Source organism: Actinocorallia aurea (assembly GCF_054783995.1).
On sequence record NZ_BAAGPQ010000002.1, the window covers coordinates 676,361 to 733,441 of the forward strand.

Consider the following 57,081-nt stretch of genomic DNA (forward strand, 5'->3'; position numbering starts at 1 on the left):
GCACGTGAAAGAGGACATGATCAAGGCGGTCCCGGTCCGCCACCACAGCCGCTGGATCTTCCTGGCGATCATCGCCGTCGGCACCGCGCTCGTCGTCCGCGCCTTCATGGGCGCCGACATCGACTACTCGGTCACCACGGAGTTCCTCACCGCCGACAACGTGCTGAAGGGCCTCGGCAACACCCTGCTCATCAGCGTGCTCGCGCAGGCGCTCGGCATCGTCCTCGGCGTGGTCGCCGCGGTGATGGCCGGATCCCGCTTCCTCGAGGTCCGCGCCGTCTCGATGGTCTACGTGTGGCTGTTCCGCGGCACCCCGGTGCTGGTCCAGCTCCTGCTCTGGTACAACCTGTCGCTCGTCGTGGACACGGTGACGATCCCGGGCGTCGGAAGCTGGGAGACGAACTCCCTCATCACCCCGTTCGTCGCGGCCCTGCTCGGTCTCGGCATCAACGAGGGCGCCTACATGGCGGAGATCGTCCGGGCCGGGATCTCCTCGGTCGACAAGGGACAGACCGAGGCCTCCCAGGCGCTCGGCCTGTCCCGCGGCCAGATGATGCGGCGGATCATCCTGCCGCAGGCGATGCGGGTCATCGTGCCGCCGACGGGCAACCAGTTCGTCAGCATGCTCAAGACCAGCTCGCTGGCTTACGCGATCCAGTACGGCGAGCTGCTCCAGTCGGCGGTGCGGATCTACACCAACAACCTGATGATCGTGGAGCTGCTGCTCACGGTCTCCCTCTGGTACCTGGTGCTGACCACCATCGCCACGGTGCTCCAGCGCTTCCTGGAGAAGCGCTACTCCAAGGGGGTCCAGCGATGACCGGCGACATCCCCGTCGCGCGCAGGGCGCCGCTCGTGCGGGCGCAGGGCGTCTGCAAGTACTACGGCGACCACAAGGTCCTCGCCGGGATCGACCTTGAGGTCGCCCCCGGTGAGGTCTCCTGCATCATCGGCCCTTCCGGCTCCGGCAAGTCGACGTTCCTGCGGTGCGTCAACCACCTGGAGCGGGTCGACGCGGGCCGGCTGGAGGTGAACGGCCACCTCATCGGCTACAAGGAGAAGGACGGGAAGCTCTACGAGCTGAAGGAGAAGGAGGTCGCGGCGCAGCGGCGGGAGATCGGCATGGTCTTCCAGCGCTTCAACCTCTTCCCGCACATGACGGCGCTCCAGAACGTCATGGAGGCGCCCGTCCGGGTGAAGCGCGAGTCCAAGGCCGCGGCCCGCGAGCGCGCCCTGCGCCTGCTGGACCGCGTCGGGCTCGCCGCGCGGGGCGACGCCTACCCCGCCCAGCTCTCCGGCGGCCAGCAGCAGCGCGTGGCGATCGCCCGCGCGCTGGCGATGGAGCCGAGCCTGATGCTCTTCGACGAGCCGACCTCGGCGCTCGACCCCGAGCTCGTCGGCGAGGTCCTCGACGTCATGCGCGACCTGGCCGCCGACGGCATGACGATGCTCGTGGTCACGCACGAGATCGGCTTCGCCCGGGAGGTCGCCGACTCGCTGGTCTTCCTCGACGGCGGCGTCGTCGTCGAGTCCGGCAGGCCGCGCGAGATCCTGGCCGGGCCCAAGCAGGAGCGCACCCGCGCGTTCCTGTCCAAGGTGCTCTAGCCCAGCAGGACCCCGAAGGCCCCGTCCGCCGCCGCTCCCCCGGCCGGCGTCCGGGGCCTTCGGCCTTCACGGGGTGAAGAGCACCGCGAAGGCCGCGAGCCTGGTCCGGACCGCCTTGGGCAACACCGCCGGGAGGACCTCGCGCAGGCGCGCCGGAATGCCCGACGAGGCGTCCGGGATCGGGATCCGGGTGAGGACGAAGGCGGTCGCCGCGGCCGTCGCCGCCGCCGCGTAGGCGATCAGCCAGCCTTGGGGGAGCAGCGGGCGGCAGCCGAAGAAGTGGCTGAGCCCGGGGATCTGCACGACCGCGGCCAGGACCGTCAGCGAGAACACGCCCGAGGCGAACACCAGCGGATCCCTGCCGCCCGCGGCGATCGTCTGGAACAGCTGGGTCGCCACCAGCGCCACGAGTCCCGTCGTGGACGCCTGGAGGCGCGAGCCTCCCGAGTGGCCGAGCATGAAGGCCGCGGAGGCCGCCGCCGCGGTGGTCACCCCGCGCACCGCGATGTCGTGCGTCAGCGCCACGCCCAGCGACCGCTCCGGACCCTCGGCGAGCAGGTCGGCCTTGGTGACCCGGTGCGGCGGGCGGACCGCGAGGGCGATCGCGGGCAGCAGGTCGGTCAGCATGTTGACCAGCAGGAGCTGGCGGACGTTGAGCGGGCTGGCGCCCACCAGCACGCCCACGCCGACGGTGAAGCCGATCTCGCCCAGGTTGCCGCCGAGCAGCACGGCCAGCGCGTCGCGGGTCGAGCGCCACATCGCGCGGCAGTCGGCGATCGCCTCGGTGATCGTCTCGATGCGGTTGTCGGTGATCACCACGTCGGCGGACTCGCGGGCCGCGGGCGAGGCCCGCTCGCCGAGCGCGATCCCGACGTCGGCGAGCCGGATCGCGGGCGCGTCGTTGGCGCCGTCTCCGGTGACCGCCACGACCTTGCCGAGCGTGTGCAGCGCCCCGACCGTCCTGGCCTTCTGCGCCGGGGTCATCCGGGCGAAGACCGACACGTCCGACAGGGCCTTGCCGAGGTCGGCGTCACTGAGCGCGTCGATGTCGGCGCCCGTCATGACCCGGCCGTCCAGGATGCCCAGGTCCGCGGCGATCGCCTCGGCGGTGCTCGGATGGTCGCCGGTGATCATGATGATGCCGACGCCCGCGGTGCGCAGGCGGGCCACGGCCGCCGCGGCCGTCGGACGGACCGGGTCGGCGATGCACAGGAGGCCGAGGAACACGAGGTCCTTCACGTCCTCCTCGGTGAGCAGCCTCTCCGGGGCCGCGCGATCGGCCACCGCGAGGACCCGGAAGCCGCGCCGCGCCAGCGCCTCGATCTCCTCGGCCACCCGTGCGCGCGCGACGGCGTCGAAGGGGCGGCCCTCCCCGTCGCGCTGCCAGGTCGCGCACTTGTCCAGGACGAGTTCCGGCGCGCCCTTGACGCTCAGCCACCTGCCGGTGGAGGAGGACCCCAGGACCGCGTGGTAGCCGCGGGCCGGCTCGAAAGGCAGCTCGTCCAGGCGCTCCCAGCGCTCCATGCGGGCGCCGAGGCCGAGTTCGTCGACCGCGTACATGACGGCCCTGTCCGTCGGGTGCGGAGGCCGCTCGCCGTTCAGCTCGGGGCCCGCCCGCATCGCCACGGCGACGACCTCCACCAGCCGGTCCGGGAGGTCCTCCACCTCCGCGGAGTCGACGCCGTCGGACACCACCCTGAGCCGCAGCCTGCCTTCGGTGAGCGTGCCCGTCTTGTCGAAGCACAGCACGTCGACCCGGCCGAGCGCCTCGATCGTGGCGGGGTTGCGCACGAGGGCTCCCCGGCGCGTCAGCCTGCGCGCCGTGGCCAGCTCGGCGGCCGTCGCGACGAAGGGCAGCCCCTCGGGGACCGCGGCGACGGCGAGGCTCACGGCGGAGCCGAGCGCCCTGCCGAACGGCTGGCCGCGCAGGAGGTTCGAGCCGAGGAGGGAGAGCCCGGCGGCCAGCGAGACGGGCAGGGTGACGCGGGTCAGCTCGCGCAGCCGCCTCTCCACCCCCGTCTCGCGGTACTCCGCACCCGCCAGGTGCGCCGTCCGTCCGACCTCCGTGGACGACCCCGTGGCCACGACGACGCCCACGGCCTCGCCCGCGGCGACGACCGTCCCCTGGTAGAGCATCGAGTGCCGCTCGGCGACCAGAGGCGAGAAGCTGGGCTCGGCCTCCTTCTCGACGAGCTGCGACTCGCCCGTCAGGCTCGACTCGTCCATCTCCAGGTTGTCGGCGCTGAGCAGGCGGCAGTCCGCGGGCACCGAGTCGCCCGCGGTGAACCGGATGACGTCCCCCGGCACCAGGTCCTCGCCGACGGCCGCGTGCTCCCCGTCGGGCCGGGCGATCCTGACCCGGACGGCGCTGCGGTCCACCAGGCCGCGCAGCGCCCGGTCGGCGCCGAGGCGCTGGAGGCCGGACAGGAAGGCGTTCGTGGTCAGGACGACGGCGATGAGCGTCGCGTCCGTGACCGAGCCGACGACGGCGGAGACGCCCGCGCCCAGCGCCAGGGCGGGGGTCAGCGGGTTGTCCAGCTCCTCCATGACGAGCCTGCTCAACCCGTGCTCGTGCGGGCTCTCGTGGCCTTCGCCCGCGCGGCGCTTCGCGGCCTCCTCGCCGGTGAGCCCGGTGACCGCGGAGTCCAGGTGGTCGAGGACCTCGTCGGCGGGCCAGGAGTGCCACGGGGTGCGGTCCACCGACAGGGGGCGCGGCAGGCGGGAGAACCCGAGCCCCGCCCAGGAGCCCTGCGCGAACGCGGAGAACCCCGACAGGTCGACGGCGAGCTGGGCACGCCGGTCGGCGGTCGCGGCCGGGCCCGCCGCCGAGAGCAGCATCGCGGTCAGGGAGCCGAGCTTGGCCGTGCGCGCGCTACGGCGGCTGTTGTCGTGCGCGGCGGGCACGGAGTCCAGAAGCAGGCAAGCCGTCTCCAGTCCCGGGCCGCAGAGCACGTCCGCGCCCCACGGCGGCGCTTCCCCGGTGAGGACGCCGATCCCGACGTCGGCCGCCGACAGCGCCGCCCGGTCGCCGGGCGAGACCAGCGCTACCACGTGAGCGTCGGCCTGGAGCGCCCGGACGGCCTCGGCGGGCCGGCCGGCGCGGAAGCCGTCCACCCTCAGGCGGTGCTCCAGACCCCGGCCGTCACCGGTGATGAGGACGAGCCCCGCCTTGCGCGAGGCGGCCACGAGCGCCTCCGCCGTGGAGTGCAGCTCGGGCACCACCGAGACCAGCGCGGCTGGCGCGTCGCGGTGCTCCAGCAGCAGGACGAGGGCGCCGCGGCGGCGCAGGACCGCGAGCCGCTCGGCGATCGCCGATTCCTCCGCGGAGTCTCCCTCGAACAGGGTCGAGCCGCGGCTGAGCGGGCTCAGGAGCCATCCGTCGGCGCGGGCGACCGCCCGCGGCCTGGCCAGGTCGGCGAGGGTGTGGGCGCGGGCGTAGAGCGCCTCGGGGCCGTGCTCGGCCGAGACCGGCACCACCTCGTCGATGATCATCCGGCCGGTGCGCAGCGCGGCGGCGTCGAGGAGGACCCGGTCCACCCGGTCGAGGCGGCGCAGGAACGCGGTGTCCATGACGAGCGCGTCGCGTTCGGCCAGGGCGCGCGAGAGCTGGCCGCAGAAGGCCTCGCGCCCCAGCCGCGCCGCCTTCGGCACGCCCCCGACCAGCACGCCCTGGGCGCGGCCCGCGTCCCGCGTGAACGCCCACACCCCGGCGGTCACGGTGACCGAGAGCGGCCCGCTCCAGCGCTGCACGGTCTCCACGGGGCCCTCGGGCAGCGGCATGGGCCTCGGCGCGCGCTCCAGCGGCTCGGCCCGGTAGGCGCCCGGCACCACGAGGTCGGCGGCCCTGCGGTGCCAGACCTCGCGCCTCGCGCGCAGCTCCGCGACGTGCGAGGCGCGCCGCGCGAACGACAGCAGCAGCCCGACGGGCTGGGCGGCGAGCACCTGGCTGGCCAGCAGCCCCGCCGAGAAGCAGGTGTCGGCGGCCTGTTTGCCGACCGTCCGCTCCAGCGCCGCGCGCAGCGGCGGGTTCACGTCGGTCAGCCCCAGGACCGCGGAGACCGCGGACGGGAGGTAGGCCACGCGCAGCGCGGCGGCCACCGCGGCGACGCCCCAGCCCGCGAGGTTGGCCCCCGCGTGCACGGTCTCGGAGACGAGGGAGCCGACCTCCCCGGGGTGGACCGCGCGCAGATGAGGTTCGTCCTCAAGGCCGTGCGCGCGCTCGACCTCGTCGACGATCGCGATGAGGTCGTCGTCCGCCACGCCCTCGTGGACGACGAGGACATGGCCGAGGATCCCGTTGACCTCCGCGCGCGACACCCCGTCGACCGCGGTGAGCGCCTCTTCCAGGTCGGCGGCGAACTTCTCGCCGCCCTCGCCCTTCACCGCGATGTGGCGGTGGCCGTCGGCCGGTCCGTGCACCTCGCGGTCGGCGGAAGCCGCGGACACGAGGCGCACGACCGAGAGCGACCCCTTGACGGCGTCCGCCGGAAACCGCCCGATCCTCGCGGGCAGCCCGATGGCCGCGCCGAGCGCGCGTGCGAGCACCATGCGTTCCCCCGTGCCGGCCCGCCCCTCCCCCGGAGACGCACCGTGTGTCCTTCCATAGCCACCGGCGGCGATCTTTATTCACCCGGCCAGGACAAGATCACGGAAGGGCGCGGGTCAGGCGCGGTGGCCGCCCCGCAGGACGATCGCGACCAGGCCGGCGCCGCTCCCGTCGGCCGACCCGCCCTCGCCGAACTGGCCGTAGCCGGTGCGCGACCACAGCGAGTCTCCGGCGTAGTAAGGCAGCGGCCTGTCTCCCGACGTGTCCAGCAGCGCCTCGGGCGTGCGGTGGTCGCGGACCGCCTTCGCGCACGCCTGGCAGGCCCGCACCTTGATGGAGTCGCGCGTGCCTATGCGCCGCCACGTCACCTCGGCGGTGGCGTCGCCGTGCAGCGGGTTGAAGAAGCACAGCGGGCTCGGCGGTGCTTCCCGGCCGCCCTTCCGGCGCGCCCGGACCGCCGCGATCGCGTCGCTTCCCGCGTCCACGAGGACGAGCACGCCGGCGAGGTCGGGGACGCCCTTCGCGTCGTCGAGCACCTTGCCGGCCGCCTGGTAGGCGTCCAGGGCGTGAGCGATGAGCTCCTGCGCGCGGGCGTCGTCCGAAGGCACCTCGGTGGCTTCGACGAGTTCCCCTAGCGCGACCACCGAGGCGGCGGCCTGCTTGCGCAGGCCCTTCTCGTCCGCGTTGCGGGCCGCCTCCAGCGTCGCCCTGGAGAGCACGAGGGGGTGGGCGTCCCGCGGCGCGGGACCGCGCGTCCGCTTCCAGCGCCACACCGCGAGGCCCGCCACGGCGGCCGCGCCGAGGCCGATGGCGGTGACGCGGACGGGCGAGGTCCGGCCGGTCTCGTCTTGCGCGAGCTTGGCGACGGGGTTGGGCTCCTCGTGCAGGTACGCGGTCGCCTTCTCGTACTCGGCCTGGGCGTTTCCTCCCGCGATGATCTCGATGGTCTTGAGGAGGCGGTCCGCCAGGGTGGCGTTGTCGTACTCGTCCAGGAAGCCGACCACGGAGGCGCCGTAGAGGGCGTCGGTCCGCTCGTCCCGGGTGCCGCCGAACCTGCGGCCCTCGAACCGCGTCCCGGACGACTCCGGCACCAGGTAGACGCCGTCGCGCTTCAGCCTGTCGTGCACGACCGAGATCAGGTCCTCGGGCTCGCTCCAGGTTCCCCCGGCGACCAGCGGCACCAGGATGATCCAGAAGTCGAAGGGCGCCTTCTCCGCCGCCTCCAGGACCCGCGCCCGGTCCGCCTCGGGAAGCGCGGACGCGTAGGCGGGGTCGACGTAGAGGGGCGAGCGGCGCAGCGCGGTGACGATCTTCTCGCCGGGGGACGGTTCAGCGGACACCGAGGGACTCCAGTACTCGTGCGGCGAGGTCGGGACGGCCTCCGAAGCCCTTGCTCCACAGGCTTTCGACGTCGGGGTAGGGGCGGCCGTCGGGGACGCGCAGGATCGTCGCCCGCACGTTCTTCGGGGACAGACCGGCGCAGAGGGCGCACACCTGGCCCGGAGGGTGGCCGGCGTTCGCGCTCGTCCGGGCCTTGGTCCCGAGGCCGTGCAGCGGGTTGACCTGGCAGAAGACCGGCCCCCGGGAGAGGTCCTCGGCCAGCGCCAGCGCTCCCTGGCGGGAGAGGACGATGACGCCGACGAGGTCGAGCGCCTCCGCGGCGGGATCGCTGCCTCTCCGGGCCTCGTCGGCGACGAGCAGCGCCGCGTCGTAGGCGCGCATCGCAGTGCCCGTCCCGGTGGTGTCGCCGGCCTTGTCCAGGCGTTCGGCGAGGAGCCGCAGTTCGCGGCGCGAGGTCGCCCTGAGGTAGCGCAGGCTCGGCTTCGCCCGCCACGACGCGCGGGAGGCGCCCGCCTTGACGCCCAGGACCAGGCCCCACACCGCCGCGATGGCGCCGACGAGCAACGGCCCGACGAGGAGCAGCCCGGCGAAGAACGGCCCCCAGATCGCGGCCTCGGGTTCGGACTCCTCCTCGGTGAAGGACGGGATGTCGGGCGGCCCCGTGTAAGTGCGGGGCTCGCCCGCGGGCAGCGCGACCGCCTCGGCAAGGGTCGCCTGCACCCTGGGCAGCAGATCGGCGAACGGCGTCTCGTACGAGGCGGAGTGCTCGTTCTCGTAGCGGACGGCCCGGTAACTGAAGTCGCGGGGTATCCCGAAGTCCCGGCCGCCGAGGTCGCCGTCCGCGTCGACCGTCAGGTACAGGCCGTCCTTGCGGAGCTCGTCGTACACGCCCTCGATCAGGAGGTCCGCGCTGCCGTCCGACTCGCTCTCGGTGGAGTTGGGCACCGCGAAGAAGTAGACGTCCGCCTGGAGCGCCGCCGCGGCGGACTTCAGCTGCGCCCGCAGATCCCGGCGCATCGGACCGGTGACGGCGTCGGCGAGGTCGGTGTCGACGAACAGCGGGTCCTTGCGCAGCGCCTCCGCGATCCGCTCCCAGCGCGCGGTGGCGTACGGAGGGACGTCCCCTTCCGCGGACGCGGGGGCGAGGGGCAGCAGCGCGAAGACCACCGCGGCGAGCGCGGCCGCCCGGCGCCGTGCGGGCCTACCGGACGCGGTGGTCCCTGTGCCGCTCATCGGCGACCCTTCTTTCCCTTGACGGCTGTCTTTCCCCTGGCCGCCGGCTTCCCCTTGCGGGCCGCCGCGGCGGGCCTGCGGGGGGCGGGTGCGGAGCTCTGGGCCGCCGGGCCGCGCCGCCGCGCCCTCCTGGGCTTCAGCACCAGGTTCAGCAGGAGCGGGATGCCGAGCAGGAGCGCGCCCACGACGGCGCCGACGCCCAGCGCCGTCATCTCCACGCGGTCGCGCTCGTCGCTCGCGTACACGGGCTCGGGGGCCCTGGTCGCCGCCGAGACGCGGGCGACGGGGTCGGGTGCGGAGAGCATCTCGGTGAAGCGGACGAGCTGCTCGATCAGCGGCGTGCCGTAGGTGAGTTCCCGCCTTGCCGCCCTCCAAGCGTCGTCGGCGGGGAGCGCTGAGCCGAACGCCTGGGCCGTCCCGCCGCCGGAGGTGTCGGTGACGACGTAGAGCCCGTCTTCGCCGAGCCTGTCGTGCAGGATCGGGATCAAGTCCTCGGGGCGCGTGTATTCGTCGAAGAACATGTTCTGGGGCTCCACGACGACGTAGTACGGCATCCCGAGCGGGTCCAGAGCCGTCTTGATGTCCGCGCGGAGGGCCTCGGGATCGAAGAGGCGGGCCTCGGCGTCGGTGACCTGCACCGGCTCCTCGGCCAGTGCCTCGGCCACCAGCTCGGTGCGGCCCGGCGGTTCCGGCGCGGCGGCGGCCGGCCCCGCGCCCGAACCGAGCAAAAGGACAAAACCGACGATAAACCCCAGGCGCAACACGCCGGGCAGTCTAACCAAGTCGGTTGCGCGCGCCAGGGCCCTTCACAGAACGATCACCAGCGCGGCGACCGCCACGACCACTCCGGCCAGGGTGATCATGCGCGCGCGGCGCGGGTCGCCGGGCCTGCGCTCCGGCCCGCGCACCGTCCGGCTGACCCACCAGACGCCCACCGACATGAGCAGGATCAGCAGGCCCGGCAGCGGCGCCGCGCGCATGCTCGCCGCGCCGAGGGCCGCCAGGGAGATCGCGCTGCGCAGCCACGCCAGCTCCGTCCGCTCCCCGGCGAGCCCGGGATCGCGTCCTTCGGGGTCCACGGCTCAGAACTCGAGGATGACGGACGCGGCGACGAGCGCGGCCGCGAGGAAGGCCACCGCGGTGATGGTCCCGGCGAGCAGCTTGGGCAGCGCGGACGGCGGCAAGGGCTCGCCGCGCCTCAGCGCGCGCTGGTTGCGGCCCCACTCCAGATATCCCGCGACGGAGATGGCTCCGCCGAGCGCGATCAGCGGAAGGGCCAGCAGGTGGCGCCCCCAGGGCACCCCCGGGAAGGGCGGCAGGAGCTGGGCGATCGCCAGCCCCGCGACGACCAGCGCCAGTCCGGTCCGGCTCCATGCCAGGAACGTCCGCTCGTTGGCGAACGTGAACCGCACGTCCGGCTCCTCGCCGTGCCTCTCGATATCGCCCATCGCGCTTTCCCGGCCCCTTTCCAGCCCCCTCCATTCGACCACGCCCGCCCCCGGCCCGAACGACCGCCCCCGGACACGGCACCCGGACAGCGGTTACCTACCAATTCGGGAGATTCGGTCAACCAGGTAGCCATAGCGGACGACGAACATCCAGGTCAGCACACCCAGGGCTGGTGACGGTATATTCCCTAGCGCATCGCTCGAATTAACCAAGAATCACTTCGAAAAGCCACGAACAACCAGAAAGAGCAAACGAAAGACTGGCTTTATCACGACACTCCGGACAGCCGGGAAAGGACCACAAGCCGAGCCTCCTCCTCCGAAGCCCGAAGCACCCGGGCGGGCTCGTCGCGGTGCCTGACAAGAAGGGCGGCCGCCTCCCAGCGGTGCCGGCTACCCGGCGGCATCCAGAGGCCGCGGACGAAGGCGACGGGGACGGCTCGTGGCGTTGATCTCTTCGATCCTGTACAGGACCAGAGATTCCGACATATCTCTTAATTCGGTAATACACCAGGGGACACCCCCGCTCAATGCCGCGGCCTCCCGGTAGATCACACAAACATGCCATTTCGCCCATGTCTTACCAGGTCATGGCATGCGGCGACATATAGGCGTCGAGCCTTCGCGATCAGCGATCCCAGTTCAGGGAAATTGCGTGACGTTCGCGGGGCCGTCGGTAACTTCGAGGCATGCGTACTTGCTTCGGCACCGAAGAGGAAGAGGAGTACCGGGCCGTCCGCGAGCTGATCGTCCGACGGTGCCGGACCTGGGCCGAGGAGCGGGGCGTCCGCCTCGTGCCCGACGCCGTCGACGCCGCGCTCCAGTTCCGGCACGAGTGCCCCGACGGCAGGCTGGGCTTCTGGCGGCCCGCCGAGGTCCGGCGGTTCCTCCTGGAATGGGTGCCGGAGCGCGTCGCGGCCGAACCCGAGGACCTCGCCTGCGTGCCCGAGGCGCTGCGGACCCTGCTGCGCTACCTCGACGCCGCGGGCCTGCGCGATCCCCGCGCGGGCGGCCTCGCGGAGGCCGAGGACGCCGCGGTCCGCGCCGTCCCCGAGTTCACCGCGGCGGTCCGCGACCAGGAGCGCTACAGCGTCACCAAGTACTGGAAGCTCACCGCGGCGAGGAACGGCATCCCCCTCATCGACGGCCTCGCCCTGGAACGATTGAAATCCGGTGTCTCGTCCGGCCGGATCCCGCATGACCGGGATCTGCTGATCCGGCTCGCCGAACGCGCGCCGACGCCCCTGCGGCGGGCGGCGGCCCCTCCGCCGTGCGTCCCGCCGTCCGCCGAAGAGCTGCGCGAGGCCGCCGAGCGCTCCCCGGTCGTGCGGCGGCTGTCGGCGCTCGCGGCCTGGGTGGGCGCCGAGGGGCGCCCGCTGACCGCGCGCGGCGAGGTGCCCCCGGTAGAGGCCCGAGCCCTGGTGCGGCTGCTGGAGAACGGCAACGGGAACGGCGACATGGGCGACCTGCCGCTGCTCATCGCCTGGGCGCGCAAGGCACGGATCATCCGGGTGCACGCGGGGCGGCTCTCCAACGTCGCCAGGGCTTCTTCCGTGCTCGCCGACCCGCTCTCCTTGTGGCGGCGCGCCTTCGCCGCCGTCCCTCACCTCGGGGATCGGTTCTGCGCCTCCGGCTCCCTCCTTCGCGCGGACTTCGCCGCCGCGGTCCCGGCACTCCTTGCCGCGCTGTACGGGCTGCCCGGCACGGTGCCCGGCCGAGAACTCCAGGACAAGATGTGGAACTACTGCACCAAGCCCTTCGACCTCGCCAAGGTCGACGGAGACCAGCGCCTCCTCTGGCGCGCCGCCATGGACCAGGACCTCTCGCTCACCCTCCAGGCGCTGGGCGACCTCGGAGCCTTGGAACTGCGCGGACCGCTCCTTCCCGAGCAGGGCAGGGGCCGCAGGGGAACCGAGCGGGACTCCGCCCATCCACCCGCCGTGTCGCTCACCCCGCTCGCCGCGGCGGAGGTGCGCGCGACGCTGCTCGCCGAAGGCCGCGAGTGCGGGCTCCTCGGGGAACTGCGCGCCGCGCGGCCCGCGGAACTGCTCGGGACCGTCGCCGAGCACTATCCGGCCGACGCGGCGCGCATCGAGATCCGCGGGTGGCTGGCCGCGCACGACGACGACGTGCCCGCCCTCGTCGAGGCAGCACGGTCGAGCCCCTTCCGCTCACGCATGCTCCTCCTGCTGGACACGCTCATCGACGCGCTCGCCGACGGCCCCTCTCTGCTGCTCTCCTTGCGCGAAGATCCCTGGCTCGCCCCGTCCGTCCTCACCTCCCTGGTGCGCCGCAGACTCGTCGATCCCGACACGCTGACGCCCGCGGAGCATGTGCTCACCCTCACCGACCAGTTCCTGCGGCTGCTGGAGACGGCCGGGGCCGACACCGTCCGGGAACTGCTGAGACGCGACCTCCCGCCGCAGCATCTGGGGCTGCTCACCATCGACCTGCTCGACTCCCGGCATCCCGACTCCGCGGGCCTCGCCGACCTCTGCGCCCTCGTCCTCGCCCCTTTGAGGGACGGCCGCCGCGGCCGCGGAGCGCTCTCCGGCCCCACCGCCGCCCACCTGCCGGAACCCGCCTCCGACCCCCTGCTCGGGCCCGCGGACGACGGCGCGCCTTGACCGGGCGTGCGCTCCGGTTGAACGCTTCGCCCGATCCGGATAGTTTCGCGGTGGCCCGGGGGCCTGCCTGGGCGGCGAAGGGCCCCCTTGCGGGAGAAACCCGCGCCGAACCGGCCCGTGATGGCCGCCGCGCCGCCCGGAGCGCACGCCGCCGGGGTCCCACACCTCCGGGAGCACATCCTGTCCGTCCGCCATCCTCTCCTCGACGTCGCCGCGCTGTGCGGGCTCGACGCGGCGACCACCGCCGTCCTGGAGACCCTTCTCGCGGAGGTCCCGCCGCCCGCGGAGCAGACCGTGCAGCTCGCGTTCGACGACCCGGCGATCCTGCGCGCGGAGCTGGTCCGGGGGCTGGGCGACCTCGCCGCCGCGCTCGCCCGCGCGGGCGACCGGCCGCGGGAGATCACCGCCCGGCGCGTCCTGGCGGGCCTCCTGCCGCCCGGACCGCCGCTGGCCAAGGTCCTGCGCGACCTCGCCGCCGCCCACGCCGCCTCGGGCGATCTGGAGGAGGCGGTGGCGGTGCGCGGGAGGGCGTTCCGGCTGCTGGAGTCGCTCACCGCGGCGGACGAGCGGCGGTGGGCCGAGGTTCTCGCCGACGCCGAGGCCTACACGGAGCTGCTCACCGAGGCGGGCCGCCCGACCGACGCCGCCGTGGTGAGCCGCCGGGTCGTCCGCGGCCTCGCCCTGGCCCTGGCCGACGGCCGCGAAGGGCTCCGGCTCGAATACGCGCGAAGCCTTCGGCTGTGGGGCGACAGCCTCGCCGGAGACGACGAGTACACCGAGGCGACCGAAGCGGTAAGGCAGAGCGCGGAGCAGTTCCGGCTGCTGGGCGACCGCTACTCCGCGGCGCTCTCCCTCACCCGGGCGAGCTCGCTCCAGGCGCTCGTCGACGATCTGGAAGGGGCGCTGGAGACCTCGCGCGAGGCGCTCGCCGAGATCCAGGCGCTGGTCCGGGAGGACGTCGACGGCGATTGGAGGATGGCGCGCTGCTCGGCGGTCCAGACGGTGGCCGCGCGCCTGGCCTCCCTCGACCGCCCGGACGAGGCGCTGGAGGCGCTGCTGTCCGTGCGGGAGGGCTTCTCCGCGCTGTACGCCGAGGATCCGGGCATCCGGCACTGGTACGCCGACTACCTGGAGGACCTGTCCACGGCCTGCGCGGCGCTGGGCGCGGAGGCCGAGTCGCTCATGGCCGCCGAAGACCTCGTGGGCGTCTACCGGGACGAAAGCCTGGAGTCCCCTTCGAAGCCCGACATCCAGCTCGCCTTCGCCCTCCTCCGGCTGGTCGGCCTGCGCAGGGACGCGGGCGACATAGGGCAGGCCGTCCAGGCCGTGCGGGAGGCCGCCGACCTGTTCCGGGACCTGGGTGACGACGCCCGGTACGTCCACTGCCTGTGCCTGCTGAGCGACCACCTCGCCGTGCTCGACGAGCCGGACGACGGCTTCGAGGCGGCGGAGCAGGCCGTCGAAGCCGCCCGGCGGGAGGGCGGACGGCCGCTCGGCGAAGCCCTCGTCACGGTCGGCAACCGGCTGGAGGACCGCGGCAGGGACGAGGAGGCGTTCGCCGCCGCGGACGAGGCCGCCGAGGTGATCACCGAGCTGGGCGGGCACTCCGACCTCCTCGCCCCGGCCCTCTACCACCGGGGGACGCGCGCCCAGCAGCTCGGCATGCACGACATAGCCCTGCAGTCCTCCCTTGAGGCCACGGCCCTGTACCAGGAGCTGTACGAGGAGGACCTCGCCTACGGTCTCCCGCTGGCCGACGCCCTCTGCCTGGTCGGACGGGTCCGCGAGGCCGAGCACGGGTTCGAGCACGCCGTCACGGCGCTGGACCGGGCCGTCAGCCTTCTGGAACGCATCAACCGCCCCGGCTTCCCCCGCGCGGCGACCTCCCTGGCCGTCGCGCTCCACGACGCGAGCCGCTACCACGAGCGGCTCGGCGGGCTGGAGCGGGCGCTCGGGCTCATGCGGCGCGCCATCGCCCTCTACGGCGAGCTCTCCCGCGACGAGCCCGAGCGGTTCCGGCCCCTGCTCGCGGGCGCCTGGCGGTCGCTCGGCATCTACCTGGCCGCGCTCGGGCAGACCGAGGAGGCCTTCACCGCCGCGGTGTTCGACGTGGACCTGCACCGGGAGGTCGGCGACCTGCCGAACGTCGCCCAGGGGCTGCGCGCCCTCGGCCTGCACCATGAGGCGCTCGGCAGGCCCGCGGAGGCCGTCAAGGCGACCCGGGAGTCTTTGGACGTCTACGAGGAACTGCACCTGCTGCGCGGAGGCAAGTACTTCGCCGCGCAGACGGCCGTGGTGTCGAGCCGCCTCGCCGCGCTCGTCGGCGACGCCGAGGAGGCCATCATGCTGCGCGAGCGGGCGGTGTCCCTGTTCGACGAGGCGGGGGAGCCCGCGGAGGCGGGCGCCGAGCTGATGCGGCTGCTGCGCGAGCGGAGCCTGGCCCGGCTGGACGTCGAGCCGACGATCGCGGCGCTCCGCGCGCACGAGAGCGCGGTAGGGACGGTGCGCCATCTCAACACGGTCGCCGACGAGCTCCTCGACGACGGCCTCCTGGAGGCCGCCGACCTCCTGCACACCCGGGCGTGGGCGCTGTGGGAGATCCATCTCCTTGAGTCGCCCGACGCGCCGCGCGGCCCCGCCGTCGCGCTGCTGGAGACCGACGCGGCGCTGCGCGCGCGCCTCGGGCTGCCCGACGCCGCCGCGACGGCCCAGGCCGAGGCCCTGGAGCTGCTGGAGCCGCTGCTCGACCCGGACGCGCCCGAGCACCGGGGCGCGCTCGCGCGGGCCCTCGGCAAGCTCGCGGGCTACCTGTCCGACGCCGACCGCCCAGGCGAGGCGCTGCCGCACCAGGCCCGCGCGGCAGGCCTGCACGAGGACATCGCCACCCGATCCCCCGCCCACCGCGGCACCTTGGCCGCCGCCCTGGACATGCTCGCCGACCTCCAGTCCCGCACCGGAGCCCCCGAGGCGGCCCGCACCCGCGCCCGCGCCGCCGCCCTGACCGCCGCCCTCCCCGAGGACTGACGCCCCCGGGAAGGGCGCGGGGCGTCAGCCGTCGAGGGCCGCGGTCACGACGGGGAGGTAGCCCTGGGCGTGGCCGGTCGCGGTCGGGTGGATGTTGCCTGAGTCGATCCACGCGCCGGTCGTGCAGATCTCATGCCCGGCGAAGCCCGGGCGGGCGTCGGCGAAGGCGAAGCCCGCGGCGGCGGCGCGGCCGGCGAGGACCGCGGTGAGCCCGTCGGCGGCGGTGTTGATCAGGTCGCGCTTGGTCGCGCTGAGCCCGCCGAGGCACAGGCCGCCCTGCTTGTACAGGCGCGGGTACCCCACCACGACGACCTCGGCCCGCGGCGCGCGGGCGCGGATCTGCGCGTAGAGCGAGTCGAGCCGCCCCGGAAGTTCGTTCTGGACGAACTCGGTGCCCTCCTCCAGCGCGCTTCGGCACGCCGTGGTGGTGCCGTACTGGCACGACAGCATCGTGGAGGCGAAACCTGAGTCGTTGCCTCCGATGCTGATGGTGACGTGCGTGGTGGCGGAGCCCAAGGCCGAGAGCTGGTTCGCGAAGACGTCGGGGATGGTGGCACCGCCGCAGGCGACGAACTTGAAGGCGGTGCCGGGGTGGGCGGCGGCGTACCTGGCCGGGTAGGCGTTGGCGCTGCGGGTGCACAGCAGGTCGGTGTAGGACCCCGCCCCGGTGCCGGACGAGTAGGAGTCGCCGAGGGCGACGTACTCGGGGGCGGCGGCTTGTGCGGGGGCGAGTCCGGCGGCGAGCGCGAAAGCGGCGGTGCCGAGCAGCAGGCGCAGGAGGCGCATGGTCTCTCCTCGAAAAGGGTGGGGTGGAAAAGGGTGGGGTGGTTTCGCTCCCCGCAAGGATGAGTCCGGCCTTCGCCGTCGGCATCGGGGAAATCACCGGCCGAAGAAGGGGGCCTACGGCTTTTGTGACTCTGTTCACACAACCAAACGCTTGCTAGGCTGCGCCTATGATCTCCACGATTGTCTGGGGCACCGGCAATGTCGGCCGGGCCGCGATCAGGGCCGTCGCGGCCCATCCGGAACTCGAACTGGCCGCCGTCGTCGTCAACAACGCGGAGAAGGTCGGGCGCGACGCGGGCGAGCTCGGCGGGCTCGACCACGCGCTCGGCGTCGCCGCCACGAACGACGTGGAGGCCGTCCTCGCCGCGCGGCCCGGCGCCGTCGTCTACGCCGCCTCCGGCGACATCCGCCCCGACGACGCCCTCGCCGACATCACGCGGGCGATCGCGGCGGGCGCGGTGGTGGTCACCCCGTCCCTCTACGCGCTGTACGACCAGCGCAACGCCCCCGCCGAGATGCGCGACCCGGTCCTCGCCGCGATCGCCGAAGGCGGAGGCTCCCTGTTCGTCTCCGGCGTCGACCCGGGCTGGGGCAACGACGTCCTGCCGATCCTCATGAGCGGGCTCGGCGCGCACGTCGACGTCGTCCGGTGCCAGGAGATCTTCGACTACACCACCTACGACCAGGAGGACTCCGTCCGGTACCTGGTCGGCATGGGCCAGCCCATGGACTACGAGCCGCCCATGCTCGCGCCGACCGTCCCCAGCATGGTGTGGGGCGGGCAGGTCCGGCTCATCGCGCGGGCCCTCGGCGTGGAGCTCGAGGAGGTGCGCGAGACCCTCGACCGCCGCGCGCTGGACGAGACGGTCACCACCAAGCTCATGGGCGACTTCGAGGCGGGCACGCAGGGCGCCGTCCGCTTCGAGGTGCAGGGCATCGTCGACGGCGCGCCGCGGATCGTCATCGAGCACGTCACCCGCATCCACGCCGCGTGCGCGCCCGACTGGCCGACGCCCCCGACGGGCGACGGCGCCCACCGCGTCATCATCGAGGGCCGCCCGCACATCGAGGTCAGCGTCGAGGCCGTCGACGAGGACGGCAACCGCTCCGCGGGCGGCAACGCCACGGCCGTCGGCCGCCTGGTCAACGCGATCGGCTGGCTCGTCGAGAACGAGCCGGGACTCTACGACGCCCTGGACGTCCCGCTACTTCCGGGCAGGCTCGCGAGGAGGACTCCGTGAACATCGACATCCCCCAGGGCAAGGACCCCATCCTGTACGTGTGGGGCGAGCTGGTGCCGGGCATCGGGCCCGCCGCGTCGGCCTTCTCCCTGTCGGTCTACGAGCACACGACGCTGGGCCTGCGCGAGTTCGAGGCGGCCCGGCTGCGCGTCGCGCAGATCAACGGCTGCGTGTTCTGCCTGGACTGGCGCACCGAGCGGGACGGCGAGAAGGTCGAGGACTCCTTCCTCGACGACGTCGCGAACTGGCGGACGGCCGACGGCTTCGACGACCGCACCAGGCTCGCCGCCGAGTACGCCGAGCGGTACTGCACCGACCACCACGGCCTCGACGAGGAGTTCTGGGGCCGCATGTCGGCGCACTACTCCCAGACCGAGGTGGTCGAGCTGAGCATGAGCATCGGCTCGTGGCTGGCGTTCGGCCGCCTCAACCACGTCCTCGGCCTCGACGCGATGTGCATGCTGCCCCGCCCGTCCTGAAAAAATGATCCGGGCTCTGCCCCCGGGCCCGGATCACGCAAGCTTGAGAACCCGGCTTCAACGTGATCCGGACCGGCCATGAATGGCCGGTCCGGAACCCCCATCCCCGGGGCTTTGGCACCGCCAAGCCGACCGGGATTCCCCGGCGGGCTCGGCGGAAGTCGGGTCAGTGGCGGGCGTACTGGCGGACCGGGATGTCCTCGCGGGTCGGCGGGGCCGGCGGCGGGGCGGTCTGCTTGGCGGGCGCCAGGGTGCGCGGCCTGCCGCTCGCGCGGCCGAGCGCCGCGGCGGCGGCGACGAGCACCGCGCCGACGCCCAGGGCGGCCGCCCAGAGCGGGATGAGGAGCGCGAGCCCGGCGATGAGGGCCACCACGAGGGCTGCCGCACCGAGCGCACCCGCGATGGCGGAGGCGGTCAGCGTGCCCCGCTGTTCGATCTTCGCGGCCTTGCGCGCGTTGGCCTCGGCCACCGCGTTCGCCTCGGTGGCGGCGCTGCGGACCTCGGCGCGGACCATGCGCGCCATCTCCTCGGTCGCCTGCTGGAAGAGGTGGCCGACACTGCTCTGGAGCGAGTCGCCCGCGTGCTCGATCCGGGCGGCGGCCTCGCGGCGCTCACGCTCGGCGTCGGGCCGGGTGCCGGTGCGCTGCTCGGACGAGGACCGGCCGAACTGCTCCTGGACGGGCCGCTCGTACTGTTCCGCGGCGGGGCGCCCGTACTGGTCGTGAGCCTGCTCGGAAGAGGTTCGGCCGTACTGGTCGTAAGCGGGCCGCTCGTGGTGCTCGGGGGCGGGCTGCGCGGCGCCCGGGATCACCCGCTCGGTGCGGGGCTCCTCGACGGGCTGCCCGGCGACCCTGCGGTCTCCGACGGGCTCGGCGGCGACGGGTTCGGGGGGCGTCTCGGAACGGGGACTCGGCACGGGCTGACGCCCGCTGGGATCGGCCTCTTTCATCGTTCCTTTCCCTTCGCGTCGGAAGAAGTTCATGGAACAAGGCTTTCCCGGTAACGGTTTGATAAAACACCTGCCTGGTCAGGGCGGGGAAACCGGCCGCACGCGCCCGCGGCCGGCCCTTCGATCAGGCCTTCTCGCAGCGGGCTACAGGTCGTTGGCGATGATGTTCTCGATGTTGCGCTCGGCGAGCGCGGTGATGGTGACGAACGGGTTCACGCTGGTGTTGCCGGGGATCAGCGAGCCGTCGATGGCATAGAGGCCGCTGTAGCCGGCCAGGCGGCCGTAGTTGTCCGTCGCCTTGTTCAGCACGACGCCGCCCAGGGGGTGGTAGGTGAGGCCGTCCTGCCACTGCTTGGTCCCGCCGAAGAGGTCGGTCCGGTAGATCGTCCCCTCCTTCGAGTTGATCTTGTCGAAGATGGTCTTGGCCTGGTTGATCGACGTCTGCTTCCAGGACTTCTGCCAGCTGAGGTCGACCGCGCCCGTCGCGGAGTTGTAGGAGAACTCCGCGCGGTTGGGCGTGTTGGTGATCGACAGGTAGAGCGAGGCGTAGGTCTCGATGCCCGTCGGCAGCGGCGCGACCTCGGCGAAGGCGCCGCCCGCGGCCCAGTTGTCGATGCCGGTCGTCGGGATGGACGACTGGACCGAGCCGGTCGGGTCCCACATGTGGTTGGCGCGGCCGCACATGACGTTGCCGTTGTCGCCCCAGCCCTTGCCGATCTCGCCGTTCAGGTTGGGCAGCGCGCCGGTCGCCTTGAGCTTCGTCAGCAGCTTGCTGGTGCCGACGCTGCCCGCGGCGAAGAAGACGCGGTCCGCGCTCACCGTCTTGTTGGCCACGACGTCGCCCGCGGTGTTCAGCTGCTCGATCGAGACCGTGTAGCCGCCCGCCGCGCGCGGCGTCACCGAGGCGACCCTGTGCAGCGGCGAGATGGCCACGCGGTTGGTCGCCAGAGCCGCCGGGATGTACGTCTTCTGGAGGCTCTTCTTGCCGGCGTTGTTGCCGTAGATGACCTCGGCGTCGAGCGCCGACTTCGGCACGGTGCCGGCCTGCTCGGCCTTCATGTAGTCGAAGTCGTAGACGTTCGAGACGAAGACGTGCTCGAAGCCGGACCGCTGGGCGTGCTTGCGGCCGACGCGGGCGTACTTGTAGCAGTCGGCGGTCTCCCACCAGGACTGGTCGATGTCCGTGACGCCCAGCCCCGCACGGGCGCGCGGGTAGTAGATGTTGTACATCTCGTCGGCGTTGACAGTGGGCAGGACCCCGGCGAAGCGGGCCCGCGGCGGGGTGACCGCCATGCCGCCGTTGACGAGCGACCCACCGCCGACGCCGCGGCCCTGGTAGACCGTGATGCCGCTGAAGTCCTCGGCGTCGAGGATGCCGGTGTACTTCGGGACGTCCTTGTCGATCGGGAAGCCCAGGAAGCTGGACACCGGCTGCTTGGTCTTGGTGCGCAGCCAGAAGGACCGGACGTCCGGGCTCTTGGTGTTGGCGAAGATCTTGCCGTCCGACCCGGGGGTGTCCCAGGCCTGGCCCATCTCGATGATGTGGACGTCGATGCCCGCCTGCGCGAGGCGCAGCGCGGCGACGGAGCCGCCGTAGCCGCTGCCGACGATCAGGGCGGGCACGTGCGAGCCCGACGCGATCGGCGCGGGCGGCGGCGCGGCGGCGGCCGGAACCGCCCTTCCGAGCACCGCGGCGGCACCCAACATAGAACCAGTTCCAGCGAGGAAACCACGCCGCGAAACCTGCAGTCTTCGCGCTGTGTACACGCCCTTATCACTCATGTGATACACCTCACTCCTTTCGAGATAGAACACGTTCTACCTCTTGGAGTGAGCCACGTCACTACCTTCACGACGGCACGATGTGGCCACGATCACATCTGGACTTCACACGAATAAGGCGGGGCGCCCACTGGGGCGCCCCGCCTTCGGATCACTTCGGTCAGGACTCCTTGGTGGCCTCGACCTCGGCTTCGGCCTCCACGGAAGCGGCGGCCTCGACGGGCTCGGCCTTGCCCACGGTGATCGCGACCCGGCCGGGCTTCGTCTCGGCGAAGGCGTCGGCCACCCGCACCCGCAGCACCCCCGCGTCGTAGACCGCGCTCACCGCGTCGGCCGTGACGTGCTCGGGAAGCACGAACTCGCGGCGGAAGGAGCCGTAGCGGATCTCGCGCCGGCCGCGCTCGCCGGTGCGCTCGTCGCGGCGCTCGCCACGCACGATCAGCCTGCCGCGCTCCACCTCGACGGCGACGTCCTTCTCCGCGTCCAGACCGGGCACCTCGACGGCCACGACCGCGTCCCGGCCGTCCCGGGTCACCTCGGCACTGGGCACGAACGCCCGCCGCTGGGCCGCGGGCTCCACGTACGCGGGGCCGAAGGCCTGCCGGACGAGGGCGTCGAACTCGGCGAAGGGGTCGCGGCGCCACAGGGAAACAGTGCTCATGATCTTCTCTCCTCCAGATGCCGTCTCACTGCCGTTGAGCTGTATGACTCAGTAAACCTGAGCGAGGTCGACTCAATTCCGGGCGACAATGAGACGTGCATCACAGAGAGTCAGGGACTGAGCAGGGTGAAGCTCTCAACGTCGCCCGTGGCCTTGCGGATCACGCGCTCGGCGGCCGTCCCTGCCGTGTGGAGGTACAGATAGGTGCCGCCGTAGCCGTCCGTGGAGGTGAACAGGACGTCCGCCCTGGAGTCCGCGGCGACGTTCGCGAGCGCGAGGTGCGCCCCGTAGCCGAACGCCTCGGACTCGCCGCCGTAGTCGCCGGCGCGCGGGCCGACGCCTTGCGCGGTGCCCCGGTAGAAGGCGACGTAAGAGTGGAACGACCACATCGAGGCGAGCAGATCGCCGCGGCCGTCGCCGGTGAAGTCGCCGATGGCGAAGACGCCCGAGGCCGGGGAGTCCTGGCCCGTCACGGTCACCCGCGGGGCCGCGAAGCCCTTGCCGGTGCTCAACTGGGTGGCGAACCCCTGCTCGGGGTCCGATCCGGCGTCCTCGGTCCGGACGAGGTCGGCGCGGCTGTCGCCGTCGAGGTCGCCCAAGGCGAACCGGAGCGCGCGCCGGGTCGGCACGGACCAGCGGACCGCCTTGGCCGTGCGCAGTCCTTGGGCCGAGCCCGGCAGCAGCGCGAACGGCTGGTCGTAGACGGGCGAGGGCACGGTGGCCGAGCCGTCGGGGGTCTGCTGGGAGGCGACGAGGTCCGTGCGGCCGTCGCCGGTCACGTCTGCGGAGGCCAGGAACGTCCCGAACCTCTTGAGCCCGTTGGTGAGGCGCACCGCGCCCTTCGTGCCGAACCCCTTCCTGCCGCCCTTGAGGACGAGGACGCCCGACGCGCCCCGGTCGCTGCGCACGGCGAGGTCGGCATAGCCGTCGCCGTTGTAGTCGCCGGAGGTCATGACGGTGCCGAACCTCACGGTGTCCGGCGCGCCTTGCGCACTGCCCGGACCGTCCGGCTTGGCCGGGAACCCTGGAGAGATCTCCTTGGCCCGCTTGCCTGTGAGGCCCTTCTTCGAGCCGTACAGGACGATGACCTTGCCTTCCGAGCCGACCGCGAGGTCGGCGTACCCGTCGCGGTCGAAGTCCCCGCTGACGAGTTCCGCGCCGAACCGCTCCTTCGTGCGGGAGCGGCCGGGCACCCCCGCCGTGTCCCGTGTGATGGTCCGCCACTTCTTGCCGAGGGTGCGCCCGCCGTTCAGGACGAGCACTCCCCCTGCCTTCTTGCGGCCCTTCACCGCGAGCCCGGGGTGGCCCGCGACGATGTCGACCCTTCCGTCTCCGTTGAAGTCACCGGCCTTGGCGGGCTTCCTTGCCGCCTCCGCCGCCGACGCTCCTTGCACGACTGTTCCTACGGCCATCCCAGCGGCCACGAACAGTGCCAGCGATCTGCGCACACCGTCCTCCTCGACGCCGTGCGGCCCCGTGGTCGGAACCGCTCCGGGCCTCTGAGGACGCCCCCGCGCGCATCCGGGTTCGCCCGGGAACGCGAAGTTCATCCCCTGTCGTCCGGATGTTCACGTCGCGTCAGAGGGCCCCTCCGCTCGCCTCGGTCAGATGCCGACGCCGAGCCCTGGAATCCACAGGTCCCCGATGTCCCCGGCGGTCGCGTCATGCGCCCGGACGCTCGCGGGGCCGTGGACGCCGCGGCCCCGCAGCTCGGCGATGACGACGCGGGCGATCTCCGCGGGCGCGCCGGGGTCGGCTTCGGGGAGGTCGATCCGCCACCGGTTCCACCGGTCGGTGGTCCGCCACCCGCGGGCGCGCATGACGTCCTCGCCCTCCGGGCCGCGGTCCTCGACGATGGCGCACAGTTCCTCGCCCTTGTCGCGGGGATCGTGGTTGAGCAGGATGTTCCTGCCGCCTCCACGCAGCTTGAAGGCGGCGTAGCCGTCGCCCGCCTGCACCGGCATGTGCTCCACGAACGACTCCAGCACCCGGGTCAGGGCGTCGCCGAACTCGTCCCAGTTCACTTCGGTCTCGGTGCGGCCGTGGTACCGCCTGTACGCGGTCACCCCGGGGCCGCCGCGGTCGAGCCGCCACAGGTAGGGCGGCTCGTGCGGCGGGAACGCCGCATAGGTGTTCAGCAGTTCCTCGCGTTCCTTCTCGATGAACTGCCCGGTGTCCACGCAGACGAGCGTCGCGGCCGTGCGGTCCCCCGCGAGCAGCAGGGTGTCGGTGCGGCGGGCCCACCGGACGCTCGGCCCGCCCGCGGTCGCGCAGAGCAGGGTCGGCTCGCCGATCCGCGCGACGATCGCGTCGTAGACCGGCCGCAGCGCCTCCCGCCGCTCCACGGTGCCGGCGCCTGCCGGGTACTCCACGATCGTTCGCGGGAGGTAGTAGGACTCTTCGAGCATCTGCTCGGCGAGGTCCGCCGCGCGCTCCTCGGCGCTCAAGGGATCGACCATGCGCACGATCTTGGCGGCATATACCGACAGAATCCAAGCGATCAGGAAATCTCGGGCTAGCGCGGTCAGAGGCGGGCGACACGCGGGGTGAAGGCGCCGTGGAAGTTGAAGGGGAGGTGGAAGGGGAGCCAGGCCTCGGCGAGGGGGCCGTCGGGGAGGTGGGCGGCGTCGAAGACCATGAGTCGGCTGCGGTGCGACGGGGCGTGGTAGCCGACGGAGAGGATCCAGCCGTCGTCCTCGGCCGCGCCGGGCTCGCGCGGGACGAAGACCGGCTCGACGAGGACGTCGTCGGGGGTGGCGTAGGCGTCGGTCGCGCCCGTGCGGTGGTCGAAGCGGGCGATGCCGAAGCCGGGGCCGAGCGGGGCGGTGACGCCGTCGGTGCGGGCCAGGGCGTAGCTGTAGCGGTGCTCGGCCGCCGACAGCCGCAGGTCGAACTGGGGCGCCTCCACCGCGGCCCCGCTGAGGAACTCGGTCTCGACCGCGCCCGAAGGCCGGATCCGGTACCGGGTCAGCCTGCCGACGGCCGCTTCGGCCCTGCGGACGTCGGCGAAGAACGCCTTCGCGTTCTCGAAGGTCTCCGGCGCGTACCGGACGAGGTCGATGACGACGTCGGTCCCTTCGTCGTAGGCGTTGACGAAGTGGAAGAAGAAGAACGGGTCGGTCTCCACGGTGCGTACCGGGCCTCCGTCACGCGGCACGAGGAGGAAGACCGCGGCCTGCCGGGGAGCGAAGTTCAGCGACTCCATCATCGGCGCGGTGCCCGTGACGATCGGCACCGGGTCGAAGCGCATCGGCGTCGCGGCGAAGACGTGGTGGCTCCGCGTCAGCGCCATGTCGTGCATGAGCGGGAAGCCGGCGAGCGGCACCGCGCGCAGGTAGCGGGTGACGCCCGCCTTGTCGGTCTCGTACAGCCGCAACCGCATGCGCGGGCGCGCCTCGGCGAGGGTCTCGCGCAGCCTGCTCCGGCGTTCCTCGGCATCGACTCCGGCGTGCACCCAGCGCGGGTCCACGCGCGGCAGGTAGGGGTCGAAGCCGAAGTTCACCACCGCGCCGGTCTCCGGGTCGTGCCGGTAGTGCGCGGAGTAGGCGCCGAGCAGCCCTTTGAGGACTCCGCCGAGGTCGGTCGTGCCCCGCGTCTCCAGGGTGTCGGCGTCGAGTTCGTGCGGGCGGCCCGCCTCCCAGAGGGCGAGGACGCGGTCGTCGCGCACCAGGACGCTGGTGTTCGCGGTGTTGGCCGGCGGGCGCAGCATGTTCGCGGCGATCCCGCCCGGACGCTGCCGGCCGAGGCCGCGGGTGGTCAGGCGGCCCGCGCGGACCGACGCGGTGTACTGCCGCGTCCGCACGAAGCGGTTGCGGAAGCGGACGCCGCGTCCGTCGAGCGCGAACGCGCCGATCATGCCGTCGGTGTCGAAGAGGCAGTCGACGGCGGTCGGGCCGACGTCCCAGCGGCCGGAGCCGTTGCGGTAGAGGGTGCCGGTGAGGCCTTCCGGCAGCCGTCCGGTGATCTCGTCGAGGGCGAGGTCGAACTCGCCGGGCACTGCATCCCAGATGCGCATAAAAGACAAGCTGTACTTTTTGGGCGGGCGCGTCAAGGGCCCCTACGATGGCCTCGTGGCGGATCGGCGCGGACGCGGCAGGCCCGCGGGCCCCGGGGTCGACCCGGCGAGGCGCCGCGCGGACCTCCTCGACGCCGCCGAACGCGCCCTGCGCGCGCACGGCCCCGCCGCGTCCCTGAGCGACATGGCCCGCGCGTCCGGCTACGCGCGCTCCGCCGTCTACGCCGCCTTCCCCGACCGGCCCTCGCTCCTCGCGGCCCTCGGCGACCGCCACGCCGACCGCCTGCTCGCCGCGATGCTCACCGCGGCCGTCGCCCCCGGGCCGGCCGAAGACCGCTTCCGCGCGATGCTGGACGCCCTGTTCGCCTGGGCCGAAGCGGAACCCGCCCTGTACCGCGCGCTCTCGCACCCTCCCGACGGGCCCGGCGCGCTCCTCGTCCGCCTCGCCGAGGCCATCGAGGCGATGCTCGCCGACACCGGCACCGCGCCGGAGCTCGCCGCGCCCAGCGCCCAGGCCATGCTCGGCTCCGCCACCGCGGCCATCGACTGGTGGCTGGCCTCCGGCGCCACCCTCCCCCGCGCCGCCCTCGTCGACCAGATCGCCGCCCTGGCCTGGCACGGCGGCGCCGCCCTCCTGGGCTCCTGGTTCGCCGGACCCTGACGCCCCCACACGCCTCCCGTCGCACACGCCGTGGCGTCCTCCTGCTGATGGGCGAGGGCGGCATCGTCGGCGCCCTGTTCACGCCTGCCATCGGGGTGTTCCCGCGCGGTTCGATGGCGCGCGCCGTCCACCGCACCAGCCGGGACCGCAAGAAGGGGGCCGGTCAGCCGGAGCTCAGCGAGATGACGGCTTTGTCGCCGTCGCGGGCGAGGATGCGGAGCTTGAGCATGCGCGCCGGGGACGTGCCGAGCCAGGAGGCGTTCGCGCCGAGGCCGCTGACGCGCATCTTGCCGGTGCCGCCCGTCAGGTAGGTGTAGCGCCAGGTCGAGTCGGACGGGTCGAAGGAGAAGGTCGCGAAGCCGAAGCGCTCGTGCAGCGGGATCTCCGTCCTTCCGTCCACGAGGATCTCGCAGTTCCCGTCGAAGCACGCGTCGGCGTCGCGGCCGTTCGCCGCGCGTGGGAAGCCGTCGCGCCCGGTGCCGCCCGCCGTCGCGTTCTCCACGCCCTCGCACGCGGCGCACGACGCCGCCACCCCGACGAGCGCGGAGACCGCCGCCGCGGCCCCGCCCAGATTCCGAAGCCAGCTCATGACGGAGAGTTTCGCATCCATCACCCTCCGCCGCAGCGGCTTGCGAGGTGGCCGCGGCGTGCCGCCCGCTCAGCCGAGCCGGAGGTGCGGCGCCTCGAACGGGTAGGGCCGCGCCGGCGGCAGGAGCGCCTGGGCCTCCCGGTGCCGCCCGTCCACGACGAGCCGGTGGACGCGCCGCGTCAGCGGGGCCAGGTCGACGATCTCGCGGACCCACGCGTCGGCGTACTCGCCGATCGCCTGCCGGCTCACTCCCACCTGGATGCTGCGCGCCTCCAGCTTGCCGCCCCGAAGGCTCCGCTCCGGATCCCACTGCACGCGCACGTCCGCGTCGCGCAGCGCCCTGCGCCACTCCTCGGAGTCGCCGTGCACCTGCTTCGCCGGGCTCGTCAGCACGGCCCGCCGCAGCGCCGACTCCCAGCCCTCCCGGGTGATCCGCACGCCGAGGATCCGCTCCTGCCCCGGTTTGCGGCCCCACCCGCTGCGGGCCATGAGCCACAGGAAGGACGGCTTGATCCACGTCATGCGGGTGCGCGAGAACGGCGGGACGAACGCGCCCGCCCGCAGCGCCGCGTCGGCGATCGGCGCGCCGTAGGCCTGGTAGACGACGATGGTCTCCTTGTCGTAGTCCGCACGGATCTCATAGGTCTGCATCGACCCAAGGTGGCCGGGCGGGGCCGGTTCCGCCAACAGGTTTTCGGACGGCCCCCGCGGACTGTCTTTCTGAAGACATGTCGGGGTACTGCGGAATTCTCATGATCGCGATAGCCTCGTCCGCGCTCGCGAGATTTCCGACGAAGGGACAGCCCATGTTCAAGAAGCTGACCGCGACGGCGCTCGCCGCCTCCATGGTCACCCTGGCACCGGTCGGCGCGGCCGAGGCGAAGAAGCCGAAGGCCCCCGCGGGCGTCGGCGCGACGTCGGCGATCCTCTTCGACTCCACCACCGGCAAGGTGCTGTGGAAGCGCAACCCGGACAAGCGGATGCCCGTCGGAAGCATGAACAAGGTCGCGCTCGCGATGGTCGTGCTGAACCGCGGCAACCTGACCCGGAAGATCACCATCAGGCAGAAGTACAAGGACTACGTCGACGGCTGGGGCGCGAGCAACAGCCACCTCGTCCCCGGCGACGTCCTCACCGCGCGCCAGCTCCTCGAGGCGATGCTCGTGGAGTCCGGCAGCGACGCCGCCTACGCGCTCGCCGAGTCCTACGGCGGCACCGGCGGCTTCATCGGCGCCCAGGACAAGATGAACGCGCTCGCCAAGAGGCTCGGCATGAAGCGCACCCACTACGCCTCGTTCGACGGCCAGCCCGCCCAGGGCGACCTGACGACCGCCGCCGACCAGCTCAAGCTGGCCAGGTACGCGATGAAGAACAAGACGTTCGCGACGATCGTGCGGATCGTCAAGAAGGACATCACCTCGGTCAACGGCCGCAAGTACCCGCTGCGCACCCAGAACCTGCTCCTCAAGGGCAGCGGCACCAACGAGGACAACACCGGCTACCCGGGCCTGTTCGGCATCAAGACCGGCTCCACCGGCACCGCCGGCGCCTGCTACATGTTCATCGCCCGCCGCAAGAAGCACACCGTCTACGGCATCGTCCTGAAGAGCTCCTCCACCACCGCCCGCTTCACCGACGCGGCCAAGATGCTCGACTGGGCCTACGGCACCACCACCACCGTCACCCTCACCCCGGCCCCGCCCCGCACCGCCCCCTGACCCCGTCCGGACCCGCCCGGCCCCGACGGCGGGCGGGTTCCGGCACCGGCGGTCACTCCCAGCGGAACAGGCGGACCGCCAGGGCCGAGAACAGCAGCAGGCCGGCGGAGATGACGGCCAGGTGCGCCGGCTCGGGCCAGCCGCCGGCCCAGGTGTCGCGCAGCGCGTTGATGAACGGGCCGACGACGGAGTAGTCGCTCACCGTCCTGAGGGCGTCGGGCATGATCTCGCGCGGCACCCACATGCCGGCGAGGAACAGCAGCGGGAACATCACGCCCGAGCCGATGCCCGGGGCCGCCTTCGCGTTGGGCGCGACGGCGGCGATGACGAGACCGAGCGCCAGCATCGCGGCGGAGCCGAGCAGGAACACCAGGACGAATCCCACGATGTTGTCCGGAATCCGGGAGCCCAGAACCAGCCACCCGGCGACGATGATCACGACCGCGCCCACGGCCGCGACCGCGAGGTTGAGCAGGAGCTGGGCCCCGAGGAGCCGGCCGGGATGCACGGGCGTGGTGGACATCCGCCGCAGGACGCCCTGCTCCCGGTAGGTCGCGAGGAAGGCCGGCAGGGCGGTGAACGCGGTGGTCAGCAGCGCGAGCAGGATCATCTGCGCGGGCAGCTGCGCGTCGACGAAGCGGTCTCCGCCGAGGTTCGGATCGGCCTTGCGCAGATCCGGGATCTGGCCGATGCCGAGCAGCAGCCCGACGGGCAGCAGCAGGATGAACAGCGTGGAGAGCGGGTCGCGCAGGAACAGCCTGGTCTCGACGAGCAGGATCTTCTTCACTGGTGCTTCCTTCCGGTGAGGGCGACGAACGCGTCGTCGAGGGTCGCCTGCTCCAGGTTCAGGTCGGTGGGGACGACGCCGTGGGCGGCGAGCGCGAGGGTCACGACGGGCACGAGGTCGCCGGTGCCGGTGACGATCAGGTGGTCGCGGTCGCGGACGACGTCGGAGACCTCGTCCAGCGCGGTGAGCAGCGCCAGGTCGAACTCGGCCGAAGGACGGAAGCTCATCCGGATCGACGCGCCGAGGCGCGCGATGAGCCCGTCGGGCGTGTCGACCGCGACGACCTTGCCGGCGTCGATGAGCGCGATCCTGTCGCAGAGGCGCTCGGCCTCCTCCATGAAGTGCGTGACGAGCACGATCGTCACGCCGGAGTCACGGACCTGCTCGACGAGTTCCCAGGTGTCGCGGCGCGACTGCGGGTCGAGGCCGGTGGTCAGCTCGTCGAGGACGGCGACGCGCGGCTTGCCGATCAGGGAGAGCGCGACGGACAGCCGCTGCTTCTGGCCACCCGACAGCGCGGCGAAGTACGTCTTCTCCTTCTCGGCGAGGCCGACCCGCGCCATGAGCTCGCGCCAGTCGGCGGGCTCGGCGTAGAAGGAGGCGTAGAGGTCGAGCGCCTCTCCCACCTTGATCTTGTCCGGCAGCGCCGAGCTCTGCAGCTGCACGCCGAGCACCCGGTGCAGCGCGCTCCGCTCCGTCGCCGGATCGAGCCCCGCGACGCGCACCTTCCCGCGGTCGGGCACCCGCAGCCCCGACACGCACTCGACGGTAGTGGTCTTCCCGGCGCCGTTCGGGCCGAGGATCCCGAAGATCTCGCCCCGCTCCACCGTGAACGACACGTCGTCCACCGCCACATGGTCCGTGTACCTCTTGTGGAGGTTCTCCACCTCGATGACGTTCATGAGGAGAACGCTAGAAAGAGCACCCCTGCCGCCACATCGGCGCTGAATGCCCGACAAGGGTGTATCTAGGTGCCATAGCGGTCCGCACACCTTCGGCCGCAGACTGGCGGAATGGTGCGGAGTTACGGTCATGTCCTGGCGCTGCTGGCGCTCGCCGCGGCCGAACTCGTGGTGCTCGCCACGGCGCTGGTGAGCGTGGTGCTCACGTTCGGGCTCGGCATGGTCTTCGTGTTCCCGCCGCAGGTGCGGCTGATCCGGCGGGTGACGGGCACGACCCGCCGCCTCGTCGCGGCCACGGGCACCGTCATCGAACCGCCCTACCTACCCTCCCCGCCTCCCCCGCAGCCCCAGGCCGACGGCCTCTACCGCTCGCACCGCACCCTCTACAAATCGCCGCGGATCCCCGCGTTCAACGACCGCTGGAAGTGGCTGCTCACCGACCCGGCCACCTGGCGCGACGGGCTCTGGCTGCTCCTGGACCCCCCGACCAAGGTCGCGCTCCTGCCGCTCTTCCTGTTCGCCCCGGCGCGCGGCCTGCGCGTCCACGCGCTGTGGTGCGCGCTGCTGCTCTCCCCGACCCCCTCCAGCCTGATGTCGCGGCGCCTGGAGCGGCTCACCCGCGCCCGGCATCTGGCCGTCGACGGCCAGGCCGCCGAGATGCGGCGCATCGAACGCGACCTCCACGACGGCGCGCAGGCGCGGCTCATCGCGCTCGGCATGACGCTCGGCGTCGCCGAGCAGCTCATGGACACCGATCCCGCCGCGGCCAAGGCGATGATGGCCAAGGCGCGGGACGCGTCGGCGGAGACGCTCACCGAGCTGCGCCGCGTCATCCGCGACATCCACCCGCCGGTCCTCGCCGAACGGGGCCTCGGCGACGCCGTGCGGGTCCTCGCGCTGGACAGCCCGCTGCGCGTCTCGGTCGAGGTCGACCTCCCGCACCGGCCCGAGCCGCCCGTCGAGGCCGCCGCCTACTTCGCGATCAGCGAGCTGCTCGCCAACGCGGCCCGGCACTCCGGGGCCGAGGAGGTGCGCGTCGTCATCTCCGCGCACGGGCAGGACCTGCGCGTCCACGTCGTCGACGACGGCAAGGGCGGCGCGGATCCCTCGAAGGGCACGGGCCTGCACGGGATCGACCGCCGCCTCGCCGCTTTCGACGGCTCCGTGGCCCTCGACAGCCCGCCCGGCGGCCCCACCACCGTCGCCTTCGAACTGCCGAGCGTCCTGCCCCGGCACTGGACGGGCCTGTCGCCCGAGCTGCCGCGCTGGAAGTCCATCCTGGTCCTCGCACTGTGGGGCACCGCCTGGTGCCCGCTCTTCCCGCAGGGCATCGTGGCCGCCGTCTTCAAACTGGTGGGCACCGACCAGCGCTCCTGGTTCCTCGCCCTCTACCTGCCCGAGGCCTGGCAGTGGCCGGCCGTCGTCTTCATGATCGTCCTCGGCACCGCCATGTACGCCCTCGCCGCCGCGCTGCCCGCCGCCGCCAAACGCGGTGCTCCCCTCCTCGACGGGCGACCCGGACCCGTAAGCTCCTGCTGATGCTCCGCGTACTCGTCGCCGAAGACCTCTACCTCCTGCGCGACGGCCTCGTCCGGCTGCTCGAAGCCCACGGCTTCGAGGTGGTCGCCGCCGTCGAGACCGGCCCCGAACTCCTGCGCGGCCTCCTGGAACTGCGCCCCGACGTCTCCATCGTCGACGTCCGCCTCCCCCCGACCAACACCGACGAGGGCCTCCAAGCGGCGCTGGCCGCCCGCAAGGCGGTCCCCGGCCTCCCCATCCTCGTCCTGTCCCAGCACGTCCAGCAGCTCTACGCCCGCGAGCTCCTCGCCGACGCCACCGGCGCCATCGGCTACCTCCTCAAGGACCGCGTCTTCAACGCCACCCAGTTCGTCGACGCCGTCACCCGCGTCGCCGGCGGCGGCACCGCCATGGACCCCGAGGTCATCGCCTCCCTCCTCGCCCCCGCCCCCGCCGACCCCCTCTCGTCCCTCACCCCCCGCGAACACGACGTCCTCGCCCACATGGCCCAGGGCCTGTCGAACGCCGCCATCTCCGCCGCCCTCCACCTCAGCGAGTCCACCATCGCCAAGCACACCGCCGCCATCTTCACCAAGCTCGCCCTCCCGCCTTCCGACGACACCAACCGCCGCGTCCAGGCCGTCCTCACCTACCTCCAGACCCGCTGACGCGCGAACGCACCGATCTCGCGGACATGAGTGCGTCAGATCGGCCGGGAGTGTGCCATCTCGTACAACAGTCCTCCTTCGGCCGACGCGTCGACATCGCCACCACCAGCCGGTGATGCTTGTCACCAGGGCGCGAACGGGCAGGGGTGCGGATGGGGAAGACACCAAGGCAGCGGCGTGAATCGGCCTACCGAACGACTTGGGCCTGCGCCTTCCTCTTCCCGGCGCTCATCCTTCTCTCCGCCTCTTCCACCGTGGCCCTGGCCCTGTGGGCCGTCTTCGCCGCGACGACCTGGCTGGGACTCCTGCACCGCACAGTGTGCGACGTCGAGAACAAGACGAACGGGAGCCCCTGCGGCGACGACGCCTACGGAGTCCTCCGCGCGTGCTGGAGGCGCGAGCACCGCCGCTTGAAGCGCCGCATCATCGCCGGCTGGCTCGGCGTGCGGGGACAGCGTCCTCCGGAGGGCGGCCTGTGGAGCAGATCGGAGCCGCCGTCCCGTCGAAGGCCTCCGGCGAGGATCGACTCCGTCGCCGACGACGAAGGCTCGGTGACCGGAGGTCGCGGCCGCATCGTGTTGTTCGCGACGGTCATCAGCGCGGGGGCGGCGGTCATCGCCTTGGCCGTCGAGGCCGTCGTCTGACCACCGTCACCGCATCGATCTTCCGGCCGGGGCCCGGCCGAGGCACCGCACCGACACGCCGTTCCGTACACCGCCCCTGAGGGCTCAGACCCCGCAGCACTTCTTGTACTTGCGCCCGGAAGCGCACCAGCACGGCTCGTTGCGCCCCGGTGGCCAGGTGAACGTGGACGCCCCGGTCTCCGCGGCCTCGCGGAGCTGGTCCAGGCGGGTCTCCTGATCCGTCGCATCGAGCCCACGCGCCGCGGCGAAGGCGAGCACGTCGTCGACGCGCTGCGGCAGCACCGTCAGCCGCGACACCCCCGCCTCCCGCGAGGACGCCCGCCACCCCAGCTCCACTTCCCGGAAGTAGGTCTCCTGCCGTTCCTTCGCCTTCCCGTGCACCAGCCCCTCAGCGAACGCCCGCGCCACATCGGAGGCGACGAAGAACGACCCCAGCACCCGGGCCGGGCCCGCGGCCGGCTCCGCCCACTCGTCCATCAGTTCCGAGCCGTCCGTCGTCACTCTTCGGTCTGCGGTGTCCGGAGGCAGCCCGAGCGCGGCCCGGACCCGAGCCCTGCCCACGAGGTCGTACCCGGAGTAGAGGTCGACGTCCGCCAACTCCTCCTCGTCCAGGGCCAGAAACTCACGGCACGACAGGTTGAACCAGACCAGCGCCTCCTCCAACCGCCCTTCCGACTCCAGCCACTCCCCCGCGATCGCCGCCGGCCCGGGCAACGCCCCCACCGCCTTGAGCCGCGCCAGCTCCCCCTCGGCCTCCTCGACCCGCCCCACCCGCGCCAGAACCTCGATCCGCCCCACCCGCGCATACTGCGCGTCCTCCTCCTCTCCGGAGGCCACGAGCTCCTCATAAATCTCCAGCGCCTTCCCGGGCTCCCCGGCCTCCGCCCACAGATGCGCCGCCTCGAGAAGAAGCTCCCCCCTCTCCTCAGGCCACTTGACCGCGTCCTCCTCCGCCCTCGCGGCCTCAGCCTTCATCCTCGCCACGTGTGGCCATGCCTCAGTCCCGCATGAGGGATTTCCGCCCTCTGGCTTCCGTCAGGGACGGCCATGACCAACCAGATCAGGCTCCCCGACTCAGCGAATTCCGGTGCGAACGTCACCGACCTCTCACAAACCGCCGCCATCCTCCATGGCAGTGACCGACCTCCACCCGAAAGGCTCCCCCATGACCGACGACCACGACCGCGGTCTCGCATTCGACCTGTCCACCCTCCTGGCCCGCCGCGACGTCCTCGGCCTGATCGGCGGAGCGGCCCTCGCCGGCCTCGTCGGCTGCTCCGGCGAGGCGAAGTCCTCCGCCACCGCATCGGCGGCGCCGGGCGGCGGTCCCGGGGGGCAGGCGCCCCCGCCCGGCGGCGAGTCCACCCCGGAAGGCGAGATCCCGGGCGAGACCGCGGGCCCCTACCCGGGCGACGGCTCCAACGGCCCCAATGTCCTCACCCGGTCCGGCATCGTCCGCAGCGACATCCGCTCCGGCTTCGGCACCGCGACCGGTACCGCCGAAGGCGTCCCCCTCACCATCGAGCTCACCCTCACCGACGACGGCGCGGCGCTCGCGGGCGCCGCCGTCTACCTCTGGCACTGCGACCGAGACGGCAACTACTCCCTGTACTCCGAAGGCGTCACCGGCGAGAACTACCTCCGCGGCGTCCAGGAGGCCGACAAGAAGGGCAAGGTGAGGTTCACCAGCATCTTCCCCGCCTGCTACTCGGGCCGCTGGCCCCACATCCACTTCGAGGTCTACGACTCGCTCAAGTCCGCGACGGCCCCCGGCACCCCGGTCAAGACCACGCAGCTCGCCTTCCCCGAAGCCGTCTGCGACACCGTCTACGCCACCGACGGCTACTCCGCGAGCATCGCCAACCTCTCCCAGGTCTCCCTGGACACCGACAACGTCTTCTCCGACGGCCACGACCTCCAGCTCGCCACCGTCACCGGCTCGGTCTCCAAGGGCTACAAGGCAGCCCTGCCCGTCCCGCTCTGACCGGCGCGCCCGGCCGGGCCCTCCCCGCCGCCGACGGATCAGGCGGCGGTGAGGAGGGTGGTGAGCGCGTCGGACGTGAGGGACCCGCGGGACTCGGCGGTGAGGTCGGAGGCCAGGCGGCCCCCGGAGAGGACCAGCAGGCGGTCGCCGACGGTCCTCGCGTGGTCCATGTTGTGGGTGATCATGAGGGTGGTGCAGCCCAGGTCGGCGGCGAGGCTCAGCGTCAGGTCCAGGACGCGGGCCTGGGTGCCCGGGTCGAGGGCGGCCAGGTGCTCGTCCAGGAGGAGGACCTCCGGGGCGGTCAGCGCGGCCATGATCATGGTGAGGCTCTGCCGCTGGCCCGCCGACAGCAGGCGGACGGGCGCCGACAGGCGGGTCTCCAGGCCGAGCCCGAGCATCGCGAGCCGGTCGCGCATGACGGCGCGGTGCGCCTTCGTCACCGCGGGCCGCAGCCCCCGGCGCCCGCCCCGCCGCAGCGCCAGCGCCATGTTGTCCTCGATGCTGAGCTCCGGCACCGAGCCCAGGTGGGGGTTGTCGAAGACGCGGGCCACGTGCCGGGCACGGCGGTGGTCGCCCTGACGGGTCACGTCCCGCCCGCCGATGACGACGGTGCCCGAGGTGGGGCGGAGCGTCCCGGAGATGATCTGGATGAGGGAGCTCTTGCCCGCGCCGTTGCTGCCGACGATGGCCACGAACTGCCCCTTCGGGACATATAGCGACAGACCATCCAGCGCCGTCACCTCGCCCGGGGTCCCCGGGTTGTGCACCAGGCGGATGTCACGGAGTTCCAGCAAGGCGTTCTCCCGGGTCTCGGTGGACGCCGCGCGGCCGGCGCACGGCCCACGCGGGCAGCCACCCGCCGATGCGGCGGGTGAGGATCTGAGCGGCGACCGCCAGCGTCAGCGTGGCGGCGGTGACGAGCTTCAGGTCGCTCGCCGCGAGGCCGAGGCGCAGCGCCATCACCTGCACGAACTGGTAGAGGAGCGCCCCGACCAGCACCGCGGCCATGGCCTTGACCACGCGCGACGGCTCGGGCCGCAGGATCAGATCGCCGAGCAGCAGCGCGCCGACCCCCGCGATGAGGGTCCCGGTGCCGCCGTTGACGTCGAGGTACCCCTGCGTGTGCACGGCGAGCGCGCCGCCCAGCGCGGCGAGCGCGTTGGCGAGCATGAGCGTCACCGCGACGGCCCCGCCCTGCGCCACGCCCTGGGCCCGCGCCATCACCGGGTTCAGCCCGGTGGCCCGCAGCGCGAGCCCGGCCTCGGTGCGCAGGAAGTACGCCGCCAGGCCCAGCACCGCGACGTCGATCGCGAGCAGCACACCGGAGATCCACAGGTCGCGGACGTCGGGGCCGAGGTCGCCGAACCCGTCGAGCAGCCCCTGCCCGGCGGCCAGGCTGAGCGCCGGCTCACCCATGATCCGCAGGTTGACGCTGAACAGCGCCAGCGACATCACCAGCCCGGCCAGCAGCACCGGGATCTTCAGCGTGAGGTGGAGCACCGCGGTGACCAGCCCCGCCGCCGCGCCGGCGAGCGCGGCGGCGGGCAGGCTCAGCGACGGCGCCATGCCGTGCCCCACCAGGACCGCGGACGCCGCCCCACCGGTGACGAACGAGCCGTCCACGGTGAGGTCGAAGTCGCGCAGCACCCGGAAGAGCACGAACACACCGGCGTAGGTGATGACGAGGGGCAGCCCCGTCACCAGGGTGTCGAGGAGTACTCCGGTCACTGCGCGGCCCCCGCGGGCAGCGTCAGCTTGAGGGTCTTCAGGGTCTGCGGGTTGACCGCCCAGGTGACCTCCCCCGGCTGGGCGAAGGGGACCTTGCCGGGCGCCGTCCCGAGGTGGACCGTGGCGGCGACCTTCCCGCCGAGCACCCCGAGCTGCGGGTAGTCGGGCCCGAGCGTGGCGAGCACCCCGGGCTGCTCGACGTCGCCGCCCACCAGGTAGAGCTGCTGGCCGGCCGAAGCCGCGGCCTTGCCCACGGCGGGCAGGCCGCTCTGCACGTCGGCGTCGGGGCCGATGAGCACCGCGTCGGCGCGCCCCTCCAGGGAGCGGGCCGCGGCGGGCACGTCGGCCGACCCGTTGATCGGCGCCTCGACGAGCTTCAGCCCCGGATGCGCCGCGACGGCCTCCTTGAGCTGGTCGGCCCACACCTTGGAGTTCGGGTTCGACGGCTTGTAGATCGTGCCGAGCGTCGTGAACGCGGGCTTGACCTGCACCATCTGGTCGAGGAGCTTGGCCGGGGGCACGAAGTCGATGCTGCCGGTGACCTGGCCGCCGGGGGCCTCCAGGCTCTTCGCCAGGCCCGCGCCGACGGGATCGCCCATCGCGACCGCGATGATCGGGAAATCGGGCTTGAGCTTGGCGAGGGCGAGCACCGCGGGCGTGCCGAGCACCTCGACCATGGCGACGTCGCTGTCGGCGAACTGCCGCGCGATGGTCTGGATCGATCCGGCGTTGCCCTCGGCGTTGCGCTCCACCCACTCGACCTGGTCGGCCTCCAGCCCGGCCTCGGCGAGGAAGCCCTCCTTGAAGCCGGCCTGGATCTGGTCGAACAGCGGCGCCGAGGAGATCAGGAACATGCCCACCTTGATCTTCTCCGCGGACCCGCCTTCGGCGTCGGAGGAGCCACAGCCCGCCGTGAGCAGCGCGACGGCGAAGAGCGCCGCGAACGGGCGCCGCAGGAACGCCGCGGCTCTCACACCGCCTCCAGCTGGAACAGGTAGCCGCCCGGCGGGTTCGGCACCGCGTGCTCGACCGCGCAGCGCCAGCCCGACTCGGCGAACGCCGCGCGCCACTCCTCCAGGGTCGGCAGGTAGACGCCCATGAGCGCGTGCACGAGCTCGAACCCGAGCGTGAAGATCGGGGTGCCGTCGCCGGGCAGCCCGGTCGAGCGCACCACGTCGCACAGCAGGAAGGTGTGCGCGTTCGGGAAGGTCTCGCGCAGGCCGCGCAGGGTCTTCACGCAGGTGTCGTGCGGCCAGAAGTCGTGGCCCATGAAGGAGCAGGTGATGACGTCGACGTCCTCGGCGCCCGGGATCTCGCCGAGGTCGAGCACGTCGGCGCGGTGCACCGAGATCACGTCCGACAGCCCGGCCGCGGCCACCGACTGGGAGGCCAGCTCCACCGAGGCCGACGAGATGTCCAGCCCGATGCCGCGCGTTCCGGGGCGGACGCCCGCCACGCGCATCAGCCGCTGCCCGGAACCGCAGCCGAGGTCGGCGACGACCGAGGCAGCCTTGTCCTCCAGGAGCCGGTCGAACAGCGGCTCCACGTCCCCGTCGCCGATCAGCTTGGAGCCGATCGCCACGGCCCGCATGTCGCGGCTGTAGAACTCGCCGCTGCGGCCGGTCTCGGGCGTCACCGCGGGCGCCTCGGTGAACAGCGTGCCGCAGCCCCGCACCATCCAGTAGAAGTAGCCGCGCGCGGCGTAGGCGTCGTCGAACAGCGGGCCGGGCCGGACGATGGCCCCGTCGATCTCGACGATGCCGCCCCACAGGAGCGCGTTCATGTACCGCTCGACGACGGTCGGGTCGAGGCCCTCGCCGGATTCGCCGAGGGTGTAGACGCCCTCCACGTGCAGGGCTTCGAGGATGCCGAGCTCGTAGGTGGCCGACAGAGCCACCGAGACGAGGTAGGAGGAGAAGTGCGAGGCGGTGCGCCCCTGGACGAAGGAGACGGGCTCGGGAGGTGAAGAGACGGTCATGCGTGATCACCTTTCTCGGGATGGAACGGCGACTGCTTGGATCTCTATGCGGAGCCCCGGCAGGGCCAGGGCGGTCACCAGGGTGGTGCGGGCGGGAGGGTCGTCGGGGAACGCGGCGGCGAATGCCGCGTTCCAGGCGGGGAAGTCGGCGGGGTCGGTGAGGAAGCACTCGACGCGGACGAGGTCGTGCAGCCCCATCCCGTGGGCGTCGAGGGTGCGGGTGAGGGCGGCGAACACGGCGTCGGTCTGCTCTTCGAACGAGCCGGTGTTGAAAGTGCCGTCGGGGTGCTGCGCGACGTGGCCGGAGAGCCACAGCACGCCCCCGGCGAGGACGGCGGGCGGGAACGGCGGCTTCACCGCTCCGCCCGCTGGACGGCGTCGGGGCCGAGGTCGGCGACGGTGGCGCGGCCGAGCAGCGTCATCGTCGCGCGCATCTCGCGGCGCAGCAGATCGAGGACGGCGGCGACGCCTTCCCGCCCGCCCGCGGCCAGCCCGTAGGCGACGGGCCTGCCGAGGGCGACGGCGTCGGCGCCCAGCGCGAGCGCCTTGAGGATGTCGGTGCCGCGCCGGAACCCCCCGTCGATGATCACCGGGACGCGCCCGGCGACCGCCTGCACGATCTCAGGGAGCTGGGTGAGGGTGGCGGGCGCACCGTCGAGCTGGCGGCCGCCGTGGTTGGAGACGTACACCGCGCAGGCTCCGGCCTCGACGGCCAGGGCCGCGTCCTCGCCGACGAGCACGCCCTTGGCGAGGAACGGCATCCCCGCCCGCCGCGCGAGCCCGGCCAGCCGCTCCCACGTCCAGACGGGCGCGTCGTTGCGCAGCATCGGCCCGAACAGCTCGGTGGCCGACGCGTGGTTGCCCTCCATCGCGGAGGTGTCGAGCCCGAAGCGGTTGGTCTTGTTGCGTTCGCGCCAGCCGTCCACGGGCGAGTCGACGGTGACGCAAAGCGCCTCGTATCCGGCGTCGCGGGCGCGTCCGGCGAGACCGAGGAACATCTCGTCGGAGCCGAGCGCGTGCAGCTGGAAGAAGCGCGCGGCCCCGGGAGCCTCCTTGGCGAGCGCCTCCAGGCTGAAGGAGCCCGCCTCCGGAACGATCGAGGCGATCCCCGCCTCCTGGACGGCCGCGGTCACGGCCCGGTGGCCTTCGGGATGGAAGAGCCGGTCCGCGCCGAACGGCGCGACCAGCACGGGCATGGCGAGCTCGACGCCCAGCAGGGTCGTGGACAGATCGGGCGGCGAGGTCCCCCGCAGCACCCGGGGACGGAAGGCCCACGTGTCCACGGCGGCCCGGTTGGCGGCGAGCGTCCACTCGGCGCCGGCGCCCCCCTCCAGGAAGTCCCAGACCGACGCGTCCAGCGTGCGTTGGGCGGCGGCATGGATCTCACCGAGGGTGACGAAAGTACTTTGGGCGTCATGGAACGTGATGGCCTCGACCACGGGCTCCTCCACGGGAGATAACTGAGAAATTCTTCTCAGATCGTCATATGCGCGGGGCCTGACGGTCAACGGTCCTGCTGTTACGCTTCCAAGAAGCCCCTGTTACGGGCCTGTAGCCGGATCCGGGAGTGATCGAGTGCCCAAGTCGCCAGCGCCGGAGACCTCCAAACGGAGAACCCGCAGCGACTTCCTCGCAAGTAGGCGCGCCCTCCTCACCGCCGTCGAGACCCTGCTCGCCGAGCGCCGCGGCCCGCACTTCAACCTCACCGAACTCGCCCACGAAGCGGGCATCTCCCCCGCCACCGCCTACCGCCACTTCCCCGACGTGCGCGGCGCCCTGGAGGCGTACTACGAGCAACTCATCCTCGGCCTGATCGAGCAGATGAACGCCCTCCCCGACGAGGGCGACCCCATCGCCCGCTTCGAGGCGGTATGCCTCCTGTGGGTGCAGCAGGGTTCCCGCTGGGCCCGCGCCGCCGTCCACATCCGCTCCTGGCGCGGCTTCCTCGACCGCCTCCACGACGGCGACCCGCTCGTCCGCGCCATCCACGAGACCCTCGCCGAAGTCCTCGGCGCCCTCTGGGCCGCCGGCCACATCGCCCCCCAGCCCATCGAATACGCGGTGCTGGTGTGGGAGACCCTCTTCGACGAACGCGTCATCGTGGATCTTTTGGACACCCTCGGCTGGCCCGTCGAACGCGTAGCCGCCGAACTGACCGCCACGGTCCTGTCCGCCCTCAGACGCGAGCCGCCCGCTCGGCCTTGACGAGCTCCTCGGCGAGCCTCCCCGGCCAGGCCTCCGGCACCATCGCCACCATCGGATGCGTCACCACGCTGCCGAACAGCCCGGCCCGGTAATAGGGCTCGTCGGCGAGGAACTCCTCGGCGTCCGCCGGGTTCTCGACCTCCAACGCGAACACCGACCCGATGACGACCCCCGCATCGTCATGCAGCGGCCCCCCAAAGGGCAGCCGATCCCGCGCGGCGATCATGTACCGCAGATGCTCAGGCCGCGTGGCGACCCGCAGCGCCTGCGACCCGGGCTTGTCGAGGCAGTAGACGAGGATCAGCATCAGGTTCCCTTCGGCAGTGCCAGCACCGCGACCAGCGCCGCGAGCAGATAAGCGACGGCATCGAACACCAGCGCCGTCCCGACCCCCTCGGCAGCGGCCACCCCACCGAGCAGCGCCACCCCGAACGTGCCGCCGATCTGCCGCGCCGTGTTGTTCAGCCCCGACCCGAGCCCGCCCCGCTCAGCCGGCACCGCCCCAACGGCCGTGGTGACGATCGCGGGCAGCGCCGTCCCGATCCCGAGCCCCGCGACGACCAGGATCACGATCCCCGGCAGCATCCCGACATGCGGGAGGAGCAGCACGGAAGCCCCTGCGAGGGCCGTGCCTCCGGCGGCGGGCAGCCGCGGCCCATGCCGCGCGGCGATGCGCCCGCCGAACGGCGAGATGAGCGCGTAGGCGGCGAACAAGGGGACGATCCGCGCCCCGGCCTCGGCGGCGTCGAGGTGAGCCGTGTACTTGAGGCTGAGCAGGAACAGCAACCCGAGCGTGGCGGCGTTCAGCAGCAGCGCCGCCCCGTTCGCTCCGGCAAAGGGCACCGACCGGAACAGGTCCAACGGCACGAGCGGATGCCGAGCGCGCCCCTCGATCCGTACGAACAGAGCAAGCCCGGCAAGCGCCCCGGCAAACGCACCCCAAGCAGCGGGCGTGCGCCAGCCCGTCTCCAGCGCCCAGGCCAGCGCCGCGACCACGGCCACCGCGAGTACCTGCCCGCCCCAGTCGACCCGCCGGTCCCGCCCACCCGGCACCCGCGGCAGCACCCGATACCCGGCCACCAGGCCCACAGCGCCGATCGGCAGATTGATCCAGAACACCGACCGCCACCCGAACCCGTCGACGAGCAGCCCGCCGACCACCGGCCCGACCACCATCGACAGCCCGGCGACCGCAGACCACCACCCGATGGCCCGAGCCCGCTCCCTCACCGGAAACCAGTGCACGATCAACGCCAGCGACGACACCAGCACCGCCGCCCCGGCCGCCCCCTGCACGGCCCGCGCCCCGATCAGCCACCCGACCCCAGGCGCAGCCGCACAGGCAACGGACGCGACCGTGAACGCGGCAAGCCCGCCCAGAAAGACCCGATGCCGCCCGTACAGATCCCCGATGTCCCCAAAACTCAACATGAACGCCGCGAACGTGACGAAGTAGGCCGCCACCACCCACGTGGCCACGGGAAGGGACGCCCCCAGATCCTCCCGAACCGCCGTGACGGCCACATTCACGACCGTCAGATCGAGCTGGGTGACGAACAACCCGACACAGGCGACGGCCAGCAGCGCCCGCCCCTGACGCCGCACGCTCTCCTGCGACGCCACGGCCGTCATGCCGCCGCCAAGGTTCCCGGCAGCGTCCCGAGCACCCGCACCCGCATTCCCGCCGCGGCGAGCGTCCCGAGCACCCCGGCCAGCCGCGCCGGCCCGGCCGCGACCTCCAACAGAAAGTAGTAATCCCCGAGCTTCCTCCGCGTAGGCCGGGACTCGATATGCAGCAGGTCGATTCCCTCCCGAGCGAACGGCTCAAGGATCGGCAACAACGACCCAGGCCTGTTCAACGGCTGAAAACAGGCAAGCAGCGTCCGCTCCCCACCCTCCCCCCGCACCGGCGCAGTCCGACTCAACACCACAAACCGAGTACTCGCCGCAGCCTCGTCCGCTATCCCGTCAGCAAGGATCTCCAACCCGTCTGGCACGACCGTCCCGGGCGCCCCGATCGCCGCGGTTCGCCGAGTGGAATCCGCCGCAGCCGTCCCCCGCGCGGCGACAGTCGAGTGAGTGGCGAGCATCGCGGCCCCGGGCAGCGTGCCCCGCAACCACCCCTCGCACTGCGCGAGCGCATGGCTATGCGAGGCAACGACGGAGATCTCCTCAAGCGGCGTCCCTCCCCACCCCCAAAGAGAGAACGTGACGGGCAGCTCAAGGGCCCGCCCGATCCACACCGGCTCATGAGCGTCAGGCGGCGTGGCAAGCAGATCGAGGGTCGAGCCGACCAGGCCTGCCACCGAGTTCTCCCAAGCCAACACCCCATACCGCGCCACCCCCGCACGCACCGCCTCGACCACCCCTGCCGACGTCGAAACCGGCAAATGCCGCCCGTCGGCCAACACCGGATCGGCAAGCACAGCCTGATGCGTGAACGTCCCGTGCGGCCCAAGAAACGCAACGCCCTCGGCCGCGCCGACGACATCACTGACGCCCTGCACAGGTCCAAATGAGAAACTATTCACAGATAAGAGCATCATGCTCCCAAGCCATCTGCGTCAAGACTTGTGAAACGATCGATCAGAGACGTACACCACCCTCACGCGCCCCCGTCACGGCCAGCACGACGATCTTGAAGTGACGGAAGGTGACCTCGGAGAGCTCGACACCCGGACGGGCAGACATGCGACGGGTCTATCCAGTCGTGGGGATCACGCCGGGGTGCGCTTCAGGCTTCAGCGGGTCAAGCCGAAGCAGCAGACCTGACCGTGGCCAGCGCCGGCTACCGTCCAGCACCTGAGACATGATCTTCGGCTGGGAACGCACCGGCAGTTGACGCCGGGACCAGCTCCACAAGATCGAGAAGGACTGTTTCGGGAAGCTTGTCGAGGTCAAGTGCAGCGCGTTTTCGACTCAGCCGACGGCCGTGCAAGGGACTTGGCCATCTGCAACACAAGCGTCGCCTGCAAGTACACCCACGACGATCCCTCCGGAAGCCCACGAGCGCGGACACTTCTTCCCAGGCCTGTGGGCCAACGACAGGACGGCCTGTGATCGGTCGGCCTTACCCGCCCTCTCGCCGATGCCCTGACCTCGGGCTTTCGCCGGAGGGGTTGACCGATCACACGAAGATCGAGGCTAGTGCGCTGACCGGGAAGGTTTGCCGGGGTTGATCACGCGGCTTTGCCGCGTGGTCGGCCCCAGCGTTGCTGGCGTTCGCTGCGGATGCGGGCGCGTTCGCGTCGTTGGGCGGCCAGGATGTCGGGGTGGCGGGCGTGGGTGTTGCGCCAGCGCAGGTAGTCCTGGAGTTTCCGGGCCAGGACGGTGTGGTTGGGGTGGTCGCTGTTGCCCATGACGAAGTTCCGCAGGGGTCCGAACTGGGCTTCGATGGGGTTGGCCCAGGAGGCGCTGGTGGGGGTGAAGCAGAGTCCGACCTTGTGTTTTCGGGCCCAGGCGCGGATGGCAGGGGTCTTGTTGGCCGACAGGTTGTCCATGATCACGTAGATGGGTGCGCCGTCGGGTTTGCGGGCCCGGATCGTCTTCAGCGCGGCGAGGGTGTTCTTCCCGCCCTTGCGCTCGCGGTTGACGCCCCAGAGCTGGTCGTCTGCGAGGGAGTAGCAGCCGTGGAAGTACCGGATGCCGTGGGTGCGATGGTAGGTCGCCGGCAGCCGGTCGGGCTTGCCCTCCGGAGCCCAGGCGGCGCCGTGGCAGGGCCGGATCGACAAAGGCCCGAACTGGTCGAACGCGAAGCACCGATCGGGGAAGTGGGTGGTGACGTGCTCGATCCGGTCTAGCTTGGAGTCCTTGTCGGGGTCCTTCGATTCCTTCCACGTCCTCGTCCGCTGGAAGGAGATCTTGTGCTCGTGCAGCAGCAGACGCAGCCGTTCCCGCCCGATCCGCATCGGCCGGACGGGGTCGCAGGCCAGGTGGTCGGCGAGTTTGCGGATGCTCCAGTGCGTGAACGGGCGCCCCAGCTTCGCCGGGCGGGTCTTGGCCGTCGCGATGACGAACGCCTCGTCGTCGCTGGTCAGCAGGCGGGGACGGCCTCCCGCCCAGCTAGGGTCCAGTGACGCGAGCCCCCGTTCGTTGAAGGCGTGGATGACATCCCGGACCGTGTCCTCATCGGCCGCGACCAGCCGGGCGATCGCCGGGGCAGGGGTCCCGGACGACGACGCCATGATGATCAACGCCCGCCGGACCTTGATCGATCCGTGCTTGCCCCGCCGCACGATCCGCTGCAGGTACTGCCCCTCGTGATCGTCCAGCCGCCGGGCCCTCACCGGCTCCGACACCCGCCACCTCCCCAGACTCGATCCCTTCGGGATCGAGTCTGGAAGCAGAACCCGCCCGAACCCGGCAAGCCCGACGGCGTGTCACCCAACCCGGTGAACGTTTCCGGTCAGCGCACTAGCTACGTTATCGAGCGCACGATCCGCGCCGCTCCACTGGTTCCGCCGCCTGCGCATCCGGCAGGAGATCCGCGAAGCGCTCTTGGCCCTGGCCACCAGCATCAGATGCCGGCGCGCTTCCAACGCACATTCCATCAGAGGCCCTTACAGCCGGGTGAGAGGTGCGCCGCTCCAACCTTTCTGCCCAAGAAGGCCTCGCCCGAAGAACGGGGCCGCATCCGATGGGGCTCAGTCGGAAGCCGACTGAGCCCCACCTCGAACGCAGGGCGCACCGACTCCACGCTCAACGAGGCCAATAGCGGGAACGGCGAGTCCACACCCTTCTGCACCCGCTGCGCATCCTGTTCGGCGAGCGACCTCAGAGACCGCGGAGGTTGGATCCGAGCCAGGCACTCAGAGAGCCGGTCGAACGGGACAACGTGACAACGTCGGCAAGGTCGATGAGGCCGAGGATGCAGGGGTTGGTCGCCGCGTACTCACGTGCGTCAGAATGGAACCTGCAGGCGAGCAGTATTTCACTGACACCGGAGATCGACGAGGGATTGACACGGTGACTGTCGATATGACTGCCACCATGGCCCTTGACCAGGAAAGGTTTATTCCCCCTCCACCACATATCGTCGCGCTTAACGGCGACAGAGCCGCACGTAAGGAGCTTTTCGAAACCTTCCTCCAAGGCTCCGGCCTGCTCCTCGTAGGGCACATGCGAGGCGGAAAGCAAGTGGACCATGGCGTCCATCTCGTCACTTGAACGACGAAACCCACGAGGGCCGAAAACAGCCACTTCCGCACCTCTCATCGACGCTGACGAGAGATTCTCGCCAGGCAGGCGGCCAGCGTAATATGGCTCGGCTATCTTATAGATGGCCGAGTTCGAGACATGCTTCACGACTTTCACCGCACACCACGGGAAGGTCACGAGGCATGACTTTAGCCGACCAAAGAACTGACTCGCAACCATTACTTTCATTCAGGAACCATGTCATTGTCAGTAATTATGGAACGGTCCCGGAACGCACCATCCAGCACGCGACGAACACCCACCCCGACCAGTGGCTCACATATGAGGACGGCGGTGGGGTGGCGCGTCAAAAATTGCTTTACACACTGAGGCAATGTCAACTAGCGGAGACCCCCTCCGACCTGCGAAAATGCGAGAAAATAACAGCACGTCGCCGATACGTCACTCGATGCTTGGCCCTAGTAGGCCCCTCCGGATCATCGCGCCGTACCCCCAGCGAGATTCTGGGGTCGATTCTTGAAGCGCCCATCGAACGTGATGCGAGGTCTCGCCCGGAGGGATGGCACTCTCTGGACACGATCCTCGGAGAGGTTGGGCGGGACGCTCGCGTAGGGCGGCGGTGGACGCCCGAACCTCATGGTCGTTCATGACGCAGGGATCCATGAACGGAAGCAGCTACGCTCGATGGTGTCGCTCGTAGGAGGGAACACCTCAATGGGTGATCGATCGCATGGAGAGGTGCCTACGGTAAGGGCACGATTCGATCCAAGACCGGATTACCGGTGGTCGGCGACTGCGTACGAGCGACTGCGGTGCATGACGATACACACCCTCGGGACAACGATTATCTTAGAAGCGTGTCAATCTATATCGCTGTTGCTACCGAGAAGAATCCCTCGTAGGCCATGAAAGGGATTCGGCACCACGTGCCGACGTCGTGACGAGGCCAAACCGATCGTTCATCGTTCAATAGAGGGAGCGAACGGTGGTGACGACTCGGGTGGCGGCTTCCTGGGGGTCCTCGTGTTCCCAGAAGCGGAGGACGGTCCAGCCGGCTTCGGTGAGAACTCGGGTGGTCTCGGCGTCGCGGGCGCGGTTCGTCTCGACCTTTTCGGACCAGTAGGGGGCGTTGGTGACGGACCTGGTGTGGTGGTCTGGGCAGCCGTGCCAGAAACAGCCGTCCATGAAGACGGCGACCTTGACTCGGGGGAAGACGAGGTCGGCGGTACGGCGGAGAGTCGGTATGGGGCGGGTCGAGACCCGGTAGCGGAGGCCCATCGCGTGGACGGCCCGTCGTAGCGCCAACTCGGGCTTGGTATCGCGGCCCTTGTTGGACTGCATGCTCCTGCGGACGCCCGGATTGGCCGCCTGCGTGGGTCGTTCTGCCGGCATGGAACCAATCTACGGCTTCTGGCACTCTCATAAGGGGCTGTCGATCGATCACGAGGAGGGCATTCGTGAAGCGGTTCACGAGCGTGGAGATCTGTGCGGGTGCCGGCGGGCAGGCGCTCGGCTTGGAGCAGGCAGGGTTCGATCCTGTGCTTCTGATCGACAACAAGCCGATCTGCTGTGAGACGCTCCTGCTGAATCGGCCGGAATGGCACGTGCAGAACGCGGATCTGCGGGAGTTCACCGCCGAGACGTACCCGAATGCCCTGGACGTCGATCTGCTCTCCGGGGGGGTGCCCTGCTCGCCCTACAGTGTGGCCGGTCCCCAGGCGGGTTCCCGAGACCCCCGGGACCTTCTCGAGGCGGCGATCTACATGGCCTACGAGGTGCTTCCCCGCGCCATCATGATCGAGAACACCGCCGCGCTTCTGACGAAGGCGGAGTTCGCTCCCAACAGGGAGAACATCGCCCAGCACCTGAGCCATCTCGGCTACAGCTTCGACTGGCAGGTTCTGGACGCCCAGGACTTCGGCGTACCGCAGAGGCGTCAGAGCAGCGTTCTCGTCGCCATGCGCCCGGAGGAGTTCTCGCGTTTCACCTGGCCCGGATCGCAGGGGCCGCCTCCGACGGTCGCGGACGTTCTGCTCCCGTCCATGGCCGCCGACGGCTGGCCCCATGCCGCGGACTGGGCGAAGACGGCCGCCGAGGTAGCACCGACGATCGTCGGCGGGTCCGACAAGCACGGCGGAGCCGACCTCGGCCCCTCTCGATCGAAGAGGAGCTGGGCGCGGCTCGGCGTGAACGGCGCTTCCCTCGGAGACAAGCCGCCTGGACCCGACTTCCCCTTCGACACCGACGATCGCTCAACGATGCCGCGCCTGACGATCGAGCAGGTGGCATCGCTTCAGGGGTTCCCGGACACCTGGAAATTCTCAGGCCGAAAGACGGCGCGGTACCGAATGGTGGGTAATGCTTTCCCGCCACCAGTGGCCCGTGCCATCGGCGAGAAAATCGCAGCCGCCCTGCAGGTCCGGCTATGACCGTCTAACATATTCCTGCCTTCAGGGGCGATTCGCCATTTAAGACGAATCGCCCCTGAGGTTTAGGAAGACATTCCACGAGGGGGATGTTGCGATAAGCTACCACCCCTGCCGCACGACCCGTTTCGGATGCCGAGCGGCGAAGCGACCCCGTCCCCTCCTGGAGAGTATGTGCTTCCCGCCACAGTCAAGATCGTGGATCTCTTCGCCGGTCCCGGTGGCCTCGACGTGGCCGCAGCCGGGCTTGACGTCGCCTCGATCGGCGTTGAGATCGACCCTGCGGCGTGCGCCACCCGCGACGCCGCCGGACTCGCGACCAAGCAGGGGGATGTCCGCGAGTTCGATCCCGATCATTTTCCCGACGCCAATGTCCTGGCGGGCGGGCCGCCGTGCCAGACGTTCACGGTGGCGGGCAACGGCGCCGGCAGAAAGGCACTGGACGATGTTCTGAAGTTCATCGACCGCATGCAGAAAAGAGAAAGTCGCGAGTCGATCGAGGACGATCTCAAGAAGCTGAGTGACGAGCGTACCGGCCTCGTTCTCGAACCACTGCGATGGGCGCTGAAGGCCTTCTACGACGATCGTCCTTACCAGGCGATCGTACTTGAGCAGGTCCCCGCCGTACTTCCTGTGTGGAAGGCATATGAGGGGGTTCTGTACTCACTCGGATACAAGACGGATGTGGGAATTCTTCGCACCGAGGAGTTCGGAGTACCGCAGACCCGGCGTCGAGCGGTGTTGATCGCCAGGCTCGGCGACGAGGTGGTCGCCCTTCCCGACCCGACCCACCGGCCCTACAAGAAGGACGCGCCACGGGACTCCGGACCCGCACGTCTGGCCCCTTGGGTGAGGATGTCCGATGTCCTCGACGAGCGGGAAGGGTTCTACGTGGTCTCCAACTACGGCACCGGCGGGGACCCCAAGGCCCGGGGCAGGCGCCATTCTCATGAACCATCGGCCACAGTCACGGGAAAGGTCTTCCGTAACCGCCTCCACCCGGCCGACGGAGGCGAGTGGCGCAAGTTGACGTCCTCTGAGGCCGGTCGTCTACAGACGTTCCCCACCAACTATCCATGGAGCGGAAAGGACGTCGGCCAGCAGATCGGGAACGCGGTACCTCCCCGCCTGGGAATGCACCTGATCTGCGCCGCCCTCGGCTGGAACCCTCCTTCCGAGGAACAACTCGGGAAACTCCGGAAATGGGAGGGTCCCGGCCCCTCAGCAGGCGAGGGTGCCTGACGGCTTCCCGGCGCCGGGACGTTCCTCGAACAACCGCCGGAAGAGCGGGACCAGCGTGTTGACGGCGCTCAACGGCGCTCGTCCGTCGTCGGGCCCGTCCGGAAGTGTGTCCCAGGGGATGTTCGCGCTCTCACGGTCCTCGATCCATGCGCGGTAGGCCTCGACGTCCGGTGGGGCGTCGGGCGCGAGCGCCTCGTACACCAAGGTCATGCCGGCCGCGTTCAACACCTTACTGAGCGCGTTGAGCTCGTCACTGGTCTTGGCGGTGCCGTCCCCGACCAGACGGAGGATCGCCTGGGCGGTCGGACGGTGCCGAATGATCTCGACTTTGAGAAACGTGTTCGTGATGTCCTGCGACCTGCAGGCCGTCACGACCGGCTCGTAGTCGTAGCCGTCTCGGAACATCTCGGCGGCCCACCAGAGGCGGGCGAACGCCTGGCGGCTCGAGGGTCCACTGAAACGCTCCCGACTGGTCACTCCCGCGTTCTCGCCGGACGTCCGTCCGGGGTGCCGCCAAAAGACATAGTCCGGAGCGACCCGAAGAGCGAGGTGGTTCCACAGACCGGCATTCGCCGCCTCCGAGCGGGTGAGGCGCAAGGTCGCGTGCAGTCGCGGCGCCATCCACGCGTCCGCCGCCGGTATGTCGTCGGCGAACCGCTTCATCGCCTCGTCGCACAATCGTCGGAGGGAAGTGGTCTCCCAGCGCCGTTCTCGTCCCAGGGGGACGGAGGAGGCGTCCAAAGCGCTCACCGGCAGGTCCTCGTTCCTCTTGAGGAACTCCACCGTCAGGTGACGCTCGGCGACCTCGTTCGATAGGTCCGCGCAGTACTCGGGCAGGCTCTCCATCAGTCCTCCTCACCGGATCGCAGCAACGCGCGGACCTGTTCGCCGAGGACCCTCGGGAGACTGGCTCGCTTAAGCGCGGAACGCAACACCCTGCGGTGCAGGTCCGCCGCACCGGACGCCTCGTGGCGCCGTTCGAGGATCTCGGTCAGCGCGTCGTCGGGGCTCCGGTCCGGGAAGGCATCGGGAAGCATCTCCTCAACGACCCGCCGGTGCCATTCGTGCGCCCACTCACGCTGACCGTCGACCTCCCTGAGCCCGGCGGCTGCGACATGGAAGAGCATTCCCCAGATGTCGGCGCCCAACTGCGCCGCGACCACCTTCCGAGTGACCTCGTCCTCCGCGCGACCTCCGGTGAGCAGGACCTCGAGTCCTTCGAACGCCCGGTTGAGGTAGACGACCGGCTCGGCGCCCGTCGCGTCGATGGTCCAGGGATCGCCCTTGAACGGATGGAGATGGGAGCGCGACGGGTCGGCGAAGTCCTCCCAGACCTCCTGGACGAGGCGGGCGCGTTCGGGGGCGGCGGACTCGAGATCGAGGGTCCACGCCTGCTCGGTTGTCGCGATGAGGCGGCCCGCGACCTCATCGTGGGTGGCGACGACCTGCGCCGTCAGGGTGGCCCGCGTGGAATGGAGGTCCCGGTGAACGAGCACCTCACCGGTCCACGAGTCACCGGCGGCGGCCCGGCGCAGCATCGTCCCGCCCCTCCGGTAGGTTCTGCGGTCCGTGATGACGACGAGGCAGCGCAGGTCCGTCCAAGGCCCTTCGCTCAGCTCCCGACCCGGGACCGTGAGCCGCACACCGAGGCGCGCGGTGCTCCAGCCCACGCGAGAGACCTCGTTCAGGGCGATGATGCGGTCATCCCGATTGATCTTCGTGGCAGGGAGTTCGACGTCGTCCAGCCACACCTGGTCCACGTCGAGCGTGGTCTCGCCCAAAGGCGTCGGATAGGGGAAGAGCCTCATCACGCCTTCTCCTTCGCCCGAGCGAGATCGACTTCGACCCGGGTCATGCGTGCGTCCACCGGATGGCTCGCGACGTCGCTGACCGCGGTGAAGCTCGCCGAACGAACACCGATATCGAAGCGCAGATGTCCCGACTCCGTGAGGGAACAGCCGGCCTCGGGACGGATCTCCGCCCACGATCCTGTGATCGGGCTGCCCGAACGTACGAGGAAACGCAATACCGGTTCGAGTACCCAGGGATCCTCGCGTTCCGGCAACCTGACGTCCACTCGGAGGTTCCATGCGCCGTCCTGCACGGTTCCACGCGCGCTTCTGATGGTCGGGAAGCCTGTTGCCGCGGCTTTCCTCCGTTCCGGCCGAGGATCTTCCAGCGCCGGACTGAGAGGCGACTCGCCCGGCTTCAGCGGCTTCGAGACCGGTTTCACCGTCTCCCGAACGCGCGCGCGGGCATTCTTCATGAAGTTCTCGACGCTGCCGACGACTCCCCTCACATAGAGGACTCGGAGGTCGTCTGTCACTCTCCAGTCATTGTGCTCCGGTGGCTCGGCGGCTCGCAGGAAGGCCTCGGCCTCAACGGCGGCTTCGTCCTGCGCACCCGTCGCCGACCCCGCGAGAAGAACGGCCTGGAAAGGCCGGGCTCCGACGGGCACACCGGAGACCTTTCGGTCGTACACGGCCATCATCGTGCCCCGCATGGCCACCAGCCGGTCGGTCCCGGTCGTCCCGGCCGAGGGGGTCACCAACAGCACCGCCTCGTGCTCGACGGGCTCGGATCTCGGATCGCCCTTCCTACGCGGGATCGACAGGACGACCTTCTTGCGCACGACGTCGATCTCCCTGTCGAGCGCATCCACGGTCGTGCCGTCGTAGTAGGACCGAACGGCCCGAGACCGCTCGGGATGGAACTGGTGGGGATCTACCGCCTTCTCGGGTACCACCACCTCGCCGTCGCGCAACGCCTCCACCGAGGCCGTGAGACGCGCGGGGACATCGGCCCCCCGCACCATGGAGGCCCAGAAGTTGTCGGCGAGACTCCGCACGAGCGCCTCATGCATTTCGGAAAGTCCGTTGCGCTCATCATTGGCATCGTGCACTCCGACGACGAGGAAAGAGGTCCCGGGACCGCCGCTCTCGCGACGCAGATGGAGACGTTCCACCGTCTCCTCGTCCGCCCACCAGGAGCGGGCGGCTCCAGGTCTCTCAGGATCTTTCTCCCCCAACCAGGCGGGTCCGGCGTACTGCCGGTCCCCGATCTCTCGCCAGGGCAGGTCGAGCCGGCCGATGAGTCTTCGGACGGTACGTCCCTCGAACTCCTCCGAGAGCGTGCTGTGCATGAGGACGAGACCGAATCGGCTTGCAGCCCACAGAGTCGCCTTGCCCAGCCCGAATGACCCTCCAGCGGAAGCCCCCTGCTTGAAGCTGTCGAGCTGACGGCGAACGACGGCGGCGAACCGTCCATCGTCGTACTCCGGCCCGGTCAACCCTGCCGCGTTGTAATCGTCGATCCGGAGCAGAAGGAGTCGTTCGGTCTCACGGAGGTCCCGTAGTCCGTCGGCTAGGACCCGGCCGACCTTCTGACCCGTCTTCGCGGCGGCGTCCAGATGTGGACGCAGCGCGTTCCATTGCACGGCTTCCAGGAAGCTCCGGGTGCGTTCCCCGGTCAGCTCGTGCAGAACGAATCTGACGCGGACAGGTTCCGTCGGGTCGTGCCGCTCGTCGAGACTGTTCTGGGTGGCCTCGCGCGCGAGAACTGCCAGGTCCGAGTCGAACGCGAACGCCGCGGCGTTGCCGAGCTCCCGTCCGCCGTCCTGGGGTGCCGGGCGATGCGACCAACTGACCGCCCCTGTCGAGTCGGGAGCCTCGCTCCGGGTCGAGGTGGATCCGGCGGCCAGGTTGAGGATGTCCTCGATCTGCTGCATCTTGTCCGGCCGTGGCGTCGCACGGCCGGTGATCCAGGCCGACACCGCGGCTCGGGTGACGTCGAGCGCCGTGGCCAGCTCGACCTGGCTCATGCCCTTACGACGTAGTTGCCGGCCGAGCCATGCCCCGAACTTCTCGGGCTCGTCGTCCACCCGCATCCTCCTTCACGGCAGCGTTTGACGGTGGCGAGTCTACGTCAAACAGGCCTTGACGCCATCTGGGGAGACACTCGTCCTTTGCGCACAGGACCCCCATCGTGAGCCTCCCATGCCCGAACCCTCCACCACGATAAATGGGGGATTTGTACCTATTTGCCGTAACCCGCCGAGACAATAGACCCTCCACCGAGAAAAACGGACGAAACTACTTGCGGCACGAAGCCCTGTCTGCAATGGTTTTCCCACTGGCCCCGGGGGCGGACGTTCGGAACGGGACTCTCGTACCTTCCCGGGCGAAGCCATGCCTTCTTCACTGAGCCTTCCGTTCTCGCATTAAGCGGTTCACGGCCTCATGGACCGTCCGACGATTCCAAGACCCGATTCGCCTCCGACACCACCGGGCCGGTGCAGGCGAACGAGGACACCACGGCATTGATGTTCGTGCCGAACCCGCTTCATCCCACGGGCAAGGGAGTATGACCCGCATGACCATCCCCCCGCAGGCCTCCTTCGAGCATCGAACCGTGCTGGACGTCGTTGTCGACCAGTCCAACCTGAATCTCAAGATCTATGAGACCGACGGAAAGCGAATCCAGGAGGACGCGAGCAGCGAGCGCCGGATCCGGGAAGGCGGTTATGGCGACCGCCAGGTCTACGAACTGGTACAGAACGGCGCCGATGAACTGCGCGACCATCCCGGGGGAAAGATCTGGGTGGTACTCACCGACACCCACCTCTACTGCGCGAACGAGGGTGATCCGGTTACCCCCGAGGGTGCCGAGACCATTCTGCGGATGGGCGTCTCGAAGAAGCGCGGCGGCCAGATAGGCCGATTCGGCGTCGGCGTCAAGAGCGTGCTGAGCGTGACCGACACACCTGAGTTCTTCAGCCGGGAGGACGGCCGGAGCTTCGGCTTCGACCGAGAATGGTCGGCCGAGCAGATCAAGTCGGTGCGCCCCTCCGCCGATCTGACCGACATCCCCGTCCTGCGGATGGCGCAGCCACTCCACCGGGAGCGCGCCGTCGCAGCCGACGACGTCCTCGCAGAACTGCTCGGCTGGGCCACCACCGTAGTGCGCCTTCCCCTGAAGAAGGGGGTGAGCACAAGGCTCGGCCGAGACCTCATCACTTTCCCTCCCGAGTTCCTCCTCTTCTCCCCTCATGTCGGAGAGGTCGCACTGCAGGATCGGCGGGACGGCATGGCCCGATCCCTCACCCGCACGTTGAACGGCGACGAGCACACACTGATCCATCGGAAGGGCTCGAAGCGGGAGGAGGAGAGGTGGAGGGTCTTCACCCGGGTCCATGAGCCGTCCGCGGAGGCCGTCGGCGAAGCCGGCGAGCTTCACAACCGCCCCGAGATCGACATCAGCTGGGCGGTTCCCTTGGCCGGGACGCGTTCGCAGACCCGAGGCCAGTTCTGGGCCTACTTTCCGACCAACTACACCACCACGCTGCGCGGCATCCTCAACGCGCCGTGGAAGACCTCCGAGGACCGGCAGAACCTCTACCAGGGGAACCGGTTCAACGAGGAGCTGATCATGAGCGCGGCCGACCTGGTGGTCGAGTCCTTCGCCCGGCTGTCCACAGCCGACGATCCCACCGCCTACTTCGACTTCGTGCCGGCGCGAGGCCGTGAGGAACCTGTCTGGGCCGCTCGCGACCTCGTCATGCAGATCTGGGCATTCGCCGCGGTCCGTCCGACGCTGCCCGACCAGGACGGCAGACTCGGCACTCCGGCCGAGGTGAGGCTGCACCCGGCCGGCTTGAAGGAGCAGTGGCTCCAGATCTGGCGGGACCATGAGAACCGGCCGAGCGGTTGGTGCCATCACTCGATCGAGCGGACTCCGCATCGACGGCAGAGCGCCGAACGGATCCTCGCCACCGCGCACACCGAACCGGCGAACGTACGAGAGTGGCTCGAGGCCCTCGTCTCCGATGGCTCACCGGAATCCTCGGCGCGGGCCATCATGATCGCCGCCGACATGAAGCGCACCGCCGACGAGCTGACCAAACGCGAGGAGCGCACCAAGGCCCTCGGTATATATGACCAGGCCCGCAAGGCGAAGATCGTGCTGACCGAGGCCGGCGAACACGCGGCACCTGCTTCGACGCTCTTCCGCCGGAGCCCGGGAGATCGACTCGCCGACACCATCGTCTATGTGGACCCACGCGTCGTCGATGCACCCGGCATCACGCGCGCCCTCGACGCCTTGGGCATCCACGAGGCCGACGCCGCCGGCCGGTTCGCGTCGGTCGTCCAGCGCGGGTTCCTCTCCTACACGGACCGGGATTGGGCCGCCTTCTGGGAGCTGGCCAGGATGGCCGGCCCTGCGAACGCACTGGCCGCTCTGCGCAAGAACGGGATCGACGGTCCGAGACAGCTCAAGGTGAAGACCGTCGCCGGTCCGTTCCGCCTGCTTTCAGCCTGCCTGATGCCACCGAAGATCGTGCCCGGGGACGAATCGCGAGACGCCGCGCTCAGCGCCGACATGCGCTACCACGTCGACGACCGTACGGTGCTGCGCGAGACGGGTCTTCTGGAAGGGCCCGTGGGTCGGGTCGACCCGTCCGCCGAGCCCTGGTTCGAGGAGTACCGGGAGTACTTCCATGCGCGGTACTGCAAGAAGCTGCCGCCCAGCGCGTCGCGGCCGATGCTGAAGACGATGCGTTTCGAGGGATCCAATCCCGCCGGCCCGCTCCATTTCGTCACCGAGCTGTCCCCCCAGGGACGCGCCGCGTTCCTGGAGGCGCTGCCGCCGAGTGACCTGGTCTCCACGTGGCGCATGACGCAGGGCCGGGACCAGAACACACAGACGATCATCATGTCTCCGCTGCGGTGGATGGCCCGCAAGCACGGATACCTTCAGACTTCGCGCGGCCTGCTGCCGGTCATGCGTTGTGTCTCACCGCTCCTGCACTCTCACGCCGATCTGCTGCCGGTGGCTCGGGTCTCCACTCAGATCGCCGAGGCCCTGAAGCTGCCCGCGTCCCTCGCCGACCTTCCACCATCGGTCTGGATGGGATTGTCGAAGGAGGCGGAGGGGACGACCGATGACACCTTCGCCGGCAAGGTCTACGCCCTCATCCTGGATGCCGGAGTCGACTTTCCCGAGGAGTCGAACCTTCGCTGCCGTGTGGGGAGCGAATGGAAGACCGAACTGGGCCCTGACGAGATCGCCGTCACCGCCCGGAGGAACGAGTACGACGAACTGGTCCGAGAGGGCGTCCCCGCCCTCTTGGCCCCGACG

Annotated in this window: 50 protein-coding genes (2 of these 50 only partly in view); 17 read left to right on the plus strand and 33 right to left on the minus strand. The window is 70.9% G+C overall.

Features of this window, described 5'->3' with window-relative positions:
* The 3 genes in view from ACYVOM_RS03340 to ACYVOM_RS03350 are tightly spaced (at most 8 nt apart) and all read left to right on the plus strand, a layout consistent with a single transcriptional unit that may run on beyond the window.
* On the plus strand, nt 1-8 hold the 3' portion of the coding sequence (locus ACYVOM_RS03340) for an ABC transporter substrate-binding protein (RefSeq protein ID WP_460301696.1). 889 nt of this gene lie to the left of the window's left edge; only the last 8 of its 897 coding nucleotides appear in the window; its start codon lies beyond the left edge, outside the window; the stop codon is at nt 6-8.
* Between the two features lie 8 nt (nt 9-16).
* Nucleotides 17-820: an amino acid ABC transporter permease gene (locus tag ACYVOM_RS03345; protein WP_460301697.1), complete on the plus strand. Its 804-nt coding sequence runs from the start codon at nt 17-19 to the stop codon at nt 818-820.
* Nucleotides 817-1,605 (plus strand): amino acid ABC transporter ATP-binding protein, encoded by a 789-nt coding sequence (locus ACYVOM_RS03350; RefSeq protein ID WP_460301698.1) that lies wholly within the window; start codon nt 817-819, stop codon nt 1,603-1,605. Before ACYVOM_RS03345 ends, ACYVOM_RS03350 begins: the two co-directional genes overlap by 4 nt.
* A 66-nt stretch (nt 1,606-1,671) precedes the next feature.
* Here the strand turns inward: ACYVOM_RS03350 and ACYVOM_RS03355 are convergent, their stop codons facing one another.
* The 6 genes from ACYVOM_RS03355 to ACYVOM_RS03380 all read right to left on the minus strand — a co-directional run bounded on the left by ACYVOM_RS03355 (nt 1,672) and on the right by ACYVOM_RS03380 (nt 10,173).
* On the minus strand, nt 1,672-6,153 hold the full coding sequence (locus ACYVOM_RS03355; protein WP_460301699.1) for a cation-translocating P-type ATPase: 4,482 nt from the start codon (nt 6,151-6,153) through the stop codon (nt 1,672-1,674).
* Nucleotides 6,154-6,267: 114 nt separating this feature from the next.
* Complete coding sequence (locus ACYVOM_RS03360) at nt 6,268-7,491, minus strand: hypothetical protein (RefSeq protein WP_460301700.1); 1,224 nt, start codon at nt 7,489-7,491, stop codon at nt 6,268-6,270.
* Entirely contained in the window at nt 7,481-8,725 is a 1,245-nt protein-coding gene (locus ACYVOM_RS03365) for a hypothetical protein (RefSeq protein WP_460301701.1), read from the minus strand. Before ACYVOM_RS03365 ends, ACYVOM_RS03360 begins: the two co-directional genes overlap by 11 nt.
* Entirely contained in the window at nt 8,722-9,453 is a 732-nt protein-coding gene (locus tag ACYVOM_RS03370) for a hypothetical protein (protein ID WP_460301702.1), read from the minus strand. The genes ACYVOM_RS03365 and ACYVOM_RS03370 overlap by 4 nt, the downstream gene beginning before the upstream one ends.
* Nucleotides 9,454-9,531: 78 nt before the next feature.
* Nucleotides 9,532-9,804: a DUF202 domain-containing protein gene (locus ACYVOM_RS03375; protein ID WP_460301703.1), complete on the minus strand. Its 273-nt coding sequence runs from the start codon at nt 9,802-9,804 to the stop codon at nt 9,532-9,534.
* 3 nt (nt 9,805-9,807) lie between these two features.
* Nucleotides 9,808-10,173: a YidH family protein gene (locus tag ACYVOM_RS03380; protein ID WP_460301704.1), complete on the minus strand. Its 366-nt coding sequence runs from the start codon at nt 10,171-10,173 to the stop codon at nt 9,808-9,810.
* Nucleotides 10,174-10,862: 689 nt separating this feature from the next.
* Between ACYVOM_RS03380 and ACYVOM_RS03385 the strand changes: the two genes are divergently transcribed.
* Together ACYVOM_RS03385 and ACYVOM_RS03390 are read left to right on the plus strand one after the other, a co-directional pair.
* Entirely contained in the window at nt 10,863-12,800 is a 1,938-nt protein-coding gene (locus ACYVOM_RS03385; protein ID WP_460301705.1) for a hypothetical protein, read from the plus strand.
* A gap of 87 nt (nt 12,801-12,887) precedes the next feature.
* The gene (locus ACYVOM_RS03390; protein ID WP_460301706.1) at nt 12,888-15,824 is read left to right on the plus strand and encodes a hypothetical protein; all 2,937 of its coding nucleotides are present in this window, start codon (nt 12,888-12,890) and stop codon (nt 15,822-15,824) included.
* Between the two features lie 24 nt (nt 15,825-15,848).
* Here the strand turns inward: ACYVOM_RS03390 and ACYVOM_RS03395 are convergent, their stop codons facing one another.
* Complete coding sequence (locus ACYVOM_RS03395) at nt 15,849-16,610, minus strand: SGNH/GDSL hydrolase family protein (RefSeq protein WP_460301707.1); 762 nt, start codon at nt 16,608-16,610, stop codon at nt 15,849-15,851.
* A gap of 167 nt (nt 16,611-16,777) precedes the next feature.
* On the opposite strand from ACYVOM_RS03395, the gene ACYVOM_RS03400 reads away from it, so the two are divergent.
* Both ACYVOM_RS03400 and ACYVOM_RS03405 read left to right on the plus strand, forming a co-directional pair.
* Nucleotides 16,778-17,851, plus strand: coding sequence for an NAD(P)H-dependent amine dehydrogenase family protein (locus tag ACYVOM_RS03400; protein ID WP_460301708.1), 1,074 nt, complete (start codon nt 16,778-16,780; stop codon nt 17,849-17,851).
* Nucleotides 17,848-18,330: a carboxymuconolactone decarboxylase family protein gene (locus tag ACYVOM_RS03405; RefSeq protein ID WP_460301709.1), complete on the plus strand. Its 483-nt coding sequence runs from the start codon at nt 17,848-17,850 to the stop codon at nt 18,328-18,330. The genes ACYVOM_RS03400 and ACYVOM_RS03405 overlap by 4 nt, the downstream gene beginning before the upstream one ends.
* 166 nt (nt 18,331-18,496) lie before the next feature.
* Here the strand turns inward: ACYVOM_RS03405 and ACYVOM_RS03410 are convergent, their stop codons facing one another.
* The 6 genes from ACYVOM_RS03410 to ACYVOM_RS03435 form a co-directional block, all read right to left on the minus strand.
* The gene (locus ACYVOM_RS03410) at nt 18,497-19,246 is read right to left on the minus strand and encodes a phage holin family protein (protein ID WP_460301710.1); all 750 of its coding nucleotides are present in this window, start codon (nt 19,244-19,246) and stop codon (nt 18,497-18,499) included.
* Between the two features lie 177 nt (nt 19,247-19,423).
* A complete protein-coding gene (locus tag ACYVOM_RS03415) occupies nt 19,424-20,986 on the minus strand; it encodes a GMC oxidoreductase (protein WP_460301711.1) in 1,563 nt (520 codons plus the stop codon).
* A gap of 235 nt (nt 20,987-21,221) precedes the next feature.
* On the minus strand, nt 21,222-21,722 hold the full coding sequence (locus tag ACYVOM_RS03420; RefSeq protein WP_460301712.1) for an Hsp20/alpha crystallin family protein: 501 nt from the start codon (nt 21,720-21,722) through the stop codon (nt 21,222-21,224).
* Nucleotides 21,723-21,832: 110 nt separating this feature from the next.
* Nucleotides 21,833-23,116: an FG-GAP repeat domain-containing protein gene (locus ACYVOM_RS03425; RefSeq protein ID WP_460301713.1), complete on the minus strand. Its 1,284-nt coding sequence runs from the start codon at nt 23,114-23,116 to the stop codon at nt 21,833-21,835.
* A 210-nt stretch (nt 23,117-23,326) separates the two neighbouring features.
* On the minus strand, nt 23,327-24,181 hold the full coding sequence (locus tag ACYVOM_RS03430) for a hypothetical protein (protein WP_460301714.1): 855 nt from the start codon (nt 24,179-24,181) through the stop codon (nt 23,327-23,329).
* A 65-nt stretch (nt 24,182-24,246) separates the two neighbouring features.
* Entirely contained in the window at nt 24,247-25,737 is a 1,491-nt protein-coding gene (locus ACYVOM_RS03435) for a carotenoid oxygenase family protein (RefSeq protein WP_460301715.1), read from the minus strand.
* A gap of 55 nt (nt 25,738-25,792) precedes the next feature.
* On the opposite strand from ACYVOM_RS03435, the gene ACYVOM_RS03440 reads away from it, so the two are divergent.
* Nucleotides 25,793-26,398 (plus strand): TetR/AcrR family transcriptional regulator, encoded by a 606-nt coding sequence (locus ACYVOM_RS03440; protein WP_460301716.1) that lies wholly within the window; start codon nt 25,793-25,795, stop codon nt 26,396-26,398.
* Between the two features lie 163 nt (nt 26,399-26,561).
* Here ACYVOM_RS03440 and ACYVOM_RS03445 read toward each other — a convergent pair whose 3' ends face one another.
* Nucleotides 26,562-26,987: a hypothetical protein gene (locus ACYVOM_RS03445; RefSeq protein ID WP_460301717.1), complete on the minus strand. Its 426-nt coding sequence runs from the start codon at nt 26,985-26,987 to the stop codon at nt 26,562-26,564.
* Between the two features lie 69 nt (nt 26,988-27,056).
* Nucleotides 27,057-27,638 carry a DUF4291 domain-containing protein gene (locus ACYVOM_RS03450; protein ID WP_460301718.1) on the minus strand — a complete coding sequence of 194 codons (582 nt, stop codon included), beginning with the start codon at nt 27,636-27,638 and terminating at the stop codon, nt 27,057-27,059.
* Nucleotides 27,639-27,793: 155 nt separating this feature from the next.
* Here ACYVOM_RS03450 and ACYVOM_RS03455 point away from each other — a divergent pair, with 155 nt between their 5' ends.
* A complete protein-coding gene (locus ACYVOM_RS03455; RefSeq protein ID WP_460301719.1) occupies nt 27,794-28,705 on the plus strand; it encodes a D-alanyl-D-alanine carboxypeptidase family protein in 912 nt (303 codons plus the stop codon).
* 52 nt (nt 28,706-28,757) lie between these two features.
* Here ACYVOM_RS03455 and ACYVOM_RS03460 read toward each other — a convergent pair whose 3' ends face one another.
* Nucleotides 28,758-29,492: an ABC transporter permease gene (locus tag ACYVOM_RS03460; RefSeq protein ID WP_460301720.1), complete on the minus strand. Its 735-nt coding sequence runs from the start codon at nt 29,490-29,492 to the stop codon at nt 28,758-28,760.
* Entirely contained in the window at nt 29,489-30,394 is a 906-nt protein-coding gene (locus ACYVOM_RS03465) for an ABC transporter ATP-binding protein (RefSeq protein ID WP_460301721.1), read from the minus strand. The genes ACYVOM_RS03460 and ACYVOM_RS03465 overlap by 4 nt, the downstream gene beginning before the upstream one ends.
* Before the next feature lie 111 nt (nt 30,395-30,505).
* Between ACYVOM_RS03465 and ACYVOM_RS03470 the strand changes: the two genes are divergently transcribed.
* The 3 genes from ACYVOM_RS03470 to ACYVOM_RS03480 all read left to right on the plus strand — a co-directional run bounded on the left by ACYVOM_RS03470 (nt 30,506) and on the right by ACYVOM_RS03480 (nt 33,224).
* A complete protein-coding gene (locus ACYVOM_RS03470) occupies nt 30,506-31,933 on the plus strand; it encodes a sensor histidine kinase (RefSeq protein WP_460301722.1) in 1,428 nt (475 codons plus the stop codon).
* Nucleotides 31,933-32,580: a response regulator transcription factor gene (locus tag ACYVOM_RS03475; RefSeq protein WP_460301723.1), complete on the plus strand. Its 648-nt coding sequence runs from the start codon at nt 31,933-31,935 to the stop codon at nt 32,578-32,580. The genes ACYVOM_RS03470 and ACYVOM_RS03475 overlap by 1 nt, the downstream gene beginning before the upstream one ends.
* Before the next feature lie 254 nt (nt 32,581-32,834).
* The gene (locus tag ACYVOM_RS03480) at nt 32,835-33,224 is read left to right on the plus strand and encodes a hypothetical protein (RefSeq protein ID WP_460301724.1); all 390 of its coding nucleotides are present in this window, start codon (nt 32,835-32,837) and stop codon (nt 33,222-33,224) included.
* Between the two features lie 84 nt (nt 33,225-33,308).
* Here the strand turns inward: ACYVOM_RS03480 and ACYVOM_RS03485 are convergent, their stop codons facing one another.
* Entirely contained in the window at nt 33,309-34,199 is an 891-nt protein-coding gene (locus ACYVOM_RS03485; RefSeq protein ID WP_460301725.1) for an SEC-C metal-binding domain-containing protein, read from the minus strand.
* A 190-nt stretch (nt 34,200-34,389) separates the two neighbouring features.
* Between ACYVOM_RS03485 and ACYVOM_RS03490 the strand changes: the two genes are divergently transcribed.
* Nucleotides 34,390-35,208: a dioxygenase family protein gene (locus ACYVOM_RS03490; protein WP_460301726.1), complete on the plus strand. Its 819-nt coding sequence runs from the start codon at nt 34,390-34,392 to the stop codon at nt 35,206-35,208.
* A gap of 38 nt (nt 35,209-35,246) precedes the next feature.
* Here the strand turns inward: ACYVOM_RS03490 and ACYVOM_RS03495 are convergent, their stop codons facing one another.
* The 6 genes from ACYVOM_RS03495 to ACYVOM_RS03520 are packed head-to-tail and all read right to left on the minus strand — an operon-like array spanning nt 35,247 to nt 40,365.
* On the minus strand, nt 35,247-36,002 hold the full coding sequence (locus ACYVOM_RS03495; RefSeq protein ID WP_460301727.1) for an ABC transporter ATP-binding protein: 756 nt from the start codon (nt 36,000-36,002) through the stop codon (nt 35,247-35,249).
* Complete coding sequence (locus ACYVOM_RS03500; RefSeq protein ID WP_460301728.1) at nt 35,986-36,936, minus strand: ABC transporter permease subunit; 951 nt, start codon at nt 36,934-36,936, stop codon at nt 35,986-35,988. The genes ACYVOM_RS03495 and ACYVOM_RS03500 overlap by 17 nt, the downstream gene beginning before the upstream one ends.
* Nucleotides 36,933-37,910, minus strand: coding sequence for an ABC transporter substrate-binding protein (locus tag ACYVOM_RS03505; protein WP_460301729.1), 978 nt, complete (start codon nt 37,908-37,910; stop codon nt 36,933-36,935). The genes ACYVOM_RS03500 and ACYVOM_RS03505 overlap by 4 nt, the downstream gene beginning before the upstream one ends.
* Nucleotides 37,907-38,914 carry a class I SAM-dependent methyltransferase gene (locus tag ACYVOM_RS03510; protein ID WP_460301730.1) on the minus strand — a complete coding sequence of 336 codons (1,008 nt, stop codon included), beginning with the start codon at nt 38,912-38,914 and terminating at the stop codon, nt 37,907-37,909. The genes ACYVOM_RS03505 and ACYVOM_RS03510 overlap by 4 nt, the downstream gene beginning before the upstream one ends.
* A 6-nt stretch (nt 38,915-38,920) precedes the next feature.
* The gene (locus ACYVOM_RS03515; RefSeq protein WP_460301731.1) at nt 38,921-39,271 is read right to left on the minus strand and encodes a RidA family protein; all 351 of its coding nucleotides are present in this window, start codon (nt 39,269-39,271) and stop codon (nt 38,921-38,923) included.
* Nucleotides 39,268-40,365, minus strand: coding sequence for an alpha-hydroxy acid oxidase (locus ACYVOM_RS03520; protein WP_460301732.1), 1,098 nt, complete (start codon nt 40,363-40,365; stop codon nt 39,268-39,270). Before ACYVOM_RS03520 ends, ACYVOM_RS03515 begins: the two co-directional genes overlap by 4 nt.
* 124 nt (nt 40,366-40,489) lie before the next feature.
* Between ACYVOM_RS03520 and ACYVOM_RS03525 the strand changes: the two genes are divergently transcribed.
* The gene (locus ACYVOM_RS03525; protein WP_460301733.1) at nt 40,490-41,119 is read left to right on the plus strand and encodes a TetR/AcrR family transcriptional regulator; all 630 of its coding nucleotides are present in this window, start codon (nt 40,490-40,492) and stop codon (nt 41,117-41,119) included.
* On the opposite strand, the gene ACYVOM_RS03530 is transcribed toward ACYVOM_RS03525, so the two are convergent.
* The 6 genes from ACYVOM_RS03530 to ACYVOM_RS03555 all read right to left on the minus strand — a co-directional run bounded on the left by ACYVOM_RS03530 (nt 41,091) and on the right by ACYVOM_RS03555 (nt 47,617).
* On the minus strand, nt 41,091-41,426 hold the full coding sequence (locus ACYVOM_RS03530) for a YciI family protein (protein WP_460301734.1): 336 nt from the start codon (nt 41,424-41,426) through the stop codon (nt 41,091-41,093). The two genes, ACYVOM_RS03525 and ACYVOM_RS03530, sit on opposite strands and share 29 nt — an antisense overlap.
* Nucleotides 41,426-42,751, minus strand: coding sequence for an MFS transporter (locus ACYVOM_RS03535; protein WP_460301735.1), 1,326 nt, complete (start codon nt 42,749-42,751; stop codon nt 41,426-41,428). The genes ACYVOM_RS03530 and ACYVOM_RS03535 overlap by 1 nt, the downstream gene beginning before the upstream one ends.
* Nucleotides 42,748-43,626 (minus strand): prephenate dehydratase, encoded by an 879-nt coding sequence (locus tag ACYVOM_RS03540; protein ID WP_460301736.1) that lies wholly within the window; start codon nt 43,624-43,626, stop codon nt 42,748-42,750. The genes ACYVOM_RS03535 and ACYVOM_RS03540 overlap by 4 nt, the downstream gene beginning before the upstream one ends.
* A 672-nt stretch (nt 43,627-44,298) precedes the next feature.
* Entirely contained in the window at nt 44,299-45,417 is a 1,119-nt protein-coding gene (locus tag ACYVOM_RS03545; RefSeq protein ID WP_460301737.1) for an IS630 family transposase, read from the minus strand.
* A 475-nt stretch (nt 45,418-45,892) separates the two neighbouring features.
* Nucleotides 45,893-46,453 (minus strand): hypothetical protein, encoded by a 561-nt coding sequence (locus tag ACYVOM_RS03550; RefSeq protein WP_460301738.1) that lies wholly within the window; start codon nt 46,451-46,453, stop codon nt 45,893-45,895.
* Between the two features lie 789 nt (nt 46,454-47,242).
* Nucleotides 47,243-47,617, minus strand: a complete 375-nt coding sequence (locus ACYVOM_RS03555; RefSeq protein ID WP_460302342.1) for a very short patch repair endonuclease — start codon at nt 47,615-47,617, stop codon at nt 47,243-47,245.
* A gap of 116 nt (nt 47,618-47,733) precedes the next feature.
* Here ACYVOM_RS03555 and ACYVOM_RS03560 point away from each other — a divergent pair, with 116 nt between their 5' ends.
* Both ACYVOM_RS03560 and ACYVOM_RS03565 read left to right on the plus strand, forming a co-directional pair.
* Nucleotides 47,734-48,705 (plus strand): DNA cytosine methyltransferase, encoded by a 972-nt coding sequence (locus ACYVOM_RS03560; protein WP_460301739.1) that lies wholly within the window; start codon nt 47,734-47,736, stop codon nt 48,703-48,705.
* Between the two features lie 195 nt (nt 48,706-48,900).
* A complete protein-coding gene (locus tag ACYVOM_RS03565; RefSeq protein WP_460301740.1) occupies nt 48,901-49,944 on the plus strand; it encodes a DNA cytosine methyltransferase in 1,044 nt (347 codons plus the stop codon).
* Here the strand turns inward: ACYVOM_RS03565 and ACYVOM_RS03570 are convergent.
* From ACYVOM_RS03570 to ACYVOM_RS03580, 3 genes are read right to left on the minus strand one after another with little or no spacing between them, the layout of a single operon-like run.
* The gene (locus ACYVOM_RS03570) at nt 49,924-50,790 is read right to left on the minus strand and encodes a DUF6339 family protein (protein WP_460301741.1); all 867 of its coding nucleotides are present in this window, start codon (nt 50,788-50,790) and stop codon (nt 49,924-49,926) included. The genes ACYVOM_RS03565 and ACYVOM_RS03570 overlap by 21 nt on opposite strands.
* Nucleotides 50,790-51,752, minus strand: coding sequence for a hypothetical protein (locus ACYVOM_RS03575; RefSeq protein WP_460301742.1), 963 nt, complete (start codon nt 51,750-51,752; stop codon nt 50,790-50,792). The genes ACYVOM_RS03570 and ACYVOM_RS03575 overlap by 1 nt, the downstream gene beginning before the upstream one ends.
* On the minus strand, nt 51,752-53,824 hold the full coding sequence (locus tag ACYVOM_RS03580; protein WP_460301743.1) for a helix-turn-helix domain-containing protein: 2,073 nt from the start codon (nt 53,822-53,824) through the stop codon (nt 51,752-51,754). The genes ACYVOM_RS03575 and ACYVOM_RS03580 overlap by 1 nt, the downstream gene beginning before the upstream one ends.
* Before the next feature lie 491 nt (nt 53,825-54,315).
* Between ACYVOM_RS03580 and ACYVOM_RS03585 the strand changes: the two genes are divergently transcribed.
* Nucleotides 54,316-57,081 carry the 5' portion of a DEAD/DEAH box helicase gene (locus tag ACYVOM_RS03585; RefSeq protein ID WP_460301744.1) on the plus strand. Its footprint extends 1,947 nt past the window's final position, so 2,766 of the gene's 4,713 nt are visible here — the first part of the coding sequence; the start codon lies at nt 54,316-54,318; its stop codon lies beyond the right edge, outside the window.

What these genes read in the sequence shown, in the direction of transcription:
- ACYVOM_RS03345 (WP_460301697.1), top strand. Translation starts at nt 17, where the DNA reads ATGATCAAGGCGGTCCCGGTCCGCCACCACAGCCGCTGGATCTTCCTG.
- ACYVOM_RS03350 (WP_460301698.1), top strand. Translation starts at nt 817, where the DNA reads ATGACCGGCGACATCCCCGTCGCGCGCAGGGCGCCGCTCGTGCGGGCG.
- ACYVOM_RS03355 (WP_460301699.1), bottom strand. Translation starts at nt 6,153, where the DNA reads ATGGTGCTCGCACGCGCGCTCGGCGCGGCCATCGGGCTGCCCGCGAGG.
- ACYVOM_RS03365 (WP_460301701.1), bottom strand. Translation starts at nt 8,725, where the DNA reads ATGAGCGGCACAGGGACCACCGCGTCCGGTAGGCCCGCACGGCGCCGG.
- ACYVOM_RS03380 (WP_460301704.1), bottom strand. Translation starts at nt 10,173, where the DNA reads ATGGGCGATATCGAGAGGCACGGCGAGGAGCCGGACGTGCGGTTCACG.
- ACYVOM_RS03385 (WP_460301705.1), top strand. Translation starts at nt 10,863, where the DNA reads ATGCGTACTTGCTTCGGCACCGAAGAGGAAGAGGAGTACCGGGCCGTC.
- ACYVOM_RS03395 (WP_460301707.1), bottom strand. Translation starts at nt 16,610, where the DNA reads ATGCGCCTCCTGCGCCTGCTGCTCGGCACCGCCGCTTTCGCGCTCGCC.
- ACYVOM_RS03400 (WP_460301708.1), top strand. Translation starts at nt 16,778, where the DNA reads ATGATCTCCACGATTGTCTGGGGCACCGGCAATGTCGGCCGGGCCGCG.
- ACYVOM_RS03415 (WP_460301711.1), bottom strand. Translation starts at nt 20,986, where the DNA reads ATGTTGGGTGCCGCCGCGGTGCTCGGAAGGGCGGTTCCGGCCGCCGCC.
- ACYVOM_RS03420 (WP_460301712.1), bottom strand. Translation starts at nt 21,722, where the DNA reads ATGAGCACTGTTTCCCTGTGGCGCCGCGACCCCTTCGCCGAGTTCGAC.
- ACYVOM_RS03430 (WP_460301714.1), bottom strand. Translation starts at nt 24,181, where the DNA reads ATGGTCGATCCCTTGAGCGCCGAGGAGCGCGCGGCGGACCTCGCCGAG.
- ACYVOM_RS03435 (WP_460301715.1), bottom strand. Translation starts at nt 25,737, where the DNA reads ATGCGCATCTGGGATGCAGTGCCCGGCGAGTTCGACCTCGCCCTCGAC.
- ACYVOM_RS03445 (WP_460301717.1), bottom strand. Translation starts at nt 26,987, where the DNA reads ATGAGCTGGCTTCGGAATCTGGGCGGGGCCGCGGCGGCGGTCTCCGCG.
- ACYVOM_RS03450 (WP_460301718.1), bottom strand. Translation starts at nt 27,638, where the DNA reads ATGCAGACCTATGAGATCCGTGCGGACTACGACAAGGAGACCATCGTC.
- ACYVOM_RS03455 (WP_460301719.1), top strand. Translation starts at nt 27,794, where the DNA reads ATGTTCAAGAAGCTGACCGCGACGGCGCTCGCCGCCTCCATGGTCACC.
- ACYVOM_RS03465 (WP_460301721.1), bottom strand. Translation starts at nt 30,394, where the DNA reads ATGAACGTCATCGAGGTGGAGAACCTCCACAAGAGGTACACGGACCAT.
- ACYVOM_RS03470 (WP_460301722.1), top strand. Translation starts at nt 30,506, where the DNA reads ATGGTGCGGAGTTACGGTCATGTCCTGGCGCTGCTGGCGCTCGCCGCG.
- ACYVOM_RS03475 (WP_460301723.1), top strand. Translation starts at nt 31,933, where the DNA reads ATGCTCCGCGTACTCGTCGCCGAAGACCTCTACCTCCTGCGCGACGGC.
- ACYVOM_RS03485 (WP_460301725.1), bottom strand. Translation starts at nt 34,199, where the DNA reads ATGAAGGCTGAGGCCGCGAGGGCGGAGGAGGACGCGGTCAAGTGGCCT.
- ACYVOM_RS03490 (WP_460301726.1), top strand. Translation starts at nt 34,390, where the DNA reads ATGACCGACGACCACGACCGCGGTCTCGCATTCGACCTGTCCACCCTC.
- ACYVOM_RS03510 (WP_460301730.1), bottom strand. Translation starts at nt 38,914, where the DNA reads ATGACCGTCTCTTCACCTCCCGAGCCCGTCTCCTTCGTCCAGGGGCGC.
- ACYVOM_RS03530 (WP_460301734.1), bottom strand. Translation starts at nt 41,426, where the DNA reads ATGCTGATCCTCGTCTACTGCCTCGACAAGCCCGGGTCGCAGGCGCTG.
- ACYVOM_RS03535 (WP_460301735.1), bottom strand. Translation starts at nt 42,751, where the DNA reads ATGACGGCCGTGGCGTCGCAGGAGAGCGTGCGGCGTCAGGGGCGGGCG.
- ACYVOM_RS03555 (WP_460302342.1), bottom strand. Translation starts at nt 47,617, where the DNA reads ATGCAGTCCAACAAGGGCCGCGATACCAAGCCCGAGTTGGCGCTACGA.
- ACYVOM_RS03570 (WP_460301741.1), bottom strand. Translation starts at nt 50,790, where the DNA reads ATGGAGAGCCTGCCCGAGTACTGCGCGGACCTATCGAACGAGGTCGCC.
- ACYVOM_RS03575 (WP_460301742.1), bottom strand. Translation starts at nt 51,752, where the DNA reads ATGAGGCTCTTCCCCTATCCGACGCCTTTGGGCGAGACCACGCTCGAC.